Origin of the sequence: Rhodoferax sp. (assembly GCF_025354435.1) — a bacterium.
Classification (GTDB): domain Bacteria; phylum Pseudomonadota; class Gammaproteobacteria; order Burkholderiales; family Burkholderiaceae_C; genus Rhodoferax_B.
Genome location: NZ_JANXMU010000039.1, coordinates 1 through 54,259, shown reverse-complemented (window position 1 = coordinate 54,259; position 54,259 = coordinate 1). Strand labels below are relative to the sequence as shown.

Genomic DNA, 54,259 nt, shown 5'->3' with positions numbered 1-54,259 from the left:
CGAGCGCGGCACCTCGTCCAGCCCGGCGATCAGTCGGTTCAGGCCCGCCAGTTTGGGCGAGTCGGGGGCTTTTTGCTGTAGCTCCAGAATGGTCTCCACGCTGGGTGTCACCCGGTCCCCGCGGGCCTCGGCCAGCAGCGAGCCGTAATAGCCCATGCTGAGGTAGTCGTAGCTGCGGCACAGGTTGATCACCTTGCGCTGGCGGGTACGGGCCTCAGCCCGCTCGGACACATATTCCTCCGCCGTCATGACGCGGCCGCCGGGGTCGGGCCAGCGGAAGTCGGAACGTTTTTCAACCACGATCAGATGGGTAGAACTCACAAGGGGCCTTTGTTGGTAAGAATGACCGCCGCCGTTTGCTTGCGGCGGCCGTATCGCGTGATGCGCTGGAATTCGTCGATGCTGACGGCGACACCGGGGTCGCCATCCGGGGGTGGGGCGATGGGGTCGAGAATGCGGAACACCGCGCCATCAAAGCCGGTCACCACCACCCAGTGCGGGCCTTTTTCGCCGTGCAGCCGCCACAGGCTGATGAGCACAATGGGCACGCCACCGCGCTGCAGGTGGTCGGCAATGCGCTCGGGCGAGACGGGGGACTCGATGACATCGGCACCCGCCGCCACGATCTCGGCGCGAAAGTCCGACTCCACCAGCGCAATGACCTCCTTTTTGCGCGGGTCGCGCACGCTGTCGGTGAACAGCGTGGCCCCGGCGGGGGCGTACACCGTGGCCGCAAAGCCGCGCTGTACGGCGGCCAGCGCCAGCCCAAACGGGCCACAGCCGCCGTGGCCTGCGGCCATGAAGACGGTGGTGGCTTCGCGCCAGATGCGGATTTCGGCCGCGCGGTCCAGCTCGGTGCGTGGGTCCAGGGCGGCCATGGCCATCAGCAGGGCGCAGGGGCCGCAACTGAAGTCCAGCGTCTGGCCGTAATACGGTGCGCGCAGGGCCACCGCCACCGCCGCCTTGCCCAGGTTCCACAGCGATGCCTGGTAACGCAGCGCGTCCATGCCGTCGGCGTAGTAGCCGGGTTTGCGGTCTAGTGGAACGAAGCCGCAGCGGGTGAACAGGGCTTGGGCCGCAGTGTTGTCGACCCGGGTTTCCAGCCGCAGCACGGAGGCCCCGGTGGCCCGCGCCCGTTCCATCGCCGCCTCCAGCAGCTGCCGGGCCACGCCCTGGCCGCGCACCGCCGGGTCTACGGCGATGGAGTACAGGCGGGCCACCGAGCTGCAGGCGCTGTGCAGCAGCACGCTGGCCCCGGCCAGGCCGTGTGCGTTCTGGGCCAGGGTGACGGTGGCCGAGGGACTGGCCACCAGCCGCCGCCAACTGCGTGCGGAGATGCGGTCTGCGCTGAAGGTGCGCTGCTCCAGTTGGCCCAGGGCGGTGGTGTCCTGCAGGCGGGCCGTGCGGAGCCACACCCCGGTGGCGCGCATGTTCACCGTCGGCTCCGGGGTGGTTTGGCGCGGCTTTGCCAGGCCACGATGCCCCAGGCCAGCAGCAACGGCAGGCACAGGGCGGCCAGGGCGCACAGCAGCGCAGCAAATTCCGGTGGCATAGAGGGCTTGACGCGAAATTTAGTGCAGAGCTTCCAGCGCCAGGTTCAGCACCAGCACATTCACCCGTGCTTCACCCAGAAAGCCCGCCAGGGGGCGCTCGGTCTGCTGCTGCACCAAGGCCGCCACCTGGGCTTGTGGCAGGCCACGGGCTTTGGCCACGCGGCTGGTTTGGTACTGTGCGGCGGCCGGGCTGATGTGCGGGTCCAGCCCGCTGGCGGAGGCCGTCACCAGGTCCACCGGCACTGGCGCGGTATTGCCAGGATCGGCATCACGCAGGGCCTGGATGCGGCCCTTGACCGCCTCCACCAGCGCCGGGTTCAGCGGCCCCTGGTTGGAGCCGCTGGAGGCCGCACTGTTGTACGGCTGCGGGCCGGTGGCCGAGGGGCGACCCCAAAAATGCTTGGGGTCGCTGAAGTTCTGGCCGATCAGCTCGGAGCCCACGGGCTTGCCGTCGCGCAGGATCAGGCTGCCCGCGGCTTCTTTGGGAAAAGCCGCCTGGCCCACGCCGGTGACAACCAAGGGGTAGACCACGCCGGTGAGCAGCGTGAGCGCCGTGAATAAAACCAGGGTAGGACGAAGAATCGCGTTCATTTTGAATTCCTTAAACCATGTGTATGGCGACTAAAACCATGTCAATCGCCTTGATGCCGATGAAGGGCACCACCAAACCGCCCAGGCCGTAAATCAGCAGGTTGCGGCGCAGCAGCGCGGCGGCTCCCACCGGCCGGTAGCGCACGCCCTTCAGCGCCAGTGGCACCAGGAACATGATGATCAGCGCGTTGAAAATAACGGCCGACAAGATGGCCGAGGACGGGCTGCCCAGGTCCATCACGTTCAGCGCTTTCAGTTGCGGGTAGGTGCTGACGAAGATCGCCGGGATGATGGCGAAGTACTTGGCCACGTCGTTGGCAATCGAGAAGGTGGTCAGCGAGCCGCGCGTCATCAGCAGCGCCTTGCCGGTTTCCACAATCTCCAGCAGCTTGGTGGGGTTGGAGTCCAGATCCACCATGTTCCCGGCTTCCTTGGCGGCCTGGGTGCCGCTGTTCATGGCCACGGCCACGTCGGCCTGGGCCAGCGCGGGGGCATCGTTGGTGCCGTCGCCCGTCATGGCGACCAGGCGGCCTTCGCTTTGGTACTGGCGGATCAGGGCCAGCTTTTGCTCGGGCGTGGCCTCGGCCAGAAAGTCATCGACCCCGGCTTCGGCGGCGATGGCGGCAGCGGTGAGCTTGTTGTCGCCGGTGATCATCACCGTCTTGATGCCCATGCGGCGCAGCTCGCCAAAGCGCTCCTTGATACCGGCCTTGACGATGTCTTTCAGCTCGACCACGCCGAGTACCGTGCTGCCTTCCACCACCACCAGCGGCGTGCTGCCGCGGCGCGCCACGTCGTCGGCGTTCTTGCCGACTTCGGTGGGCATGCGGCCGTTTTGGCCCTGCACGTACTTGCGGATCGCGTCCACCGCGCCCTTGCGCAGCACGCGCAAATGGCCGTCGGCCATTTGCAGGTCGATACCGCTCATGCGGGTCTGCGCGGTAAAAGGCACTTCCGTGGTGGTGCCGACCAGCGGCTGCACCGCACCGAGGCGCTGGGCCAGGGCCACGATACTGCGGCCTTCGGGGGTTTCATCGGCCTGCGAGGCCTGTGCGGCGCAGGCCGCCAGCTGGGCTTCGCTCACGCCGGGCGCGGGGAAGAAGGCCGAGGCCTGGCGGTTACCGTGGGTGATGGTGCCGGTTTTGTCCAGCAGCAGCACGTCCACGTCGCCCGCGGCTTCTACCGCGCGGCCCGAGGTGGCGATCACGTTCGCCTGCATCATGCGGCTCATGCCGGCCACACCCACGGCGGACAGCAGGCCGCCGATGGTGGTGGGGATCAGGCAGACCAGCAGCGCGATCAGCGCCGTCATGCTCACCACGGTGCCCGCACCGGCGGCTTGCACGCTAAAGCTGGAGAACGGCAGCAGCGTCACGGTCACCACCAGAAACACGATGGTCAGCGCCACCAGCAGAATCGTCAGGGCGATCTCGTTCGGCGTCTTCTGGCGCTTGGCGCCTTCGACCATGCTGATCATGCGGTCCAGGAAGGACTCGCCGGGGTTCACGCCGATGCGCACCACCAGCCAGTCGGACAACACGCGGGTGCCGCCGGTAACGGAGGAAAAGTCGCCACCCGATTCGCGCACCACCGGTGCCGATTCGCCGGTGATGGCGCTCTCGTCCACCGAGGCCACGCCTTCGATGACTTCGCCGTCCAGCGGAATCAGGTCATGCGCCTCGACCAGCACCACGTCGCCCTTACGTAGGTTCTCGGCTTCTTCCGGCAACCAGCTAGAGCCGTGCACCGGCTTGGCCAGTTTCTTGGCCATGGTGCTTTTCTTCAGGCCGCGCAGCGAAGAAGCCTGCGCCTGGGCGCGCCCTTCGGCCAGGGCTTCGGCAAAGTTGGCGAACAGCACCGTGAACCACAGCCACACCGCCACCGACAGCACGAAGCTGGCCGAGCCGTCGCCGCTTTGCAGCGCCAGCACGCCAAACAGCGTGGTCAAGATGCTGCCGATGTAGACCACGAACATCACCGGGTTGTGCCATTGCACGCGGGGACTGAGCTTGGTGAAGGCCGCGGCCAGCGCGGGCTTGAGCAGGGCAGGGTGAAATAGTGAGGAGCCGGGCAACACCAAAGACTTTTGGGTGTTCATACGGGTATCTTTCGAAAATTTAAGAAAAACAGGGCTCTGGCGTAGGTGCTGCCTACGTTGCTAGCTATCAAAGTAGTAGCAATCATGGTTGTGCCCATAAAACCAGGTGTTCGACCATCGGGCCCAGGGCCAGCGCGGGCACGTAGTTCAGCAAGCCCACCAGCAGCACGGTGCCGATCAGCAGGGTGACAAACAGCGGGCCGTGTGTGGGCAGCGTGCCCGAGGTCACCGGCAGCCGCTGCTTGGCGGCCAGCGAACCGGCGATGGCCAACACCGGCACGATCATCCCGAAGCGCCCGATCCACATCACGATGCCCAGCAGGATGTTGTAGAACGGTGTGTTGGCCGACAGCCCCGCAAACGCGCTGCCGTTGTTGTTACCGGCCGAGGTCAGCGCATACAGAATCTCCGAGAAACCATGCGCGCCGGGGTTGGCAATACCCGCCAGCCCGCCGGTGGCCATCACCGCCACGGCGGTGCCCGCCAGCACCACGATGGGTGTCACCAGGATGGCGATGGAGGTCAGCTTCATCTCATGCACCTCGATCTTCTTGCCCAGGTACTCGGGGGTGCGGCCAATCATCAGCCCGGCGATGAACACCGCCAGGATGGCGAAGATCAGCATGCCGTACAGGCCCGAACCCACGCCGCCAAACACCACCTCGCCCAGCTGCATCATCACCAGCGGCACCATGCCACCCAGCGGGGTGAACGAGTCGTGCATGGCATTCACCGCGCCGCACGAAGCGGCCGTGGTGACCACCGCAAACAGGCTGCTGGCGGCGATGCCGTAGCGCAGCTCCTTGCCTTCCATATTGCCGCCCGACTGCAGGCTGCTAGCCATCTGGTCCACGCCCAGCGGTGGCAGCAGCGGGTTGCCGGCTTGCTCGGCGGGCATGATGGCGATGACCGCAATCACGAACAGGATGGTCATCGCCGACAGCACGGCCCAGCCCTGGCGCTTGTCACCCACCACGCTGCCAAAGGTGAAGCACAGCGCGGCGGGGATCAGGAAAATCGCCAGCATCTGCAGGAAGTTGGTCAGCGCCGAGGGGTTCTCGTACGGGTGGGCCGAGTTGGCGTTAAAGAAACCGCCACCGTTGGTGCCCAGCATCTTGATGGCCTCTTGCGACGCGACCGGGCCCATGGGCAGGGTTTGCGTTGGGGTCTTGGCATCTTCCAGCACCGGTTGGCCCTTGTCGTCCAGCACCGGCGCACCGGCTGCGTCCACTTTGGGCTGCTGGAAGGCCGTGACTTCGAGGGTGGTCACGTCCTTGTAGCCGTCAAAGTTCTGGATCACGCCCTGGCCGACCAACACCACCGCGAACACCAGCGACAGCGGCACCAGCACCCAGGCGGTCACCCGCACGATGTCGGCCCAGAAGTTGCCAATCACGGCGGTAGACCGCGCCGCAAAGCCGCGCATCAGCGCAAACACCACGGCCATGCCGGTGGCGGCAGAGAAGAAGTTCTGCACCGCCAGGCCCAGCATCTGCGTCAAGTAGCCCATGGTGGATTCGCCCGCATAGCCCTGCCAGTCGGTGTTGGCGACAAAACTCACCGCCGTGTTGAAAGACGAGTCGGCCGATACCGCCGCCATGCCCTGCGGGTTCAGCGGCAGCCATACCTGCAGGCGTTGCAGCGCGTACACCACCAGCGCGCCCAGCGTGTTGAAGGCCAGCAGCGCCAGCGCGTAGTGCGCCCAGTGCATGGATTTGTCGGGCGAGGTGCCCGCCAATTTGTACAAAGGCGCTTCGACCTTGTGCATCCAGCCCGGCACGTTGCCGTTGGCCAGCCGCGCCAGCCACAGGCCCAGCGGCCAGGCGGCCGCGAGCAGCACCACGAGAAAAAGGGCTAACAGGCCCCAGGCATTCGCGTTCATCAGAATTCCTCAGCGCAGACCAGCGCATACACCAAATACGCCAGCAACAGCACGGCGCACAAACCCCCCAGGCCATAGAGCATTTCGAGCGGAATCATGCGCGGCCTCCCTTGGGTTTTTCGAGCTTCTGGAAGCCCTTCACCATGAGTGCCATCACCCCCCACAGCAGGCCTAAACCTGCGATCCATAGAACATCCATACCATCCCGCTTTCTTGAGCAATTGATGGTTTGAGCTTAGGTAAGCGGGCGTAAAAACGGGATAGAGAGGTGGGGGTGGGGCGTATAGAAAGCGTAAAGACGGGTGGCGGCGCGGGGTGAGGTGCCGCTAGCGGTTGCAGATTTTGCTATTTAAAAAATAGCTACTTACGAATACAGATAGTGCGCTGGAGGCCTAAAAAGCTTGTAAGCCTTGGCAGGCAGACCATCTGGGGCACCCACCGCGCTCCGCCAGCCGAGGTGCAGGGGAACTAAAACGCCGGGCGCACCACCAACGCAGCCCTTTGGCACACACTCCATGCACCCTACAAACCCCACCGCCAGCCTGTTTTGCATGACCCGCTGGACCACCGCTTTGCTGGCGACCGTGCTGCTGGCCTGCATCGCGCTGGGGCATGAGGGGCGGCGCGTGGCGCAGTTGGCGCTTTTGGCGGTGCCCATGCTGGTCTGGCTGGTTTGGCCGGTACGCAGCGCGGGCGTGCACCACCTGCGCACGGCCATGGTTTGGCTGTGGGCGATGGCGTTTGTGCTGGACGGGGTGGTCCGGGCGTATCTGCTGCACACCTACCAGGCCGCCCCCGAAGGCGCGCTGGTGCTGGGGTCTGCCGCCAATACCAACCCAAGGGAAAGCGCTGAATACTTTGCTATGCAATGGCGCGAGATGGCGGTCTGGGCCGCGCTGGCGGTGGCTTGCGCGGTGTTGCTCGGCTGGTGCGCGCACCATGGCGCGCGTGCGGCGATGCTTCTGCCAGGCGCTCGCCGCGCGTATCCGCGCTGGGCGATGGCTTTGGCCTGCGTATTGCTGTTGGCTGCCACCTTGGCGTATGCCAGCAAACCCTGGCGGCGGCTGCATCCCTTGCTGTTCTGGCCGAACTGGGTGCAGTCCCTGCAGACCCTGCGCGGGCAATGGGGCGACCAGCAGCAAGCGCGTGACCGGGCGCTGCAGCGCGCCCAGGCCGCCACCCCCACGCTGACACAGGCGGGGCCCGCCATCGTGGTGCTGGTCATCACCGACAGCATCAACCGTGACAACCTGGCGCTGTACGGCTATGGCCGCCCCACCACACCGCGCCTCTTGGCGCAGCAGGCGCAGTTGGGCAGCCAGATGCAGGTGTTGCGCAATGCCTGGTCGGTCGATGCCAGCACCTTGCCCGCGATGCGCAGCATGCTCAACTTTGGCCAGCCCGAGAGTGAAGACCCGCTGCACCTGCTGGCCTTGGCCCGCGCGGCGGGCTACAAGGTCTGGTGGATCAGCAACCACGACGACATGGCGATCGAGCAAAAGCACGGACGGCTGGCCGACGTGGTCGACATGGTGAACCGCACGCCGGGCCGGGCCAGTGCCTCGCTCGACAGCGAACTGCTGGACTGCGTGCAAGAGGCCCTGAACGACCCGACCCCGCGCAAGCTGGTGGTGGTGCATCTGATGGGGGCCCATCCGCATTACCGTTTGCGCTTTCCCGAAGGTGCCAACCCGTTTGAGGACAGCACCGACGGCGTGGAGACCGGGCTGTTGCAGGCGGGCCGCAGCGCCTGGGTGCGCCAGTTCCGGCGCGAATACGATGCCGCCGTGCTCTACCACGACACGGTGGTGTCCGAGCTGCTGCAGATGGCGCGGGATACCGGCCCGCCGCAGACCTACCGGGCCTGGATGTACCTGTCTGACCACGGCCAGGAAGTCGGGCACGCCAGCGACCGCGCAGGCCACAGCCCGTCCACCCCCTCGGGCTACCGCATTCCCGCCGTCATCTGGCGCAACCAGCCCAGCGCGGATTTGGCGGCCCAACCGTTTCGCGCCGACTGGGCCGCCTGGACGGTGGCCGACCTGCTGAACATCCAGTGGGCGGGCAACCAGTCCCGCCGCAACGTGCTGCAACCGGGCTACCAATGGCAGGCCCCGGTGCTGCCGGTGCATATCCCCTCGTTCGCAGATTAGGGCAGCGCGGACCAGGTCCCTCGCGGTCTAGGCTCCCTCCCGCGCCTCCATCCACTGCAGCACCCCGTCCAGCGCCGGGCACAGCGCCTGGCCCCACTCGGTCATGCGGTAGTCCACGCGCGGGGGCAGCTCGAAGTGGTCGGTGCGCTCGACGATGCCGTCGGCCTCCAGTTGGCGCAGCTGCTGGGCCAGCATCTTTTGCGAGATGCCGTCGATGTGCTTTTCCAGCTCCGAAAAGCGCTGCACCTGGCCGCCGAACAAATGGAACAGGATCAGCAGCTTCCAGCGGCCTTCGAGCAGGCTGAACACGGCCTCCAGGTCGATGGCGGCGGCCAGAGGGGTGTAGGTTTTGCGTGCAGGCGGCAGGGTACTTACCTTGGGGTACGTTCTTGTCATGCCGGGATGGTGACCGCAACATCGCCGCATTGCAAACCCTCTTGAAAGTACCCCTGCCATGTTGACCCTGCCCACCGCCATCGCCCGTTACCTGGAAGCCGACCGCGCCCGCGACCCGGCGTTGCTGGCCCATTGTTTTACCGCTGATGCCGTGGTGCACGACGAAGGCCACGCCATCCAGGGTACCGCCGCCATCCAGGCCTGGAGCCAGGCGACCCAGGCTAAATACCAGTGCACCCTGGTGCCCCTGGGCGTGACGCAGGCGGGCGACAGCACCCGGCTGCTGGCGCGGGTCAGCGGCAATTTCCCCGGCAGCCCGGCCGATCTGCTGTTTGTGTTTGGTATCCGTGGCGACCAGATCACCGCGCTGGAGATCCGCAACCCCGTCGGGCTGGAAGGCCGCCGCGCGCTGGTCACCGGCGGCACCCAGGGCGTGGGCGCGGCCGTGGTGGCGCAGTTGACGCAGGCGGGCGCGACAGTGCTGACCACCGCGCGGCACCGCCCGGCCACCGAGTCCGGCGTGGCATTTGTGGAGGCCGATGTGTCCACGGCCAAGGGCTGCGCGTCGGTGGCGGCGGCGGTGCAGGCGCAACTGGGCGGTGTGGACATCCTGGTGCACGTGGTGGGCGGCTCGTCGGCCCCGGCGGGCGGCTTTGCCTTGCTGACGGACGGCGAATGGCACAAGGCGCTGGACCAGAACCTGCTGCCCGCCGTGCGGTTGGACCAGGCCTTGCTGCCGGGCATGCTGGCCCAAGGCGCGGGGGTGATCGTCCACATCATCTCCATCCAGAGCCAGTTGCCCCTGCCCGAGGCCACCACGGCCTACGCGGCGGCCAAGGCGGCGCTGTCCACCTACAGCAAGAGCCTGTCCAAGGAGGTCAGCCCGCAGGGCGTGCGCGTGGTGCGTGTGGCACCGGGCTGGGTTGAAACCGACGCATCGGTCCGGCTGGTGGAAGCCATCGCGCAGAAGAACGGCAGCAGCTACGAAGACGCACGCCAGGCGCTGATGGCCTCGCTGGGCGGCATTCCGCTGGGCCGCCCGTGCAAGCCCCGCGAGGTGGCCGATCTGGTGGGCTTTCTGGTGTCGTCGCGTGCGGCATCCATCACCGGCACCGAATATGTGATCGACGGCGGCACCGTGCCGACGGTGTGACGAAAATAGGAGCTTTTTAGGCCGCTAGCGCATGTAGTACCTATACCAGTAGCTACGCTTTACATAGCAATTGCATCGCGCTACAGTGGGGGACCAGGCAAGCCTGTTCCATGCGCATTGCCGTGGACCCCGTTGCATGACCGTGCGGGGTACGGAAATGATGGCAACCCCTAATTTTTAAAGGAAAACCATGGCGATCCAGGTTCAACGACCTACTGCCGCCTTCGTGGGCGCATCCTGGATCACGCTCCTGGTCGGGGCCTCCGACTACATGTATAGCCTGTCGAACGCCACCATGCAGCTCAACGAGAAGGGCTACTACCTGACGGTTCTGCTGTACGGCCTGTTTGCCGCCGTGTCGCTGCAAAAGTCGGTGCGCGACCGGCTTGAAGGCATCCCTGTCACCGGCATCTACTTTGGCCTGTGCTGGCTGTCGCTGGCCATCGTGGTGGTGCTGTTGTCGGTGGGACTCATCAATGCCACGCTCTCGCAAAGCGAAAAGGGCTTTTACGCCATGTCCTTTCTGCTCAGCCTGTTTGGCGCGGTCGCGGTGCAAAAGAACACCCGCGACATCGCGCTGTTCAAAAGCGATACGCCGCCACACGAGGCGGGCTAGAACGCTCTTTTCAGGCGGTGGCCGCTTCTTCCTGGGCCGCAAACTGGTTGGCAGGCACCTGCAGGCCCAGGGTGTCGCGCAAGGTGGTGCCGGGGTAGCCGGTACGGAACGCGCCACGCGCCTGCAACACCGGTACCACCTTCTCCAAAAAGTCATTCGCCCCCAGCGGCATGATGGCGGGTAGCACCACAAAGCCGTCACAGGCACGGGCTTCGTGCCAGGTGATGAGCTGGTCGGCCACCTCGTCGGCCGTGCCCAGCGGCGCAAAAAATGACAGGCTCTGGGCGTACCACACGCCCAGTTGGGCCAGGGTCAGCTTCTCGTCCAGGGCCTTTTGCAGCACTGCCTGAAAGCGCCCCTTGCTGCCGGTGATGCGAGCGGCAATATCGGGCACGGGGGCGTGCAAATCGTACTGGGCCAGGTCGTGGTTCATGCTGGCCGACATGAAGGTCAGCGCGGCCTGGGGCAGCACTTTCTCGTTCAGCTCGCGTTGCAGGTCCAGCGCGTCCTGCCGCGTCTGGCCGACGATGGGCACGATGCCGGGCAGCACCTTCAGGCTGTCAGGGTGGCGGCCCACGGTCTGCAGCTGCTGCTTGAAGCGGGCGTAGAAATCGCGGGCCTTCTCCCGCGTGGGCTGCACCGCAAAAACCACCTCGGCCTGCTCCAGCGCCGTGCGTTCGAAGTTGCTGGACACACCGGCCTGGATCTGCACCGGGTGGCCTTGCGGCGGGCGCGGCACATTCAGCGGGCCGCGCACCTTGAACCAGGCCCCGTCGTGGTCCACGCGGTGCACCTTGCGGGCATCGCCGTAGATGCCATTGGCCTGGTCGCGTACCAGCCAGCCGTCTTCCCAGCTGTCCCAGAGCTTTTTCACCAGGGCGACGAATTCCTGTGCCTTGTCGTAGCGCGGGCCGTGGCCCAGGTGCTGGGCCTGGCCGTAGTTGCGCGCCTCGCCGTCGCTGACCGAGGTCACCACATTCCAGCCCACGCGGCCACCGCTGAGGTGGTCGATGGTGGCCAGCATGCGGGCCGTTGTATAGGGCTGGCTGTAGGTGGCCGACACCGTGGCCGCCAGACCGATGTGCGAGGTGGCCCCTACCAGCGAGGCCATCACGCTCAGCGGCTCGGCATGCTGGGGCAGGGCGCGGGAGCGCACGGTGGCGGCAAAGTCCCCGCCGTACACGTCGTCCACCGACAGCTTGTCGGCCAGAAAAATCATGTCCAGGCAGGCTTTTTCGGCCTTCTGCGCCATGTCCTTGTAGAAGCGCCAGTCCAGCGGCGCGGTCGTGCCCGCCAGCGGATGCCGCCAGGCACCCAGCTGGCTGCCCACCTCGCTCAGGTACAGCGCAAGGTGCATCTGCCGGCCGTGTGTGGCCGCACTCATGGGTTGAACGCGGTGTCGAGCAGTTGCTGCGCGTCCAGGCGCTTGGGGATGAGGCCGGAGGCCACGTACAAATCTACCGTGGCCTGCTGCAGGCGCAGCGTACTGTCGTCGATCCTCAGCGGCGCATGGCCTTCGCGGCGCTGCTTGCCCAGGGCCACGTCTTCGGGGATGTTGACCAGCTTGGCGATCAGCTTGGAATAGGCTTCGGTATGCGACTGGCCCCAGCTGCGGGCTTTGGCGTTGCGAGCCACGAAGTCTTTCAACGCGTCTTTTTTGTCCTTGATGGCCTTGTTGGAGCCACGAAGTACGACACCGCCGGGTAGGCCTTGCCGTCCACCAGAATGCGCGCGCCGGACTTCAGCGTGGCAAACGACACATACGGCTCCCAGGTCACCACCGCGTCCACCGAGCCCTGCGTCAGCGCCAGCGTGGCCTCGGACGGGGCTAGGTAGGCCAGCGTCACTGCCTCCGGCGGCAGCCCGGCTTTGGCCAGTACTTGCAACAGCAGGTTGTGGCCCGACGAGCCGCGCACCACGGCAATGCGCTTGCCCTTGAGGTCGGCAATGCTTTTATACGGTGCGGCGTTGGCCACGATGATGGCGTTGCCCTCGTAGGCCGTGGCAAAAATAGCTTTGGCCTGCAGGCCCGCGGCGGCGGCAAAGGTCAGCGGCGCGTCACCCACTGAGCCAGCATCGATGGCCTCGGCACGTAGCGCCTCCAGCAGCGGTGCGGCGTTGGGGAACTCGCTCCATTCCACCGTGTAAGGCAGGTTGTTCAGCACGCCTGCGGCCTCCATCACCGCGCGGGCATTGCCGCGCTGGTCGCCCACGCGCAGGGTGACGGGTTGGGCCAGGGCGGCGGTGGCCGCGAAGGCCAGTAGGCCCAGGCCCAAGGCCCGGCTGGCGAAAGAGGGGAAACGCTTCATGGAGTGGCAGGCAGGTAGAAAAAACAGCCTGCATTCCAGCACCCCGGCCCGCCACCGGCAACGAATGCCTGCGGCTATCCATATGCGGTTTTTGGTTTTTCAGCCTTTTAGGCTGCTAGCGCTTATGGACAGTGAGTGGTGAACTAGCGCTCGGCCATCGCCAGCCGCGCGGCCATGCCCAAAAACACTGTACCCGCCATGCGGTTCAGCCACAACTGGGCCGATGGCGAGCTGCGTAGCCGGGTGCTGACGGTGGCGCTGAAGTAGGCGATGGCCCCAAAGGTGATCAGCGTGGAGCCGATGAAGATGGTGCCCAGCACGCAGAGCTGGATGGCAATCGAGCCGCGGTCGGCGTGCACAAACTGGGGCAACAGCGCCAGAAAGAAAAATACGATTTTCGGGTTGGTCAGGTTCATCACCCAGCCGCGCAAAAAGATGCGCCGCAGCTTGGGTTGCTGCTCCACCGGGCCCGCCAGCGTGCCCGCCGGGGCCCGGAACGCTTGCCAGGCCAGATAGGCCAGGTAGCCCGCGCCCACTACCTTCAGCACGGTAAATGCCGTGGCCGAGGCCGCAAAAATCGCTGCCAGGCCCAGTGCTACCGCCAGGGTGTGCACCGCCAGCCCCGCGCACATGCCCAGCATGGCCACCAACCCGGCTTTGCGGCCTTGGGTGACCGATTGCATCATCACAAAAATATTGTCCGGGCCGGGGGCAAAACCCAGCACAAAAACCAGGGCGAAGAAGGCGAGGCAGGTGTCGAGAGACGGCATAAAGAACCTTTGAGGAATGGCGTGCTGCTGTTACAGCGTGTCGGCGCGGGCAAATTATGCGCTGGGTGTGGCGGGGATAATTCCCGTATGCCCATCCCCCGCAAAACCCAGCTCGACCCCCTCGCCATTGCCCTGTTACTGGTCTGCTGCATGTTCTGGGGCTTCCAACAGACGCTGGTCAAGGCGACCATGGCCGAGGTGCCGCCGGTGTTCCAGGCCTGCGTGCGCTTTGCCGGGTCCACCGTGGCGGTGGCGCTGTGGTGCCGGTGGCGCGGCGTGCGGCTGGGCATGGCTACGGAACCCGTGGGCGCATGGCGCTTTGGGCTGCTGGCGGGGCTGCTGTTTGCATCGGAATTCGCCTGCATCCACGCCGGGCTGCAGTACATGCTGGCCTCGCGCTTGACGGTGTTTTTGTACAGCGCGCCGTTCTGGGTGGCGCTGCTGTTGCCGCGCTTTATTCCCGCTGAGCGGCTGCGCGGCGGGCAGTGGCTGGGCCTGGGCTGCGCGTTTGCGGGCTTGGCGCTGGCCATGGGCGAGGGTTTGTGGGGCCACCCGGCGGGCAGCGCCTATCCGCTGGGCTGGCTGGGCGATGCACTGGGCTTGCTGGCCGGGCTGATGTGGGGGCTGACCACGGTGGTGATCCGCACTACGCAGTTTGCCCGCGTGCAGCCCGAGAAGCAGCTGCTCTACCAGGTGGGCGTGAGTGCTGCGGTGCTACCGCTGGTGTCGTGGGCGCTGGGTGAGCCGTGGAGTTTTCATTTCAGCGCGTTTGCCACCGGTTCGTTGCTACTGCAGGCCCTGGTGGGCGGCTTTGTGAGCTACCTGGCCTGGATGTGGATGCTGGGCCGCTACCCGGCCACGCGGATGTCGGTGTTTGTGTTTTTGACCCCGGTGTTCGCCCTGCTGTTTGGCGCTTGGTGGCTGGGCGAGCCGCTGTCGGCGGGCCTGCTGGGGGCCATGGCGCTGGTGGGCGTGGGCATTGTGCTGGTGAACCGCCAGCCAGGTGCGCAGGCCCAGCCAGCAGTAATTTAATGGTCTTTTAGGCCGATAGCGTATATGCAGCCTACACTATTGGCTACAAATTAAATAGCAATATGGCGCAGATTAACCTTTTTTGCTGCCAAACGCCAGCAGCAAGCCACCGACCACAATTGCACCTACGCCGGCCCAGACGGGGACGTTCACGGTTTCTTTTTCTTTCACCGACAGCTCCAGCGGCCCTATTTTGACGGCGGTGGTGTCCTTGGTGTAACTGAAGCTGCCGTAGACCAGGGCGAGAACCCCCGCGGCGATGAGGATGACGGCGACAAGTTTGGTAGCGTTCATGGGCTGGGGGTTTCCTGGAGTTGCGCGCGGCGGGCTGCTGCGCTTTGGGGGATTTTGCGTTACGTGGAGGCATCAGCGCGCTCGGCCCAGCGTTCGCGCCAAGCCTTGAAGGCATCGACCGGCAGCGGTTTGCTCATGTAGTAGCCCTGGGCCTCGTCGCATTTTTGCTCGCGCAGCAGGTGCCAGATCTCGATGTTTTCCACGCCCTCGGCCACCACGCTCAGGCCCATGTTGTGGGCCAGGTCGATGGTGGAACGGACGATCTTGGCATCGTCCGGGTCGCGTTCCATGCCCATCACAAAGGATTTGTCGATTTTGAGTTCGTCCACCGGCAGGCGCTTGAGGTAGGCCAGGGACGAGTAGCCGGTGCCAAAGTCGTCAATGCTGAGCTTGAAGCCGCGTTCGGACAGGCGTGTGAGCGTGCCTTCGGCGCGCAGCGGGTCGTCCATGATGGCGCTCTCGGTGATCTCCAGGCAGAAGCCTTCGGGGGCCACCTGGTGCTTGGCCAGCAGCACGTCCAGCCGGGATGGAAAGTCCAGGTCCAGCAGATCGCGGGTGGACAGGTTGACGGAGATGCGCAGGGCTTGGTCGGGCAGTTGCAGCCCGGCCCACTGGCGCGCGGCCTCGTCGAACATCCACAGGGTGAGCTGGCGCACAAAGCCGGTTTGCTCGGCAAATGGAATGAAGGCATCGGGCGGCACCAAGCCGCGCACCGGGTGCTGCCAGCGCACCAGAGCCTCGGCGGCGATGACTTTGCCGCTGTCCAGGGCGATCTTGGGCTGCAGAAACAGCCGCAGTTCGTTGTGCTCTACCGCGTGGCGCAGCTCGGACAGCAGGGACAGGGTTTGCTTGCTGGACGAGTCGAGCGCCGGGTCGTAGAGCTGGAGCACGGTGGTTTTGCGCTTGGCCACGTACATGGCGACCTCGGCGCGGCCCAGCAGGGTGTCGGTATCCAACGCGTGCTGCGGCCAGCAGGCAATGCCCATGCTGGCGCTCAGGTCCACGGTCTGGTCGTCAAAGCTCAGCGGGGCCTCGAACGCGTGGGCGATGCGCGCGGCCATGGCCATGGCGGCATCGGCATCGGCGTGGGGCAGCAGGATCGAGAATTCGTCGCTACCCAGCCGGGCCACCAGCGCTCCGCCTTCCATGCGCGCATGCAGGCGCTCGGCCACGGCGATCAGCAGGCGGTCGCCCAGCGCGTAGCCGAGGATGTCGTTGACGTGTTTGAAGCGGTCCAGGTTGAGGGTGATGACGGCCAGCGGGCTTTGCAGCTTGTCGCCCTGGGCGTCGCGGTTGGCGATGGCATCTTTGACATCGTTGCGAAAGCCTACGCGGTTGCGCAGCCGGGTCAGCCGGTCCCAGTAGGCTTGCTTCTGGATTTCGTCTTGCTTCTGGGAAATGTTTTTGCGCATGCGGTCAAACGCATTGGCCAGGTCGCCGATCTCGTCGCGCCGTGCGGTGTGCTGGATGGGCTGGTCGTACTGGCCTTTGCCCAGGCGTTCGGCGTTCTGCACCAGCGAGCGCAGCGGGGTGGTCACGCGCAAGGCTGTCCAGGCGCTGCCCAGGCCAAACAGCAGCAGGCCCAGTACGGTGATGACCAGCAGCACCAGTTGTACCTGCTGAAAAGGGGCCAGCACTTCGCTGAGTGAGCGCAGCAGCACGGTCTGCACACTGCCCGCCACCGCATGCAGGTTGAGGGTGCGGGTGACCAGGGTGTCGCCATCGTCGTCTAGCTCGGCCACCATGCCCCCCGCCGTTTGCAGAGCCGCCAACGCCGCCTTGGGCAAGGTGGATAGGCTGATCTGTACCGGCTGGCCCGGGGCCTGGGTGACCAGGGCCACGTGCAGGCCGGACAGGGCCAGCATGTCGTCGGCCAGCTGCTGGTCGATGGGAAAGCCCATCAGCACCCAGCCGATGACCAGCGGCGCGCGCAGCGGCACCATCACAAACTGGTAGGGCGTGTGGCCTACCAGCGCCACCGTGCCACCGAGTTCGTTGCGCGACAGCGGGATGGCGATTTGCGGCAGCACCTCGGCCACCGCCTGGGCTTCGGGGGTGTCGTTGCTGGCGCGCAGCTGTAGCTGCGGGTCGAGCAGGGCGGTGACGGTGGCTCCGATGCGGTCGCCCTGGTTTTCCAGCGCCGAGCTGATGGTTTCGACATCGTCCGAGGTGACGGCGGCGCGAAAGCCGAAGTCGCCCGACAGCAGGGCCGTGCCCTGGCGGAGTTTTTCGGCGTTTTGGTCTAGCAGGCGGCGCCAGACGCGGTCGCCCAGGGCCAGTTCGGTGGCGATCTGGGTACGGGCGTTGCGTTCAATGCTGGCGCGCACCACCAGGAAACCGGCGGTTTGCACCAGCATCAGCAGCACCAGCGAGAGCACTACGATGCGGGTAGACAGCCGCCAGCCGCCCATGTCCAGGCGCTGGATCACCCGGGAAATCATGGAGCCAGTCCGGCCATCCGCACCGCCACCGTGGCTCCGGTGGCGGGCACGTTCAGCGCCTGGTCCAGCGCGAGCGTGCCCACGGGCAGGTGGGTGTGCCAGGTGCGCAGGCGGTAGTTGCCAGGGGGCAGGTTGTCCAGGCTGACTTTGCCGTCGGGGCCGCTGCGGCCAAAGTAGGGCGTGGGCACGACGATGATCCAGGCGACCATGTTGTCGTGGATGTTGCAGCCCAGTACAGCGATGCCGGGTTTGTCGAACACCACGGGGGCGGCGGTGGTACCGGCGTAGAGCTTGAGTTCGAACTTCTTGGTGTCCGAGAACGAATACACCTGGTGGCGCACCGTGTCGTGGTTGGGGAACTGCACTGCCGTGCCCACGGTGACCACGCGCACCTGCGGATCAAATTGTTTGTTGGCCTGGGCCACTTCAGCCCCGATCAGCGGTTTGACCGCTGCCTGCGCATCCTTCGACTCCAAATACACCACCGCATCGGGCAGGGCTTTGCCTGCGCCATCTTGCATCTGGACTTGCACCGTCGCCGCCAGCACAGGGGCTGCCGCAGCACAGAGTAGGGTGGTCAGGCAGAAGGAATGGCGCATGGGCGGGAGGGGCTAAACAGCCGAGTGTGGGCTGATATTAAACCGCGCCGTCTGCCGAACGGGCGGGTACGGGCTTTAAGGCGATCAAATATCCGCCTTCAGGTAGTGCGCACCTGCGATGGGGCTGTGGTAATAGGGCGGCACCTCGGCAAAGCCCAGGTCTTCGTAGAGCGCGCGGGCGGCCTCCATCTCGACCAGGGTGTCGAGCAGCACGCAGTCGTAGCCGCTGGCGCGGGCGGCATCCAGGGCGGCTTCGACCAGTTGGCGGCCCAGGCCAAAGCCGCGAAAGGCTTTGCGCACGTACAGGCGCTTCATTTCGCTGGCGTTGGCGTAGTCCACGTTGTCCAGCGGGCGCAGGGCGCAGCAACCGGCCAGCGCGCCGTCTACCAGTGCCAGCAGCAGCGTGCCGCGTGGGGCGGCGTAGTCGCCAGGCAGGGTGGCCAGCTCGGTGTCAAACGATTGGAAGCACAGGTCCACGTCCAACTGGTCGGCGTATTCCTGAAAAATGGCGCGGGTGGCATCGAGCTCTTCAGGCTGGGTGGGCGTAAGCAATACGACGGATGCGATCTCTGGGGTGTTCAAGGCGGTGCGGGGGCGGGCTGCGACGCAAACAGTTTAGGCCAGTCGCGTGCTGCCGGGGGCAGAATTTGGAGCTACTACAGTTTTAGTAGCTGCTAGCGTAGGTGGGGTATGCGTTAGCGGCCTATTTCTTATAAAAACAGGGTTAGGCTTCTTTGAGCAGCTTTTCGATCAGCTTGTGCAGTTCGGGAAAGTCGGGCTCGCCGACAAAGCGCTTGACGATCTCGCCACGCTTGTTGACCAGGAAGGTGGTGGGTGTCAGCTGCACCTGGCCCCAGGCGTTGGCGGCGGCACCTGTGTTGTCGATGGCCACGTCAAACGGCAGCTTGCGGGTTTCGGCGTAGTTGATGACGTAGCTGGGCGGGTCGTAAGACATGGCCACGGCCAGCGTGTCGAAGCCCTGGGCGTGGTACTTGTCGTAGGTGGCAATCACTTTTGGCATTTCGCCTACGCAGGTGACGCAGCTGGTGGCCCAGAAGTTGACCAGCGTGACCCGGCCTTTGAGGTCGGCGGTGGTTTTCTGGCTGCCATCCAGTAACACATACGTGGCCATGGGGGCCGCATTGCTGCTGCTGGCGGTCAGATAATAGGCCCCCGAGCCCAAGGCCAGCAGGGCTGCTACGCTGGCGGCTACCAATGTTTTTTTCATACCAAGGGGTTCCTATGCATCGTCGCCATTTTAATTCTGCCGGGCTGTCTGCGCTGGGCGTGTTGTTGATGTCCACCGCCGCCCAGGTCCACGCCCTGTCGCTGGCCGACTTGACCGACAAAGAAGCCAACCAGGGCCTGAAAGCCGCACTGGAAAAAGCCGCTGTGGCCGCCGTCGGCCTGTTGGGCCAGACAGATGGATTCCTGGGCAACGAAAAAGTTCGCATTCCTTTGCCCGGCTACCTGGATTCTGCGGCCAAGATGCTGAAAAACCTGGGCCAGGGCAAGCGCGTGGACGAGCTGGTCACCAGCATGAACCGCGCCGCCGAAGCCGCCGTGCCGCTGGCCAAAGACGCACTGGTGGGCGCCGTGAAGAGCATGAACTTCACCGATGCCAAAAACATCCTCAGCGGCGGCGACAACGCCATGACCACCTTTTTTGCCGACAAAACCCGGGAGCCGCTGTTCACCAAGTTCCTGCCCGTGGTCACCAAATCTACCGAAAAGGTGGGCGCTGCCGAAAAATACAACCAGTTCGCCAGCAAGGCCGCCAGCTTCGGGCTGGTGAAAAAAGAAGACGCGTCCATCCAGGATTACATCACCCGCAAAGCCCTGGACGGCCTGTACACCATGATCGGCGAGCAGGAAAAATCCATCCGCCAGGACCCGGTGGGCACCGGCAGCGCGGTGTTGAAGAAAGTGTTTGGCGCCACATTTTGAGCATGTGGCGACTGGCGTTACTGGCCTTGTTGGCGCTGGCTGCCTGCAGCCCGGCACTCAACTGGCGCAGCGTGCGTTCCGACGCGCATGCGCTGCAGATGCTGCTGCCCTGCAAGCCCGACCACGCCAGTCGCGATGTGCCCATGGCGGGCACCACCGTGGCGCTGGACATGCAGGGCTGCGATGCCGCCGGAGCCACCTTTGCCGTGTCCCATGTGCACCTGGCCGATGCCCGGCAAGCCAGCGCTGTGCTGGCGGGCTGGCAGGCGGCCACGCTGGCCAACCTGCACGCGGCCAGTCCGCAGCAGCAGCCCTTTGAGCTGCCTGGTGGCCAGTTTGGCCTGCGCTGGGCCGTGGCGGGCCAGCGTGGCGACGGCCATCCGGTCAGCGCCCAAGCCGTGTGGTTTGCCCGTATCCAAGCCGATGGCGTAGACCTGTTTAATGCCGTGGTGTACGCCGATAAAACCGATACCGCCGTGGCCGACACTTTCTTTACCGGTCTGAAATTCGAGTGAACGTCCCCTCGCCCATAATTGAGCCCGCATGAACAGCATCCTCATCATTGCCCACGCCCCGCTGGCCCACGCCCTGCGCGAATGCGCGCTGCACGTGTTTCCCGACTGCGCCAACGGCGTGGTGGCGCTGGATGTGCAACCCCATACACCGCCCGAAGAAACCTTTGCCATGGCCCGTATCGCCATGGACCAGCAGGGCTCCGGGCAATTTTTGGTGCTGAGCGATGTGTTCGGTGCCACGCCCTGCAATGTGGCGCAAAAGCTGGTCGATGGGGTCAAATCCAAGCTCATCACCGGTGTCAATTTGCCCATGCTGCTGCGCACTGTCAGCTACCGCCATGAATCGCTGGAGGCCCTGGTGGCCCGCGCGCTGATTGGCGGCACGCAGGGCATCATGCAAGTCGCCATCACCGCACCCCAGAACCAAGCCCGCAAGAAGCATGATCCAAATATCCACGACCATCAACAATAAATTGGGCCTGCACGCCCGCGCCTCCGCCAAGCTCACCAAGCTGGCGGGCAGCTACCCCTGCGAGGTCTGGATCGCCCGCGGCGAGCGCCGCGTCAACGCCAAAAGCATCATGGGCGTGATGATGTTGGCCGCCGGTATCGGCAGCACCGTGGTGCTCGACACCGATGGCCCCAAAGAGCAGGAAGCCATGGACGCACTGCTGGCATTGATAGCCGACAAGTTCGGCGAAGGCCAATAGATATGGCTCACCCCCAGGCTTGTTCGCTGCGCGTAACCGCCAACCCCCTTGCAGGGGGCAATGCTGGTCGCCCGGCAGAGCCGGTTCGACGGCATTCGCTTGTGAATACGGGAGCCGTGGTGCCATGACTTTCTCCATCCACGGGTTACCGGTCGCCCGCGGCATTGCCATCGGGCGTGCGGTGCTGGTCGGCTCCAGCCGTGTAGAGGTAGCGCATTACTTCATCAAGCCCGAGCAGATCCCGGCCGAGATCGACCGCGTGCGCGTGGGCCGCAACGCTGTGGTGGACGAGCTGCAGCGCCTGCAGCACGCCATGCCCAAGGACGCACCGCCCGAGCTGACGGCCCTGCTCGACGTGCACCTGATGCTGCTGGAAGACGAGACCTTGACCACCGGTGTCAAGCACTGGATCACCGACCGCCTGTACAACGCCGAATGGGCGCTGACCACCCAGCTGGAGATCATCGCCCGCCAGTTCGACGAGATGGAGGACGAGTACCTGCGCGAGCGCAAGGCCGACCTGGAGCAGGTGGTTGATCGCATCCTGCGCTACATGAAGGGCGTGGTCTCGCCCATCGCTTTGCCGCCACCGGTGCGGCGCAAGGGTGGTTCGCACCAGATGTCGCCCGATGAGAGCCTGACCGTGCCGTTGGTGCTGATTGCCCACGACCTGTCACCCGCCGACATGCTGCAGTTCAAGCAAAGCGTGTTCGCCGGGTTTGTGACCGACGTGGGCGGCAAAACCTCGCACACCGCCATCGTCGCCCGCAGCCTGGACATCCCCGCTGTGGTGGGGGCGCGCAGCGCCAGCCAACTGGTGCGGCAGGACGATTGGGTCATCATCGACGGCGATGCCGGGGTGGTGGTGGTCGATCCCTCACCCATCATCCTGGCCGAATACGGTTTCAAGCAGCGCCAGGGCGAGCTGGAGCGCGAGCGCCTGACCCGCCTGCGCCACACCCCGGCCATCACCCTGGACGGCCATAAGGTCGAGCTGCTGGCGAATATCGAAATGCCCGAAGACGCGGTGAGTGCAGTGACCGCCGGGGCGGTGGGCGTGGGCCTGTTCCGCAGCGAATTCCTGTTCATGGGCCGCAAAGGCAGCCTGCCGAACGAAGAAGAGCAGTACCAGGCCTACCGCAGCGCGGTCGAGGGCATGCAGGGTATGCCGGTGACCATCCGCACGGTAGATATCGGGGCCGATAAGCCGCTGGACAAGGGCCACAAGGAAGACACCCACCTCAACCCGGCGCTGGGCCTGCGCGCCATCCGCTGGAGCCTGGCCGACCCGGCCATGTTTTTGACCCAGTTGCGGGCTATTCTGCGGGCGGCGGTGCATGGCCAGGTGAATCTGCTGGTCCCCATGCTGGCCCACGGCAGCGAAATCCGCCAGACCCTGGCGTTGCTGGACTTTGCCCGCGCCGAGCTGGACAACCGCGGCGTGGTCTATGGCCCGCTCAAGCTGGGCGCGATGATCGAGATCCCGGCTGCCGCGTTGACGCTGCCGCTGTTCCTCAAATATTTTGACTTTTTGTCGGTCGGCACCAACGACCTGATCCAGTACACCCTGGCCATCGACCGCGCCGACGAATCGGTGGCCCACCTGTACGACCCGCTGCACCCCGCCGTGCTGCGCCTGTTGGCCGATACCATCCGCGCCTGCCAGGCCCAGGGCAAGGGCGTCAGCGTGTGCGGCGAAATGGCCGGGGATATCACCATGACCCGGCTACTGCTGGGTCTGGGGCTGCGCAGCTTCTCGATGCATCCAGCGCAGATTTTGGCCGTCAAACAAGAGGTGTTGCGTGCCGATACCGCCCGATTGGGCCCTTGGGCGCAGCGCGTGCTGGAGTCCGAAGACCCGGTCCAGGCCATGGCCGAGCCCCTTACCGCCCGCCCCGACGGCACACCCTGCCGGGTGGATTCCGGCCTGGGGCCCTTGTCTAAGTATTAAGGGCCTAATCGGCCTATGGCGTATATTTTGTATGCGTTAGTAGCTATTATTTTAATAGCTACTAACGCTGCCGTTTCACCGCATCTTGCGGCGTGTCTGGCGTGGTTCACACCTGTTTTTGCGCTTTGGATGCGGTCCGCAGCAGTGCGTAACTGCAGGCGGCGGCCAGCAGCACGCCGATGACCGGAACCTTGAAGCCGATACCGGCAATAGCCGCCAGCAGCAAGGCCATGCCCAGCCAGACATAGCGGCTGCGGTTTGATGCTGGCGGGGGCAGCGCTTGCGCGCGCAGGGCGAGTGCGGTGCCCGGACGGACCGGGCGGTGGGTTTGTTCCATTGTGTATTTCCTTAGATGTCTGCGGGGGTGGCCCGGACGCGGGGCCGAACCTGTGTGCGTTGGCGCTGTACCAGTTGGCGCAATATCCGTCCAGCCCTGCCCAGGGCCTGGTCGACCGCCAAACGCCAGTTGCGGGCGGTGGAGGTCACCACCACCGTGCCGGCCGTTTCGGTTTGTAGCGCCAGCTGGCAGCGTTTATCAACACCGCCGCGGGGGCCGTTGACATCTGACAGCTGTACCTTTACGCGTGGCACCAGGCCTTCCAGCCGCCGCGTTACAAAGCGCACCCGGCGCTCGACGCGTTCGCGGAATTCAGTGCCTTCGGGATCTCGGGATTGAAACAGTACTTGCATGCCATATCTCCTGGGGTTGCTAGAAGCCCAACGGTACGCTGCATAACACTTCTGAAAAAGCAGATATTTGCGAAGTATGGATTCGGATAAGCAAGCCACTTGACGGCGCTCGCTCTGGTGGAGCGCAATGGCTCGGCGCTCTATAAAAATAGGCGTAAAAAAAGCTGCTAGCGCTTACAGAATAAGCGGTAGCAGCTCTCTTTTATAGAGCGGTTTACGGGTATGCAACTCAGACTCGCGTCTGCCCATACGCCGCTTGCCCGGACAAGCCGGTTTCATCCACCGCATAAGCGCTGATCGCCACGGCAGATGCCAGTGCCAACAGGGCGGCGGCGGTAAATTTGAGGGTGTTCATGGTGTATCTCCGGTGGGCCAGAGCTACCAGGCAGTGGCCTTGTCGCTATGCGACCCGGGGGGGTTAAATCGCATCGCACTCAAGGCACTGTCTGGCGAGCCGCTGGCTCGAGGGGGCTTAGCCGTGTGTTTGCACAATTTGACCGGCCTTGCGGGCAGCCACGTATTCGGCCAGCACTTCGGCGCGGGTCTTGGTGCTGATGGACACAATCTTGGGGTACTGCGCGTCGTTGAGCAGGTTCAGGCTGCCGTTCTGGCGGGCCTGTACCAGTTCGGTTTTGACTTCGGCACGGGTTTTAGCGCTGGTCGTCACCAACTCGGGGTAGTTCTTGTTGGTTTCGGCAAAGGCGCTGGTGGCGGCTACAGAAGCCAAAGCGATCAAAGCGGTAGCGGCGAATTTAGATGCAGTCATGGTCATTTCTTTCAGGTGGTTGGTTCAAAGACGGCAGCCTTGTGGTCTGCAGCCATGGCCGACTTTTTGGAGCTCTTCGGTGAAGAGCTGGTTTGCCGGATCCATGGGTTGAACTTTAGGCCTGTTGACCCGGTATCAGGGTTAACCCGTTTGATGGCATCGTTCTATTAAATTCAACGATAGGCGATTGATCGCACTAAAAATGTGGGAATTTTGGGCTGAAAATGCATGTTTCTCAGAATTGGCGCTAGACCGACCAGTCGGTTTTACGGTTTGGGAATGCGGATGCGGCTGATCATCAGCGAGCCCGACAGCGCAAACAGCAGCACCAGCGGATGCAGCGTGAAGCCGCCCAGCACCATGGAGCCGCCCCACAGTTCGTGCCGTACATTGCCGGTCCAGGCGGCCATGCCCAGCATGAACACCAGCACGATGGAGGTAGGGATCGGCGTGCCCTCAAAGTATTTCACCTTGTCGGAGCCCTGCGACAGCGTTTCGGCCGTCACGTTGTAGCGCGCCAGCCGCGACACCCCGCAGGCCACAAAAAACGCCAGCACGATGCGGTCATACAGCCCCTGCATGCCGCAGCCGTAGGCCATGATGGCCGGGGCCACGCCGAACGAGATCACATCCGCTAGCGAATCCAGCTCGCGCCCCAGGATCGAGGTCTTTTGCCGCCAGCGGGCAATCTTGCCGTCGAACACATCGAACACAAAGGCCGCTAGCACCAGCCAGCAGGCAAAGTAGATGTGCCGCACATCGCCCACTTCCAGAAAGGTCATGGTTGAAAACAGCGCCCCCACACCGCACACCGCGTTGGCCAGTGTGAACCAGTCGGCCAGGTGGAACTCGCGGATCATGGAGAAGGGTTTTTGGGGGCTATGGGGGGGCATGGGTGCAATTCCTCTGCGTCAGTGGATCAACGGGACAAGGATAGCGGCTGCGACGGCGGTCTCGCGGGCATCCGGTCAGAATTTATGAAAAAAGTGCCTCTAGCGTAGATGCTGTCTATGCAGGCAGCTACTATTTTGATAGTGGTTTGAGTAGTTCCTGCAAATCCGTTTCCGAGAACAGCGGCTCCGAGCGTCCTTGCGCACCGCTGTACATGCTCTCGGCCAGCGCGGCCTTGCGCTCTTGCAGGGCCAGGATGCGCTCTTCGATGGTGCCCTGCGCCACCAGCTTCACTACCCACACGCTTTGCGTCTGGCCGATGCGGTGGGCGCGGTCGGTGGCCTGGGTTTCGACCGCCGGGTTCCACCACGGGTCGTAATGGATGACGGTGTCGGCCTGCGGCAGGTTCAGACCCACGCCACCGGCCTTCAGGCTGATCAGGAACAAGGGCACGGCACCGCTAGTGAACTGGTCGATGAGCTGGTCGCGCTTTTGCGACTGGCCGGTGAGTTTGACCCAGGGGATACCGCGGGCTTTCAGCTCCACCTCGATGCGCGCCAGCATGCTGGTGAACTGCGAAAACAGCAGCACCTTGCGGCCCTCGGCCAGCATCTCGGGCAGGATCTCCATCAGCTGGTCGAGCTTGGCCGAGCGGGTGACCTTTTTGGCCGACTCCAGCTTTAGCAGACCCGGATCGCAGCAGACCTGGCGCAGCTTGAGCAGCGCGTCCAGGATGGTGATGTGCGACTTGGCCAGGCCCTTGCTGTCCAGCGCCTCGCGTACGGCTTTTTCGGTGGTCAGGCGGATGGCCTCGTACAGGTCGGCCTGCGGGCCTTCCAGCTCGACACGCATCACGGTTTCTACCTTGGGCGGCAGCTCGTGCGCCACCAGGGCCTTGGTACGGCGCAGCATGAAGGGCGTGATGCGGCTGCGCAACTGGGCTAGACGCTCGATGTCGCCGCGCTTCTCGATGGGGGTGCGGAACAGGCTGCCAAACTTGGCCTGGCTGCCCAGAAAGCCGGGCATCAAAAAGTGGAACAGGCTCCAGATCTCGCCCAGGTGGTTTTCCATCGGCGTGCCGCTCAGGGCCAGGCGGTGCTGGGTTTGCAGCTCGGCCACCACCTGCGCGGCCTGGGTGCTGGCGTTCTTGATGTTTTGCGCCTCGTCCAGCACCACGATGTGCCAGGGCGCTTGCAGCCAGCCTTCGCGGTCCCGCTGCAGCAGGGAATACGGGGCGATGACCACGTCGTGTTCGTGTGTGGTGTCGGCCACTTCGTGGCGGTCCTGGCCGTGCAGTACCAGGGTCCGCAGGCCGGGGCAGAAGCGCTGGGCCTCGCGCTGCCAGTTGCCCATCAGGCTGACCGGCGCAATGATGAGCGCCGGGTTGGTCAGGCGGCCTGCGTCTTTTTCTACCTGAATATGAGCCAGGGTCTGCAGGGTTTTGCCCAGGCCCATGTCGTCGGCCAGGATGCCGTTCAGGCCCGCGCGGCGCAGGAACTGCAGCCAGTTCAGGCCTTGCTGCTGGTAGGGGCGCAGGCTGGCGTGCACGCCCTCGGGCAGCGGCACCTCGGGCAGAGCGCTGCGGCCCGCGAGTTGGGTCACCAGTTCTTGCAGGGCGCTGGCCCCGGTCCATACCGCGCCTTCGCCCAGGGCGGCCCCGGCGCGCAGGGCTTCCATGCGGCTCAGGCGCAGGCTGTCGCCCTCCAGGTCGTGCTGGCGGTCGCCCACCAGCTCCAGCAGCGCGGCCAGCCAGGGGCGCAGCGGCTCGGTGGGCACGCGGATGAAGCTGTCGTCGGGCTTGCGCATGTAGACAAACGGCGGCAGCACGCGTTCGCCGGTGGCCTCGTCTGCCGGGGTGCTGGCCAACTGGTTCAGCAGGCTGGGCAGCCAGGGCAGGATATTGTGGCGCTCGCCGTTGATTTCCATGCCCAGGGACAGGTCGAACCAGGGCGATGCGTCCGGGTCGTTGGCGTTCTGCGCCTGCATCTGCACGTCGAGTGCATCGGCGCGCTGCAGCCAGTCAGTCAGTGCGTCGTCGCGGGTGACGGTAAAGCCGTCGGCGCGGAAGGCGGCAAAGTCGGTATCGGCCCAATCTAGCCAGGTCTGCTGGCTTTGCGGGCCGGGCAGGACGTAACCCGTCTGGGGTGTGCCTTGCAGGCCGTGGGCCAGCAGCTGGGTATCCATGGCTTTTTCGGCCTCGGGGTCGCGGATCAGCAGGGTGCGGGTGCTGCCCTGCTGGACGATCACGCTGGGCTCCACCGGGTCCCAGCTGCCGCGCAGCCCGGCGTAGTCGAACACCAGTTGTGCGCGCAGCAGGCCGACCTCCGCCTCGTCCTTTTTGGCCACTGGCACCAGGTGCAGGTGGCCGGTGGGCACCACGCCTTGCACGGTGGGCAGGGGCTTGAGGGTGGGCGGCATGGCCACAGCGGCCAGGCGGCGGGTCAGCGGCAATTGCAGCGGCTCGATGGCCGATTGCGGCATGGGTGGCGCGTTCAGCAGCAGCGGCAGTTGCTCGGGCGCGATGCCCTGGGTTTGGGCCAGGCCGCACAGGCCCTGGGCGGTGTCCAGGTACAGGGGCGGGTGGTTGGCATAGACCTGGGCGTTCTCGGAGCTGTGGGCCAGGCGGGATTCCAGCGTCCACACAGGTTCGCTGGCCAACGGCTGGGCGGCTTGATGCCAGCTCCAGCCCAGTTCCCGGGGGGCGGCCCAGCGCAGCGGCGCGCCCAAAAAGCCGCCGTCGGCCACGGTGAACAGTCGCCCGGTGTCGGAGGCCATTTGCAGCGCCAGCAGCCCGGCAGCGCCTTCCACCACGGCGCAGTGGGTGAGGGCGTAGGCGTAGTGGTTGGAACCATTGGCCATGCCTTTGAGCATGCGCAGCAGCTCCTGCTCGGCGGGGCTGGCGGCATCGAACAGCGGGTGGCCCGGGTAGGGCGGGGTGAGGATGTTCTTGGGCTTGGCCCACTCGCCGTTTTTCTTCAGGTAGGTTTTTTGCAACTGCAGTTGCAGCAGCTGGGTTTTTTGCTGCGTGGTGCCCGGGCACAGGGTGTAGACGAAGCTCTCGGTCTGGGCGCTGTCGGGTCGGGGGCTGCTGCGCCGGTCCAGCGCGTCAAACTGCGCCAGCCATTGGCGCACCTTGAGGGCGGCGGCATCGCGGGTGCGCTGCTCGGCCAGCAGGCGGGCGGCGGCCAGTTCGGCATCGGTGGGGGGCTTGGGCGGCGTGGCGTTGGCCGTGGCCTGGGTGCGGTAGGCGGCCTTGAGCGACAGGGCCACGGCGTGCTTGCAGTCCACGCCCACCGGGCAGGTGCAGTCAGCATCCCAGTGCGTCAGCATGCCGTGCACGTTGATGTGCAGGCGGATGCTTTGCTTATAAGGCGTGCGTTCGCTGCCCTGCACGCTGCCGGTGAGCTGCCAGCGGCCGTTGTCGATGGCCCGGACTTCGATGTCCAGCACCTTCTGGCCCCGGTACAGGGTCAAGCCCCGTTCCAGGACGGTATCCGAAACGTAGTTGCCGAGATTGCGGGGGTTGAACCAGAGGCCGCCGACCGTCGCCATTTACAGGGTGGGTGCGGCGTTGGCCATCGCGTGTTCGGCCTGCTGGTCGGCGTGGTAGCTGCTGCGCACCATGGCACCCACGGCGGCGTGGCTGAAGCCCATTTCGTAGGCCTTGGTTTCGAACATCTTGAAGGTGTCGGGGTGCACGTAGCGCTTCACCGGCAGGTGGCTGTTGCTGGGCGAAAGGTACTGGCCGATGGTCAGCATATCGATGTTGTGGTCGCGCATGTCCTGCATGATCTGCAGGATTTCTTCGTCCGTCTCGCCCAGGCCGACCATGATGCCGCTCTTGGTGGGCACGTTGGGGTGCAGGGCCTTGAACTTCTTCAGCAGGTTCAGGCTGAACAGGTAATCCGAGCCGGGGCGGGCTTCCTTGTACAGGCGCGGCGCGGTTTCCAGGTTGTGGTTCATCACGTCGGGCGGGACCAGCTTCAAAATTTCCAAAGCGCGGTCATCGCGGCCGCGGAAATCGGGCACCAGCACCTCGATCTGGGTTTGGGGCGAGAGTTCGCGGATATTTTTGATGCATTCCACAAAATGCCCGGCACCGCCGTCGCGCAGGTCGTCGCGGTCCACGCTGGTGATCACCACGTATTTGAGCTTCAGCTTGGCGATGGTTTTGGCCAGGTTCAGCGGCTCGTCTGCGTCCAGCGGGTCGGGGCGGCCATGGCCCACGTCGCAGAACGGGCAGCGGCGGGTGCACTTGTCGCCCATGATCATGAAGGTGGCCGTACCCTTGCCAAAGCATTCGCCGATGTTGGGGCAACTGGCTTCCTCGCATACGGTGTGCAGGTTGTTTTCGCGCAGGATTTGCTTGATTTCGTTAAAGCGGGTGCTGGGCGAACCGGCCTTGACGCGGATCCACTCGGGCTTTTTCAGCATTTCGCCCTGGACCACCTTGACGGGGATGCGCGACAGCTTGGCACCGGCCTTTTGCTTGGCAAGTGGGTTGTACGACTCTACAGATTGCGCGTCGCGGACGACTTCGGTGGTGCTCATGGGCGGTTTCTTTGTCAGGATGGCCGGAGCCTGGATTATCGCCGCAGCCCACCAACGGGCCGCGTGGTCATTACTTACCCCTGCGCCCATAGCCAGAACCCAGCCTTAGGTGTGTGCGCCGTTCAGCGCGCGATTAGAGCTTCCTGTCTTGGAAATGTCGCAGAGTGGGCGTTATAGTTCAGTCCATGTTGCAGTGCAACATAAAACCCTGTACTGATCCTTCACCTTTTTTTATATTGGAAACACCATGCTGAACTTTGAACAAATCACCGCCAACCAAAAATCCGCTGTGGCCAGCCTGTTCGCCATGTCCAACTCCCTGTTCGACAGCGCGCAAGCCCTGGTCAAGCTGAACCTGCAAGCCGCCAAGACCACGCTGCAAGAAACCGAAGAAGCCGTTTTGACCGCTGCTTCGATCAAAGACCCCAAGGAACTGGTTGAGCTGGCCACCAAGGTGGCCAAGGCCACTCCTGAAAAGGCAGCTTCCTACCTGCGCCACGTGCAAGCCATTGCCACCGCCAGCAGCACCGAAGTGCGCACCTATGTGGAAACCGCTACCTCCGGCGCTAAGGCCGAACTGGCTACCTTGGTGGATGCCGCTGTGAAGAACGCACCTGCCGGCAGCGAAAACGCTGTGGCCCTGGTGAAGTCGGCTGTGGCCGCTGCCACCACCGCGTTTGAAACCGCCCAAGCTTCCGCCAAGGAAGCCACCGACAAGGCTGTGGAAGCCGTAGTCGCTCAAATGGAAGCCAAGGCTTAAGCCTGCTTTCTGTGTGCGGCCCTTAAAGGGGTTGCACATCGCGGACAATATCGCCTTACGGCCTGGTTAATCACCGGGCCGTTTGTCTTTGTGGAGAACCAATATGAACAACGCCCCCTCATTTTTCGCCCGTCTGTCGCTCGCTTTTGCAGTTTTGGGCGACAGCACGCTGGCCGCCAAGGTGCAGGATGTACGCAATGGTGTCGAGCCCGCCGCTCCGCCTGCGCCTCCCGCGCCCCCGCCACCCCCCGTCCTGAAAGTCGCGACCCCCGATGCCGCCCTGCAGTTGCTGGGCCTGCTGCAGCGCGAGGCCCGGTTTGTGGACTTCATCCAGGAAGACGTGGCCGCGTACTCGGATGCCGACATCGGCGGTGCTGCCCGCCTGGTGCACACCGGCTGCCGCAAAGTGTTGCAGGAGCACTTCACCCTGGCCCCGGCGCGGCCCGAGGTCGAGGGCAGCCGCATCGTGCTCGAAGCCGGGTTTGATGCTGGCACCGTGCGCTTGACCGGCAACGTGGTCGGCAACGCCCCGTTCCGCGGCACGCTGCGCCACCCCGGCTGGAAGGCCACCGACGTGCGCCTGCCCCGCACCACCGAAGGCCACGACCCGCGCGTCATCGCCGCTGCCGAGGTGGAACTGTGAGCGATATGCCTACCCCCCGTTTTGCCATCGGCATCGACCTGGGCACCACGCACTGCGCGCTGTCGTGGGTCGATCTGGCCAATCCCGAAGCCCCCCCGCAAATCCTGCCCATCGCCCAGCAAAGCGCCCCCGGCGCGGTGCAGGACTACGCGCTGCTGCCATCCTTCATCTACCTACCGCACGCCAGCGAATTTGCCGACGGCGACCTGGCCCTGCCCTGGCACAGCGAAACGCATGCCGTAGTGGGTGAATGGGCCCGCAGCCACGGCGCGCAAACCCCCATCCGCCTGGTCTCCAGCGCCAAAAGCTGGCTCTGCCACGCCGGAGTAGACCGCCGCGCCGCCATCCTGCCGAACGACGCGCCCGAGGAAGTCGCCCGCATCTCCCCGCTGGAGGCCAGCACCCGCTACCTGGCCCACCTGCGCGATGCCTGGAACCACACGCATCCCGACGCGCCGTTTGGTGCGCAGGCGCTGACGGTCACCATCCCCGCGTCCTTCGACCCCGCTGCGCGCGAGCTGACCGCCGAAGCCGCCCAAGCCGCGGGTTACACCGGCGTGACCCTGCTGGAAGAACCCCAGGCCGCCTTGTACAGCTGGATCGCCCAGAGCGGCGGCGGTTGGCGCAAGCAGGTCAAGGTGGGTGACGTGATTTTGGTGGTGGACGTGGGTGGCGGCACCAGCGACTTCTCGCTGATCGCCGTGGTCGAGCAAGACGGCAACCTGCAACTGCACCGCGTGGCCGTGGGTGAGCACATCCTGCTCGGCGGCGACAACATGGATCTGGCCCTGGCCCATGGTGTGGCCCGCCAGTTGGCGGCAGAAGGCAAGGCACTCGACCCATGGCAGATGCGGGCGCTCATCTACGCCTGCCGCCTGGCCAAAGAAAAACTGCTCAGCGATGCAGACGTGCACACCGTGCCGCTGCTCATCCCCAGCCGGGGCGCGCGCCTGATTGGCGGCTCGATCAATGCCGAGCTGAGCCGTGACGCGCTCACCGCCACCATCCTGGAAGGTTTCTTCCCCCAGGTGGAGAGCCACGCCCGCCCCGTCAGCCGCGCCCGCGCGGGTTTGACGCAGCTGGGCCTGCCCTACGCGCAGGACGCCGCCGTCACCCGATACCTGGCCGCCCTCCTGGGCCGCCAGGTCGGTGCCACCGCCGCACTGGAAGGCTTTGCGGCGCAGCAGGACGCGAGCTTCCTGCACCCCACCGCCGTGCTGTTCAACGGCGGCGTGTTCAAGTCCGACCTGCTGGTGCAGCGCACCCTGGCCACGCTCAACGGCTGGCTGCAGGCCGAGGGCGCACCGGAGGCCCGCCTGCTCGACGGCGCGGACCTGGACTTCGCCGTGGCCCGGGGTGCCGCCTACTACGGCACCGTGCGCGGCGGCCAGGGCATCCGCATCCGTGGCGGCACGGCCATGGCCTACTACGTGGGCGTGGAATCCGCCATGCCCGCCGTGCCGGGGCTGGAGCCGCCGGTGCATGCCCTGTGCGTGGCCCCGTTCGGCATGGAAGAGGGCACCGAAGCCGCTCTGCCACCCCAAGAGTTCGGTTTGGTCGTAGGCGAAGCCGTGCGCTTTCGCTTCTTTGGCTCCAGCGTGCGCCGCGACGACACGGTGGGCCAGATGCTGGACTTCTGGACCCCCGACGAGCTGCAAGAGCTGGCCGAGATCGAAGCCACCTTGCCCGCCGAGGGCCGCGCCGTGGGCGAGGTCGTGCCGGTGAAGTTGCATGCCCGGGTGTCGGAAATCGGCACACTGGAGCTGCTGGCCGTGCCCCGCAGCGGCGGCGAAGGCTGGAAGGTGGAATTCGAGGTGCGTTCGGATTCCGAGCTGGCGTGAACGCTCCTCGTCTGGCGGTAGGGCTTGTTTTATATATAAAAACAGCCTCTACCGTATATTCCACCTTCATGAGTAGCTATGGTTAAAGTAGCAAAGGCATTCGCGCCGTTCAGCGTCGGTATCGACCTTGGCACCACCCATACCGTAGTGGCCTATGCCGCGCGCGGGGCAGCCAAGATCCAGATCTTCGCCATTCCCCAGCTCGTGGCGGCGGGCGAGGTGGCCGCGCTGCCTTTGCTGCCCTCGGTGCGCTTCCACCCCGCGCCCGGTACGCTGCTGGCGGCCGATGTGCAATTGCCGTGGCCATCCGCAGAATCTGCCGTGCTGGGCCGTTTCGCTCTGGAGCTGGGCGCGCAAGTGCCGGGCCGCCTGGTGGCCAGCGCCAAAAGCTGGTTGTCGCACACGGCGGTGGACCGCACCGCGCCCATCCTGCCTTGGGGCGCACCCGACGAGATACCCAAAGTCTCGCCCCTGGCCGCCAGCGCCAGCACCCTGGCCCACGTGCGCGCCGCCTGGAACGCCCAGCACCCGCAAGCCCCGCTGGAACAGCAGGACATCGTGCTCACTGTGCCCGCGTCCTTCGACGAAGGCGCGCGCGCTCTCACGCTGCAAGCCGCCCAACTGGCGGGTTTGCCCAAGGTGCGCTTGATCGAGGAACCCCAGGCCGCGTTTTACGACTGGGTCTACAGCCACCGCAGCACCCTGACCGACGATCTGCACGCCACCCGCCGTGTGCTGGTGGTGGACGTGGGCGGTGGTACCACCGACCTGACGCTGATCGACGTGAATGTGGTGGACGGCGAACCCAAGCTGACCCGCACCGGCGTGGGCGACCACCTAGTGCTGGGTGGCGACAACATGGACCTGGCGCTGGCCCACCTGGTCGAATCCCGCCTGGGCGGCACCGAGCGCCTGTCTGCCGCGCAACTGGCCCAGCTCACCCAGCGTTGCCGCACCGCCAAAGAACTGCTGTGGAGCCCCGGCGCGCCGGAATCCACCACCGTCACCCTGCTGGTTAGCGGAAGAAAATTGGTCGGTAGCGCCCGTTCCGCAAGCTTATCGTGCTCTGATTTAGATAGCATTCTGGTTGAAGGCTTCTTCCCTTCTGTTGCCGCCGATGCCCAGCCCCAGCGTGCCCGCAGCGGCCTGGTGGCTTTTGGCCTGCCCTACGCCAGCGATGCCGCCATTACCCGCCACGTCGCCGCCTTTTTGCAGCGCCACCCTGGCGCGCTGCCGGATGCATTGCTGCTCAACGGCGGGGTGTTCCATGCTGAATCTCTGGTTCAGCGCCTGCACCACACCCTCAACAGCTGGGCGACCACGCCGCTGCAACTACTGCATAACCCGCACCTGGATGCCGCCGTGGCGCGCGGTGCCGTGGCCTACGCGCTGGCCCGGGCGGGCAAGGCCCCGCGCATCGGCGGTGGCTCGGCGCGCAGCTATTTCCTCGTGCTGGACGACGGCATCACCAGCCAGCGCGGTATCTGTGTGCTGCCCTTTGGGTCGGAAGAGGGGAAAGCCTGCACCCTGGCCGACCGCACCTTCGCCCTGCGCTTGGCCCGCCCGGTGCGCTTCTACCTGGCCAGCAGCGTCACCGACACCCGCTCCCAGCCGGGCGCGCTGGTCGATCTGTCCACCGGTGGCTTCGTGCGCCTGCCGCCCATCGCCACGGTGGTGCGGAGCGACAGTAGCGCCCGCGAAGTCTTGGTGCAGCTCAGTACCGCGCTCACCGAGGTCGGCACGCTGGAGATGCATTGCATCGCCGTGGACGACCCCGCGCAGCGCTGGCAACTCGAATTCCAGTTGCGTGGGGATGCCCCTGTGGTGCTGGAGGCCGCGCCGCACCCGCGTCTGGCCGATGCCAGCAGTTCAATAGCCCGCGTCTTCGGCGATCGCAGCCAGGGCGTGGAGGCCAAGGAAGTCAAACAGCTCCGCACCACCCTGGAGCGCCTGCTGGGTAGCCGCGAGGGCTGGGACACGCCGCTCTTGCGCACCCTGTTCGCCCAATTGCTCGATAGCGCCAAACGCCGCCGCCGCACCGTCCAGCACGAGCGCCAATGGTTCAACCTGACCGGCTACGCCCTGCGCCCCGGCTTCGGCCACCCGCTGGACGACTGGCGGGTGCAGCAGATGTGGGAGCTGTTCGCGCCCGGCATCGCCCACAGCCATGAGCCGCAGCAGTGGTCCGAATGGTGGACGCTGTGGCGGCGCATCGCCGGGGGGCTGACGGCCGAGCAGCAAGACATGGTGTTTGAGGCCATCGCTTTTTACCTGCAACCCGTGGGCGGGCCGGACGTGCCCGCACCCGACGGCCCCCGCATGCAGGGCCTGGACGACATGCTGCGCATGGCCGCGTCGTTCGAGCGCCTGTCGGTCGCCAACAAGGTGCAGCTTGGCACCTGGCTGCTACAGCGCCTGCAAAACCCCGGCGAGAACCCGCAAACCTGGTGGGCTCTGGGCCGCATCGGTGCCCGCCAGCCGCTGTACGCCAGCCTGCACCACGTGGTGCCGCCCGAAGTGGCCGCCGTTTGGCTCAAGGCCCTGCTGGCCGCCGACTGGTCCCAGGCCGAACCGGCAGCATTCGCTGCCACCCAGATCGCCCGCGCCACCGGCGACCGCGCCCGCGACATCCCCGAGGCCCTGCGCCAGCAGGTGCTGGAGCGCCTCACCGCCGCCCGCGCGGCCCCTGGCTGGATCGCGATGGTGCGCGAGGTGACCGCGCTGGACGCGGCGGACACCAAGCGAGTGTTTGGCGAGTCGCTGCCGGTGGGTTTGAAGTTGGTGGATTGAGGGTGCTATTATTTAAATAGCTGCTGATGCAGGTGAGGTATGCGCTAGGAGTCTCAATGGCTTCAGCCCCTAGCGAAACTGCTCCGCCTTGTAAAACCCGCTGTCCACCAGCGTGGCGCGCCAGTTCTTCACATCCACCAGCACCGGTTTCAGCAGAAACGCGGGCACCACTTTTTCGCCGTTGTTGTAGGTCTTTTCGTCGTTGGTGGTGGGTTTTTTGCCGTTCAGCAGGGCATCGACCATGGTGGCGGTAACCTGGGCTAGGTCGCGGTTGTCTTTGAACACGGTGGAGGTTTGCTCGCCGCGGACGATGGAGCGCACCGAGGGCAGTTCTGCATCTTGCCCGGTGACGATGGGCAAAGGCTGGCCGCCCTGGCCACTCTGGCTATATCCGGCTTTCTTCAGTGCCTCGATCAGGTCCATGCTGATGCCGTCGTAGGGCGACAGCACGGCATCCAGGTGCTGTTTGGCGTAGTACTTGTCCAGGATGCCCGCCAGCCGCGCGCGGGCAACCGAGCCGCTCCAGCGCAGGGTGGAGACCTTGTCCATGCCGATCTGGCCCGAGCCGACCACCAACTGGCCTTTGTCGAGGTAGGGCTTGAGGACAGACATGGCACCGTTGTAGAAGAAGTGCGCGTTGTTGTCGTCGGGCGAGCCCGCAAACAGCTCTATGCGCAACGGCCCTTTGCCCGCCGCCAGGCCGAGGCGGTTGGCGATGTCGCTGCCCTGCAGCACGCCGACCTGGAAGTTGTCGAAAGTGGTGTAGTAGTCCACGTGGGGGCTGCCGCGGATCAGCCGGTCGTAGGCGATGACCTTGACGCCCTTGTCGGCGGCGGCTTTGAGCACCGGGGCCAGCTGGGTGCCGTCGATCGCGCTGATGACCAGCACGGTGGCACCCTGGGCCAGCATGGCTTCGATCTGCGTGGTCTGGGTGGGGATGTCGTCGTTGGCGTACTGCAAAATGGCGCGGTAGCCCAGTTTGTCCAGCGACCGGGTCATGGCCAGGCCTTCGATCACCCAGCGCAGCGAGGTGATGGTGGGCAGGGAGATGCCGATCACCCCTTTTTCGTTTTTGTTGCCTGCCTGGGACCAGGCTGTCAGCGCAAATAGGCTGCCGACCAAGCCACCCACTAGCCGTCTGCGGTCGGATTGCATGTTGTTGTCCCCAATTGTGTTTTTTTGTTACGGCATCGTAGCAGACCGATTCCCTTGCCCTTCACCCGTATTGCGCCCTCCAAAAAATGAAAAACACCGCCCCCACCAAAGCCCAAACTGCCCTGCTGCCGCCCATGCAGGGCCTGGCGCTGGACCGCATCTTTGTACCCGCCACGTCGGCCGAATTTGCGGCCGCTACGGCCGAGATACTGGCGGCGGGGGCGGTGGGTTTTGATACCGAGGCCAAGCCTACGTTTGCGCCCGGCGAGGTCAGTGACGGGCCGCACGTGGTGCAATTCGCGCTGCCCAACAAGGCCTATTTGTTCCAGATGCACCGGCCCGATTGCCGCCCCTGCCTGCTGGAGATTTTGCAGTCCGACGCGGTGCGCAAGGTGGGCTTTGGGCTGGAGCAGGACCGGGGGCAGATCCACGCCAAGTTCGGGGTCACGATGCGGGCCGTGCTGGACCTGAATGCTATTTTCCGCGAGGACGGCTATGGCACCTCGATGGGCGTGCGTGCCGCCGTGGGCGTGGTGCTGCGCCAGCGCTTCCACAAATCCAAAAAAACCACCACCTCCAACTGGGCCGTGGCCCAACTCACGCCCACGCAGATGCTCTACGCCGCCAACGACGCTTATGCGGCGCTGAAGGTGTTCCAGGCGCTGTAGCCATATGGCGCGACCTTTTCACCAGAGATACCACGGAACCGGCTTTGCCGGGCCGTAGGTATCGCCCTCTGCAGGGGGTTGGCGAAAGACGCGTAGCGCTGAAGCCTGGGGGGAGCCCTTTACACTCCGGCCATGAAACTGAAAATGGCCAAAAACTCTCTTTTTGCAGTGCTGCTGCGTTCTCCGTGGTGGGTCAGCATGCTGCTGGTGCTGGTTTTTGGGCTGCTGTCGTTTGCGCTGCTGCCCAAAGCCTACATCCCGTTTGGCCTGCTGGGAACGATGCCGTTTTTGGTGATCGGGGTTATCGCCGCCTCCCGCCAGTGGGACCTGCCCAGCACGGCGAAGGTGAACGACATGCTGGCCCAGGCCACGGCCATGCCTTGGCGCGAGTTTGCCGATGCGCTGGACGCGGCCTACCGCGCCAAGGGCTACACGGTGGCGCGTTTGAACGGCAAGGCGGCGGATTTGCTGCTATCGAAAGACGGCCAGACCACCCTGGTGGCGGCCAAGCGCTGGAAAGCGGCCAACCACGGGGTTGAAGCCTTGCGCGAGCTGGCGGCTGCCAAAGAGGCCCAGAGCGCGGCTGCCTGCGTCTACATCAGCATCGGCGGCGTGACCGACACGGCATTGCAGTTCGCCAAAGAACGCGGCATCACCCTGGTGGCCGATGTGGCACTGGCCCAGTTGCTGCTTCAGGCCGCCAAATAACGTTCCAGCTTCTGGGCAAACACCTGTGCCGCCTTGGCCCAGGCCACCACCACGCCCAGGCTGGCCATGTCCACCGTCTTTAAACCGGCGTAGCCGCAGGGGTTGATGCGGCTGTACGGCTCCAGATCCATGGCCACGTTCAGTGCCACGCCGTGGTAGGTGCAATGGCGGCTGACCTTGATGCCTAAAGCGGCGATCTTGCCCAGATAAGTGGGGTCAGACTCCAATTGTTGGGACGTGAACCCCGCCTCCAGCCGGGCGTGTCCAAACGGGTCTTGCAGGCGCACGTAGATGCCTGGCGCACCTGGCACACGCAGGCCAGTGATGTCGAAATGGGCCAGGGTTTGCACCACGGCTTCTTCCAGCCGGAACACGTATTCCTTGACGAAATAACCCGCACGCTTCAAATCCAGCAGCGGATACGCTACCACCTGGCCTGGCCCGTGGTAGGTCACCTGGCCACCCCGGTTGCTCTGTACCACCGGGATGTCGCCTGGTAGCAGCAGGTGCTCGGCCTTGCCCGCCAGCCCCTGGGTGAATACTGGCGGATGCTCACAAATCCATAGCTGGTCGTGTATATCCTCTGTGCGCTGGAGGGTGAATCCCTGCATTTTTTCCACCGTGGGCAGGTAGTCCACACGGCCGAGGATGCGGATGTCGATCATGCCGCAACCATTGCGGTGAACAGCGCAGAACCGGCTTTGCCGGGCTGCTGCTGTTGCCCCCTGCAAGGGGGGTGGCGAAAGATGCGCAGCACTGTAGCCTGGGGGTGAGTCAAAACCTACAGCGCCATCTTCACCATCGGATGGGTACTCAGGGTGCGGTACAGCTCGTCCAGCTGCTCTCGGCTGGTGGCGGTGATGGGGAGGGTGATGCCTAGGTATTTGCCGCCCTTGCTTTCGCGCAGCTCGACAGTGCTGGCATCGAAGCTGGGGTCGAACTGGGCGGCGATGGCGGTCATGGCGTGCACGAAGCCGTCGACCTTTTCGCCCATGACCTTGATGGGGAAGAGCGAGGGGTACTCGATCAGTGATTCTTTGCCGGGATCGGTGGGTTCGGTGGTGGGTGTGGTCATGGTGTGGAGCTGGGGTTTAGGCGGCTTGGGTAGCGGCGGTGTAGCCTGCGTAGAGCTGGGTGTAGACGGGGCCAGGCAGGCCGTTGCCTACCGGCTGGCCGTCTAGCGTGGTGATGGCCAGTACTTCTTTGGTGGCGCTGGATAGCAGTAGTTCGTCGGCGTTAAGCACTTCTTCACGTGTGATGCGGCGCAGTTCAAACGGGATGCCCTGGGCGCGGCAGAGTTCTTCCATCAGTCCGAAGCGGATGCCTTCCAACACGAGGTTGTCTTTGGGTGGGCCGATGAGAGTGCCGTTTTTGACCAGCCACACGTTGCTGCTGGCGGCTTCGCTCAGGTAGCCGTTGCGGAACATCACGGTCTCCACCGCGCCTGCATCCACGCCGATCTGCCGGGCAAACACCGCGCCCAGCAGGCTGGTGCTTTTGATGTGGGCTTTTTCCCAGCGGAAGTCGTCGGCGGTGACGCAGGCCACGCCCTGGCTGCGCTGGGCGGCAGAGGGCAGGTTCATCCGGGTGGCCATGGCAAACACGGTGGGCGTAATGTCTTGCGGCATGGCATGGTCGCGCAGGGCCACGCCACGGGTGATCTGGAGGTAGACCAGATGGTTGAGATTTATAGAATTTAGGCCCCTAGCGCTGGAGTGCTCTGCATGACCAGCTACCAATGTTGTAGCAATGTCGCGCCACTGTGCCTGCGTGAGCGGGTTGGCGATGCGCAGCTCGGCCAGGCTGCGGTCGAGCCGGGCCATGTGCTGCGCGAAGCGGAACAGGCGGCCCGCGTATACCGGCACTACTTCGTAGACACCGTCGCCAAAGATGAAGCCCCGGTCCATGACGCTGATTTTTGCGTCGCACAGGGGGGTGTAGGCACCGTTGAGGTAGCAGGGGGTGGATGGTAATGAGGGCAAGGCTTGCATGGCGCTATTTTGGACTGCGGGCGGGCAGGGCGCGGGTTTCGCCAATTTTCAGCAAGAAGAACGCTTCCTCGGACACGCCCTGGGCGATGCGGGCGGCGGCCAGATCTACCGGGGGCTGGTCCAGCGGTTCATCGGTCAGGTTGAAGGTACCCCAGTGCACGCCCACGCTGCGTTTGGCGTGCAGATCGCGGTGGATCTGCACGGCCTCGGCCGGGTTGATGTGCTGGTTTTGCATGAACCAGCGGGGCTCGTAGGCACCGACAGCGATCAGGGCGATGTCGAAGCCGTCGGGGCTGCGGTCCTGAAAATACGCGCGGGTGTCTTTGAAGTCCTGGCTGTAGCCTGTATCGCCACTGAAGTACCAGTGGAAATCGGCCCCGAACACAGACCAACCACCCCACAGCGTCTGAAAGCGGTCGCCCAGGGCGCGGGCCGTCCAGTGTTGCACGGGTGTGAGGTGAAACTCCACGCCGCGCACGGTGTGCTGCTGCCACCAGTCCAGCTCCACCACGTTGTGGATGCCCTGCCGGGTGGACCAGGCCTTGAGGCGCAGCGGGACTATAAAAACCGTAGCACCTTGTGCACGTCTATCCAGCGCCAGCACCGCATTGGTATCCAAATGGTCATAGTGGTTGTGCGAGATGACCACCACGTCGATGGGCGGTAGATCAGCCAGAGCCACACCCGGCGGCTGGGCGCGTTGCGGCCCCATGAACTGCACCGGCGAGGCGCGTTCGCTGAACACCGGGTCGGTCAGTACATTCAGCCCACTGGCCTGCACCAACATGGTGGCATGGCCGACCCAGGTGATGGCGGGCTGTATGGCGGCGCCGGTGTTGGCGTGGATGGCGGCCAGGTTGGGCGCGACTACGGGGGGGGGTTGTGGCGGTGGTGGCAGGTTCTTGCGCCGGGCATTCCATTGCCAGCGCAACACGTCGCGGGTCGAGCCGGGGACGGCATCGGTATAGTTATTTTTGAAGCCGGTGGCGGTATGGTGCTGCATGGCAAAAAAAGACGGTCAAGGAAGAAATGCCACAATGCAACGCCCTTGGGAAACTCCCCAGCTTTGCATTGCGTCGCAGACGAACACGCTCTGTAAAGCGTTACAGTTGTATGCACGCCAATGCTCTTGCGGGTGTCAAGGGAATATTCGTATAATAGTGGGCTTTACTAAACTTTTCAGCGCGTAAATTCATGTGAGCAGATGTCAGTGGGATGTCGTATAGCAGGTTAACAATGCCCCCAAGAATGCTTACAGAACTGGAAGATGAGGTAGTCGAGGATGATTTCAAGCCCTTGACGGCTGCGCAATCGCAAACCTGGCGTCAGCAGACTCCCATGATGTCCATTTGGGCGATTGTGTGGGGCCAGTTGGCGGCGGGGTGTCTGGTGGCCTTGGCCGCATGGCTGGTGACCGGCAAGCCCGCGATGGGCTGGTCGGCGGGGTATGGAGCCATTGCGGTAGTGGTGCCTGCAGCGTTGTTTGCGCGCGGTGTCACTGGCAAGCTGGCCCGGACCATTCCTGGCGCGGCCATGGCAGGATTTTTTGTGTGGGAACTGGTCAAGATTGTCGCCACGGTAGCCATACTGTTTGCGGCACCCCGGCTGGTTCCAGAGTTAAATTGGCTGGCCTTGTTGGTCGGCTTTGTAGTGACCATGAAGGTGGTTTGGATTGCGCTGATGTTTCGCACCAAACGCCAACGTACGGCTTAACAGGATTGATGGACTTCACATATGTCGACTGAAAACGCTGCTGAACACGCTGCTACGGAAGGCCCCAAGGCGGGCGAATACATCGTTCACCATTTGCAGCATCTGCAAAAGAACTTCTCGTTCGAGAGCGTCAAGCAAACCCACATCGTGGATTTCAGCCTGTTCAACTTGGACTCGGTGCTGTACTCGGTGATCCTGGGTATCGTGGGTTGCTTCTTTCTGTGGCGTGCCTCGCGCAAGGCGACTTCGGGCGTGCCCGGTCGCTTCCAGGCGGCGGTTGAAATCTTGTCCGAAATGGTCGACACCCAGGCCAAGGGCGTGATCCACAATGCCAAGAGTCGCAAGCTGGTGGCTCCATTGGCTTTGACCGTGTTTGTCTGGATTTTCCTGATGAACGGCATGGACATGCTGCCGGTCGATATCTTGCCCAAGATCTGGGAACACGCCTTTGTGGCCAATGGCGGTGATGCCAACCACGCTTTCATGCGTGTCGTGCCCACTGCCGATCTGTCCACCACGCTGGGCCTGTCGGTCAGTGTCTTGTTTGTCTGCCTGGTCTACAACATCAAGATCAAGGGCCTGGGCGGCTGGGCGCATGAGCTGGTGGCTGCACCGTTTGGTGACCATTGGTTTCTGTACCCCATCAACTTCCTGATGCAACTGATCGAGTACCTGGCCAAGACGGTCTCGCACGGCATGCGGTTGTTTGGCAATATGTTTGCTGGTGAATTGGTTTTCATGTTGATCGCCCTGATGGGCGGCACGTGGGCCTGGCAGTTCAACCCCTTGGCGGGTATGTTCTGGCTAGGTGTTGGGCATGTGATTGCCGGTACGGCGTGGAGCATCTTCCACATTCTGGTGATCACCTTGCAAGCCTTCATCTTCATGATGTTGACGCTGATTTATGTGGGCCAGTCTCACGAGTCGCATTAACTCCGCCGTTAAGTTTATTTAACGCGGGCGTTAAGGTTAGTTTTCGCTTTTCTCTTTCTTTTACCTGTACTTTTTAGGATTAATCATGGAAAACATTCTCGGTCTCGTCGCTCTGGCTTGTGGTTTGATCGTTGGCTTGGGCGCTATGGGTGCCTCCATCGGTATCGCTTTGATGGGCGGCAAGTTCCTCGAATCGTCGGCACGCCAGCCTGAACTGATGAACGAACTGCAAACCAAGATGTTCATCTTGGCCGGTCTGATCGATGCGGCTTTCCTGATCGGCGTGGCTATTGCCCTGCTGTTCGCTTTCGCCAAGCCTTTCGCAATTTAATTTTTGGCCGACCTTTCACGACCGAAAGGAATTAAGCCGTGAACATTAATTCAACCCTGTTTCTGCAGGCCATCGTCTTTGCGATTTTGGTGTGGTTCACGATGAAATTCGTGTGGCCTCCAATCACCAAGGCATTGGACGAGCGGGTGCAGAAAATCTCTGACGGCCTTGCTGCCGCCGACAAAGCCAAGTCCGAACTGACCAACGCCAACCAGCGTGTGGAAGCCGAACTGGCCAAGTCGCGCACCGAGACCGCGTCGCGTTTGGCTGATGCCGATCGCCGTGCCCAAGTGATCGTGGAAGAGGCCAAGGCCCGTGCCACGGAAGAGGGTAACAAGATCGTCGCCGCAGCCCGTGCCGAAGCCGAGCAGCAAACCGTCAAAGCCCGTGAGGTCCTGCGTGAGCAAGTGGCTGCATTGGCTGTGAAGGGTGCCGAGCAGATTCTCCGCAAGGAAGTCAATGCTGGTGTCCACGCGGACTTGCTGAACCGTCTCCAAACCGAACTCTGAGCGGCGAACGACCATGGCTGAAATAGCAACCATTGCCCGTCCTTACGCCGAAGCGCTGTTCAAGGCCACTGCGTCTGACCTGGACGGCACCGCCGGATGGGTCGATGAATTGGCCGCGATTGCAGCCAACCCCCAGTTGCTCCAGTTCGCCGACAACCCCCGGGTTGAGGTGGACCAGGTGTTTGAGGTGGTAGCCGGTGTGGCCAAATCGGCCCTGCCAGATGCTGCAAAAAACTTTTTGCGCATGGTCATCGAGAACGGGCGCCTGGCCGCTCTTCCCGAGATTGCTACCCAGTTCCGTGCATTGAAAAATGCCCGGAGCGGCTCCTCTGACGCGACCGTGTTCAGTGCTTTTGCGATCGACGCAGATGCCTTGGCCAACGTCTCGTCGGCGCTGGAAAAGCGTTTTGGACGCAAGCTCAATCTCACAGTGGCTTTGCAGCCGGAGTTGATTGGCGGAATTCGCGTCGTGGTGGGTGACGAGGTGTTAGACACCTCGATCAAAGCCCGCCTGGAACATATGAAATTGGCCCTGACCGCTTAACCATCGCGTTAAGGTCTGTGCCAGCGTTTTCGGCCAGAGCCCATGGCTCCGGTTGTTTGCTAACTAAAGAAAGAGAAGGAAAGAGTCATGCAACTCAATCCCGCAGAAATTTCTGAGCTGATCAAGAGCCGCATCGAAGGCCTGACGGCCCAAACCGATATCCGCAACCAAGGCACCGTGGTGTCCGTGACCGACGGTATCTGCCGTTTGCACGGCCTGTCCGACGTGATGCAGGGCGAAATGTTGGAGTTCCCCGCCGGTAGCGATGGCCAGCCCACCTACGGCCTGGCACTGAATCTGGAGCGTGACTCGGTCGGCTCCGTGATTTTGGGCGAGTACGAACACATCTCCGAAGGCGACATCGTGAAGTGCACGGGCCGCATTCTGGAAGTGCCGGTCGGTCCCGAGCTGCTCGGTCGCGTGGTGAACGCACTGGGCCAGCCGATCGACGGCAAGGGCCCGATCAACGCCAAGATGACCGACGTGATCGAAAAGGTCGCGCCCGGCGTGATCGCCCGTAAATCGGTCGACCAGCCTATGCAAACCGGTATCAAGTCGATCGATGCCATGGTGCCAATCGGCCGTGGCCAGCGTGAACTGATCATTGGTGACCGCCAGACCGGCAAGACGGCTGTGGCCATCGATGCCATCATCGCCCAAAAGGGCCAGGGCGTGAGCTGCGTGTATGTCGCGATTGGTCAAAAGGCCTCGTCGATCAAAAACGTGGTGCGTGCCCTGGAGCAGGCGGGCGCGATGGAATACACCATCGTAGTGGCGGCTTCGGCGTCTGAATCGGCTGCCATGCAGTACGTTTCGGCTTACTCCGGCTGCACCATGGGTGAATACTTCCGCGACCGTGGCCAAGACGCCCTGATCGTGTACGACGATTTGTCCAAGCAAGCTGTGGCTTACCGCCAGGTTTCCCTGCTGTTGCGCCGCCCACCAGGCCGCGAAGCCTACCCTGGCGACGTTTTCTATCTGCACAGCCGCCTGTTGGAACGCGCCGCTCGCGTGAATGTCGACTATGTCGAAGCTTTCACCAAGGGTGAAGTCAAGGGCAAGACCGGTTCCCTGACAGCTCTGCCCATCATTGAAACGCAGGCCGGTGACGTGTCTGCCTTCGTGCCGACCAACGTGATCTCGATCACCGACGGCCAGATCTTCCTGGAAACCTCGCTGTTTAACGCCGGCATCCGCCCTGCGATCAACGCCGGCATCTCGGTGTCCCGCGTTGGTAGCGCCGCCCAGACCAAGATCATCAAGAGCCAGTCTGGCGGTATCCGTACCGACTTGGCGCAGTACCGTGAATTGGCGGCTTTCGCCCAGTTTGCCTCGGACCTGGATGAATCCACCCGCAAGCAGCTGGACCGCGGTGCCCGCGTGACCGAACTGCTCAAGCAAGCCCAGTACAGCCCCTTGTCCGTGTCGTTGATGGGTGCCACTTTGTTCGCAGTGAACAAGGGCTTCATGGACGATATCGAAGTCAAGAAGATTCTGGCTTTTGAGCATGGCCTGCACGGCTACCTCAAGGACAAGAGTGCGGCTTTGTTGGCCAAGATTGAAGCCTCGAAAGCACTGGACAAGGAAGCGGAAGCTGAGTTGCACGCTGCCGTGACGGCGTTCAAGAAGACCTTCGCTTAACTAGGAGCCAGTCATGGCATCAGGCAAGGAACTACGCACCAAGATCAAATCGGTGGAAAACACCAAGAAGATCACCAAGGCGATGGAAATGATTTCCGTCTCCAAGATGCGTAAAGCACAGGAGCGGATGAAGGCAGCCCGCCCGTACAGCGACAAGATTCGCGACATCGCGGCCAATCTGGGCCAGGCGAATCCCGAGTACGTGCACAACTTCATGAAACCCAACGGCGCCAAGGCCGAGGGTTTTGTGGTGGTGACCACCGACAAGGGTTTGTGTGGCGGTTTGAACACCAACCTGTTCCGTGCGTTGACCCTGAAACTGCGCGCTGCGCAGGCTGCAGGCTTGACCGCAAAAACAGTGGCTGTGGGCGGCAAAGGTCTCGGGTTTTTGAACCGTACCGGTGCCCAGGTAGTAGCGCATGTGACCCATCTGGGTGACAAGCCGCACCTGGACAAGCTGATCGGCCCGCTCAAGGTGCTGCTGGATGCCTATGAAAAGGGTGAAATCAGCGCTGTCTACCTGGTGTACAACAAGTTTGTCAGCACCATGAAGCAAGAGGCCGTGGTGGAGCAGTTGTTGCCCTTGTCGTCCGACAAGATGCAGGCGGAAACCAAGGCCAACGGCACACAGTACACCTGGGACTACATCTACGAGCCCGATGCGCAGTCGGTGATCGACAATTTGTTGATCCGCTACGTGGAGGCGCTGGCCTACCAAGCGGTCGCGGAAAACATGGCATCCGAACATGCTGCGCGCATGGTTGCCATGAAGGCTGCTACCGACAATGCGGGTAGCGTGATTGCCGAGCTCAAGCTGATCTATAACAAGACCCGTCAGGCAGCGATCACCAAAGAATTGTCGGAAATTGTGGCAGGTGCGGCGGCTGTTTAAGCTGCGCCACTGTCCCAGTCCGTCACCGATTTCAAGATTCAATTTATTGGAGCAAAAATGGCTCAAGAAAACGCAGAAGTGAACGCCCGCGTTCAGGGAAAAATTGTCCAGTGTATTGGTGCCGTGGTGGACGTTGAGTTCCCCCGCAGCAGCATGCCCCGCATTTACGATGCGCTGAAAATGGAAGGCTCCGCGCTGACCCTGGAAGTGCAGCAGCAACTGGGCGACGGCATTGTCCGCACCATTGCGCTGGGCTCTTCCGACGGCCTGCGCCGCGGCTTGATGGTCTACAACACCGGCGCGGGCATCACCGTTCCTGTGGGCAAGGCCACCCTGGGCCGCATCATGGACGTGCTGGGTGCGCCCATCGACGAACGTGGTCCTGTCAGCCAGGATCTGACCGCTACCATCCACCGCAAAGCCCCTGCGTACGACGAACTCAGCCCTTCGCAAGAACTGCTGGAAACCGGCATCAAGGTGATTGACTTGATCTGCCCGTTCGCCAAGGGCGGCAAGGTCGGCTTATTCGGTGGTGCCGGTGTGGGCAAGACCGTGAACATGATGGAGCTGATCAACAACATCGCCAAGGCACACAGCGGCTTGTCCGTGTTTGCCGGTGTGGGTGAGCGTACCCGTGAAGGGAACGACTTTTACCACGAGATGGCCGATTCCGGCGTGGTGAACCTCGAGAACCTCGAAGAGTCCAAAGTGGCCATGGTTTACGGCCAGATGAACGAGCCTCCAGGCAACCGTCTGCGCGTGGCCCTGACCGGTCTGACCATTGCGGAATCTTTCCGTGACGAAGGACGTGACGTGCTGTTCTTCGTGGACAACATCTACCGCTACACCCTGGCCGGTACCGAAGTGTCCGCACTGCTGGGCCGTATGCCTTCCGCCGTGGGCTACCAGCCAACGCTAGCCGAAGAAATGGGCCGCCTGCAAGAGCGTATTACCTCGACCAAGGTCGGCTCGATCACCTCCATCCAGGCCGTTTACGTGCCAGCGGATGACTTGACCGACCCATCGCCTGCCACCACTTTCGCCCACTTGGACTCCACTGTGGTGTTGAGCCGTGACATCGCTTCGCTGGGTATCTACCCTGCGGTCGATCCACTCGACTCGACCAGCCGCCAGCTGGACCCGCTGGTCGTCGGTGAAGACCACTACAACACGGCCCGCGCAGTGCAGGGCACCCTGCAGCGCTACCGCGAACTGCGCGACATCATTGCGATCATGGGCATGGACGACTTGGCGCCTGACGACAAGCTGGCCGTGGCCCGTGCCCGCAAGATCCAGCGTTTCCTGAGCCAGCCGTTCCACGTGGCCGAAGTGTTTACCGGTTCGCCCGGCAAATACGTGCCCCTGTCGGAAACCATCCGTGGTTTCAAGATGATCGTCAGCGGCGAATGCGACCACATGCCAGAACAAGCGTTCTACATGGTCGGCTCCATCGACGAAGCCATCGAGAAGGCCAAGAAGGTCTAATTCCCTTCTAGGGCGCAGCTCTGGCTGCGCTCTGCACTTCACCACGCTGGACCCAAAGGAAACCTATGACCACCATTCTCGTGAATGTTGTCAGTGCCGAAGAATCCATCTTCTCGGGCGAAGCCAAGTTTGTGGCTTTGCCGGGCGAAGCGGGCGAGCTGGGCATTTATCCGCGCCACACCCCCTTGATCACCCGTATCAAGCCAGGTTCGGTGCGTATCGAAAAGGCCGATGGCACCGAAGAGTTCATCTTCGTGGCCGGTGGCATTCTGGAAGTCCAACCTAACTGCGTCACCGTGTTGTCTGACACGGCCATCCGCGGCAAGGACCTGGACGAAGAAAAAGCCAATGCCGCCAAGGCCCGCGCCGAAGAAGCTCTGCGCAACGCCAAAGGCCAGTTGGACATAGCAAAAGCCCAATCCGAGCTGGCCATCATGGCCGCCCAGATCTCGGCGCTGCGCAAGTTCCGCCAGAACCGCTAGTCTTCGCTGACCCCATCTAAAAAGCCGCTCTTGAGCGGCTTTTTAGTGGGCGGAGTGCGTGGATGTGTGGGGTGGTTTGCTCCTATTTTTAATATCAAAAATAGGAGCTGTTTATGCAGACTACCCCTGCGTTAGAGGCCGTTTAGGGTATTAAAAAGCCCTGAATATCTTATAAAAATTCAATCCACCAGCACAGGCGCGTTCGGCAGTTCATTGCCCCGTACGTCGCCCGGCAGCAGCGGGAAATGCTGCGCCAGCACCGCTGACACCTCTTCCAGCGCGGTCGTCAAACCTTCTTCCACCTGGCCTGCCTGCAAGGCCGTGCCCAGGTGTGCCACCATCGCCTGCCATTCCAGGGGGGATACGCGGGCGTTCACGCCCCGGTCGGCCACCAGCTCGATGGCGTGGTCGGCCAGCAGCAGGTAAATCAACACGCCGTTGTTGTGTTCGGTATCCCAGACGCGCAGCTTGCCAAACAGCATCACCGCCCGCTCCCGCGCGGAGGCGTTGCGCCACAGGTAGCTGAGCGGCAAACCGGCTTCGACGCAGATGCGGATCTCGCCGGTGTGCCGCTGTTCGCTGGCGCTGACCCGCAGGGAGAGCCGCTCCAGCAAGGCCGATGGCACGGTGCGGCGGACATCGCGCACATCCCAGCAGCAGTGTCCCAGGATTCGGAGGAGGTGCTTCCACATGTTGCTACCACCCACCGGAGGCACCGCCGCCGCCAAAATTGCCGCCACCGCCCGAGCTAAAGCCGCCGCCACTGCTGCTACGCCCACCAGAGCTGAAACCACCACCGCCAAAGCCTCCCATTCCGCCTAGGCTTCGGTTCAAGTCCGAGTTGCCAAAGCGCGCCAGCAGCGTGAACAGCAATGCCACCACCCCGGCCACGCCCGCAACCAGCAGACTGGCCGACAGCACCCAGGCCAGCGCACCCACAGCCCCGCCCGTCACCAAGGAGCCCAGCTTGGCCCCGAAGATGCTGCGGGCGATGGAGCCCGCAATCGGTACGGCAAATACGGCGAGGATCAGCATCTGCTGCCAGTCAAACCCGTCGTTCTGCTGTGCGGCTCTGGCTTGGGGCGCGGGCAGGGCCTCGCCCTTCACCATGGCCATGATCTGGTCCACCCCGGCATCCACGCCCCTGGCGAAGTCGCCCTGCTTGAAGCGCGGCGTGATCGCGTCCTGGATGATGTTGCTGGCTGCCAGGTCGGGAATCGCGCCTTCTAGCGTCTTGGCTACCTCGATGCGCAGTGTGCGGTCGTTCTTGGCCACCAGCAGAATCAGCCCGTCGCCCACCTCTTTGCGGCCAATCTTCCAGGCGTTGCCCACGCGGTTGGCGTAGCTGGCAATGTCTTCGGGCTGGGTGGTCGGCACCATCAGCACCACCACCTGTGCGCCGCTGCTGGCTTCGAACGCGGTCAGCTTGGCCTCCAGCGCTCGCTGCTGGCTGGCGCTGAGGGTGGCCGTGGTGTCGATCACGTGGCCGGTCAGCGCAGGCACCGGCAGCACGCTCTGGGCGTGGCCACCCAGGGCCAGCAGGGCTAGCCAGCACGCAATACACAGGCGCAGCAGCATGGGCATTTACTTCTTGAAGTCCACCACCGGCGGGGTCGAGATCGCGGCCTCGTTTTGCACCGTAAAGCTGGGCTTGGCCTGGTAGCCCATCACCTTGGCCGTCAGGTTGCTGGGGAAGCTGCGGGCCAGCATGTTGTACTCTTGCACCGTGCCGATGAAGCGGTTGCGCGCCACGGTGATGCGGTTTTCGGTGCCTTCCAGCTGTACCCGCAGGTCGCTGAAGCCCTTGTTGGCCTTCAGGTCGGGGTATTTTTCTACCGTCACCATCAGGCGGCTCAGGGCGCTGCCGAGCTCGCCCTGGGCGGCCTGGAACTTGGCAAAGGCTTCGGGGTTGTTCAACGTCTCGGGCGTGACCTGCATGGAGGTGGCCTTGGCGCGGGCTTCCACCACCTTGGTCAGCGTGTCTTGCTCAAAGGCAGCTTCGCCCTTGACGGTGGCCACGATGTTGGGTACTAGGTCGGCGCGCCGCTGGTATTGGTTCAGCACCTCGCTCCAGGCGGCTTTGCTTTGCTCGTCTAGGCGTTGGAAATCGTTGTAGCCGCAGCCGGTCAGGGCGGATGCGAGCAGTAGGGCGGGTAACCAGCGTTTCATGAAAATTCCTCCAGTGGCGGGCCGCGTGCGGGCCTCTATAGCGTTTGACCTTAGCACAGACACTCCAGGCGCTGGCCCAAAGCAAGGCAAAATCAACGCTTCTCCAATCCCGCCCAACCCCCGCGTAAGCCATGCCCAAAGCCAAACTCCAGGCTGCCACCGTGGGTGGAACTGCCGATGACACCGAAGCCGCCTTTTACGATGCCTTACAAAATGGCGACATCGATAAGCTCATGGCCTGCTGGGCCGACGAGGACGATATCGTTTGCGTACACCCTGGCGGGCCGCGTGTGGTGGGCGTGGCGGCCATTCGCAGCGCGTTCGATGCGATGTTTGGCCAGGGCCGCATCCGGGCCTGGCCCGAGCATGTGCGCCGGGTCGATGCGCTGGCCAGCGCCGTGCACAACCTGGTGGAGCGCATCGAGGTGATGACCCCTGACGGCCCGCGCGAGGCCTTTGCCATCGCCACCAACGTGTACCACAAGACCGCCCAAGGCTGGCGCATGGTGGCCCACCACGCCAGCCCCGGCACTGGCCGCGATATGCAGGAGTCGGGCAGCGTGCCCGCTCTGCTGCATTAAATAAATTTAAGAAAAACTGGCCTCTAGCGCCCATTCCATAAGCGTAATCAGCTATGAACTATGTAGCGCCTTGGTGGTTGCCCGGTGGCAATGCACAAACCATTTGGCCCGCCCTGTACTCGCGCCGCGTGTTCGGGCCCCGGCCCCAGTTTCGGCGCGAGCGCTGGATCACACCGGATCTGGACTTCATCGACGTGGACTTCTGCGATGCCGCTGCCCACATCGCCGACCCGGCAGCCAGCGAGGCCGGGCGGCCCCTGCTGGTGCTGTTCCACGGGCTGGAGGGCTCGTCGGGCAGCCACTACGCCGAGGCCTTTGCCGATTACGCGCGGGCCCACGGCATGGGATTTGTGGTGCCGCACTTTCGCGGCTGTAGCGGCGACCTCAACCTGGGGCCGCGCGCCTACCACTCGGGTGATTTTGAAGAGGTGGGTTGGGTTCTCAAGCGCCTCAAGACTTGGCACCGGGGCAAGGTGATCGCCGTAGGTATTTCCCTGGGCGGCAACGCCTTGCTGCGCTGGGCCGAGGAAATGGGCGACCAGGCCCGCCAGGTGGTGCGTGCCGTGGCGGCCGTGTGCGCGCCCACCGACCTGGCGGCAAGTGGCTGGGCCATTGGACGTGGCCTGAACCGGCAAATCTACACCCGCATGTTCCTGCGCAGCATGAAGCCCAAGGCCTTGCGCAAGCTCGACCAGCACCCCGGCCTGTTCGACCGCGAGGCGCTGATGGCCGCGCGCGACCTGTACGAGTTCGACAACATCTTCACCGCCCCGCTGCACGGCTACAACAGCACCGAAGACTACTGGGCCCGCGCCTCGGCCAAGCCGCACCTGGCGCAGATCCGCATCCCGGCGCTGGTGGTGAATGCCCGCAACGACCCCTTCGTGCCCGCCTGGAGCCTGCCGCACCAGGACGAGGTGGGCGCGCACGTCACCCTGTGGCAGCCCAGCCATGGCGGGCATGTCGGATTTCCCCACGGCCCCATCCCCGGCCACGTACGCAGCATGCCCGATGCCGTGGGCGGATGGCTGCTGCAAGCTATTAAATAAGAACCTATGGACGACATCGTCAAACAAGCCATCGCCAAATGGCCTAACGTGCCCGACTGCTACGGCTGGCTGGGCTTGGATGCGCGCGGCAACTGGTACATGCGCGACGACCCGGCGCAGGCGGCGGGGCCATTTGCGGGCACCGGGGCGACGCCGCAGAGCAAGGGCTCGCGGTTGCTGCACGAGAAGCTGATCGACTTCATCCAGCGCAACTATGAGAGTGACCGCCAAGGCCGCTGGTTCTTCCAGAACGGCCCGCAGCGGGTGTATGTGGAATTGGAAATAACGCCCTATGTGTGGCGAGTGCAGCCCGATTTTTCGGTGCTGGCCCATACCGGCCAGGCCGCGCGGGTGCAGCGTTGTGTGCTGGATGAACGGGGCCATTTGTACCTGGACACCGACCTGGGCTTTGGCCTGGTGCACACCCTGGATATGGGCTATGCCGCCGATGCGGTAGAGCAGGGCCTGTGGGTGCCACAGCCTGCCGATGCTGCGCGATTGCCCACCCAGTTCGGCTACGTGCTCAGTCCCAAGTTGCTGCCAAAATAGTAGCTACTCACGCAGGTTATATATGCGCTAGAGGCCGATTTCACTATTAAAAAAGGCCGGGTGAACCGGCCTTGCTTTGGGAGTCGTTATGCGCTTACTTGGCAGCAGACGCTGCATCTTCGGGTGCCGATGCCGCCGCCGCGGGCTTCTGCGGCACGGGGAAGCTGGCACCCCCGGCATTGGCCATGTAGACCACGGCGCGGGCGATTTCGGTGTCGTCAAAGTCGCCACCGCTTTGCGCGCCCATGGCACCCTTGCCCATCATGGCCGAGTGCAGCAGCGACTCATAGCCGGTTTTGATACGCGGGCCCCAGGCACCGGCATCGCCAAACTTGGGCGCGCCCACCAAGCCGGCGGTGTGGCAGTTGGTGCACTGGGCCTTGAAGACTTCTTCGCCGGATTTGAGCTCGCGGTTGGCATCGCGGATTTCGACGGCGCCAATCTTCTGGATGCGGGCCGCTAGAGCTTGGCTTTGCGACTGCTCCGTCATGCCGCCCAGGGTCATGGAATCGGTCGTGTTGGTACCCGCCGGTTTGGCGGCTGACACCACAAAGTACACCAAGCCAATGATGGCAAAAATCGGAATCACGAATGAGAAAAACACCGCCAGCAGCAGTTGCTTGGGATTTTTGATGGGACCGGTGTGGTCTTCTTCTGCTGCGTGGTCATGGGGGTTGGCGCTCATGGTGTCCTCAAAACATCGGGTACAAATCGGGGGCTCTATCCGGGGGCTCTATCCGGGGGCTCTAATCAACCCGCGAGTATAACCGTCGCCCTTTTACAGGCCCCGGTAATCGCTGGTTTTTGGCCGCTACGACCAGCGGCTACAATCGCTCACGTTGCGGCTGTAGCTCAGTGGATAGAGTATTGGCCTCCGAAGCCAAGGGTCGTGGGTTCGATCCCCGCCAGCCGCACCA

General features: G+C 63.7%; 59 protein-coding genes, 1 tRNA gene and 1 pseudogene (1 of these 61 cut by a window edge). 29 read left to right on the top strand and 32 right to left on the bottom strand.

The features are described 5' to 3' along the window. The 6 genes from Q0T48_RS10495 to Q0T48_RS10470 all read right to left on the bottom strand — a co-directional run. Positions 1–321, bottom strand: partial view of a RimK family protein gene (locus Q0T48_RS10495; protein ID WP_295956009.1) — the 5' portion only. Its footprint begins 1,161 nt before the window's first position; only the first 321 of its 1,482 coding nucleotides appear in the window; its start codon is at positions 319–321; its stop codon lies beyond the left edge, outside the window. Next, a complete protein-coding gene (locus Q0T48_RS10490; RefSeq protein WP_295956040.1) occupies positions 318–1,430 on the bottom strand; it encodes a GNAT family N-acetyltransferase/peptidase C39 family protein in 1,113 nt (370 codons plus the stop codon). Before Q0T48_RS10490 ends, Q0T48_RS10495 begins: the two co-directional genes overlap by 4 nt. A 141-nt stretch (positions 1,431–1,571) precedes the next feature. Beyond that, positions 1,572–2,144: a potassium-transporting ATPase subunit KdpC gene (gene kdpC / locus Q0T48_RS10485; protein WP_295956008.1), complete on the bottom strand. Its 573-nt coding sequence runs from the start codon at positions 2,142–2,144 to the stop codon at positions 1,572–1,574. Positions 2,145–2,154: 10 nt separating this feature from the next. Next, the gene (gene kdpB, locus Q0T48_RS10480) at positions 2,155–4,242 is read right to left on the bottom strand and encodes a potassium-transporting ATPase subunit KdpB (protein WP_295956006.1); all 2,088 of its coding nucleotides are present in this window, start codon (positions 4,240–4,242) and stop codon (positions 2,155–2,157) included. A gap of 82 nt (positions 4,243–4,324) precedes the next feature. Next, the gene (kdpA, locus tag Q0T48_RS10475; protein WP_295956004.1) at positions 4,325–6,124 is read right to left on the bottom strand and encodes a potassium-transporting ATPase subunit KdpA; all 1,800 of its coding nucleotides are present in this window, start codon (positions 6,122–6,124) and stop codon (positions 4,325–4,327) included. Further along, positions 6,124–6,222: a potassium-transporting ATPase subunit F gene (locus Q0T48_RS10470; RefSeq protein ID WP_295956002.1), complete on the bottom strand. Its 99-nt coding sequence runs from the start codon at positions 6,220–6,222 to the stop codon at positions 6,124–6,126. Before Q0T48_RS10470 ends, kdpA begins: the two co-directional genes overlap by 1 nt. A gap of 417 nt (positions 6,223–6,639) precedes the next feature. Between Q0T48_RS10470 and Q0T48_RS10465 the strand changes: the two genes are divergently transcribed. Next, positions 6,640–8,277 carry a phosphoethanolamine transferase gene (locus tag Q0T48_RS10465; protein WP_366887950.1) on the top strand — a complete coding sequence of 546 codons (1,638 nt, stop codon included), beginning with the start codon at positions 6,640–6,642 and terminating at the stop codon, positions 8,275–8,277. 27 nt (positions 8,278–8,304) lie between these two features. On the opposite strand, the gene Q0T48_RS10460 is transcribed toward Q0T48_RS10465, so the two are convergent. Further along, positions 8,305–8,673, bottom strand: a complete 369-nt coding sequence (locus Q0T48_RS10460) for a helix-turn-helix domain-containing protein (RefSeq protein ID WP_295956000.1) — start codon at positions 8,671–8,673, stop codon at positions 8,305–8,307. A 58-nt stretch (positions 8,674–8,731) separates the two neighbouring features. On the opposite strand from Q0T48_RS10460, the pseudogene Q0T48_RS10455 reads away from it, so the two are divergent. From Q0T48_RS10455 to yiaA, 3 genes and pseudogenes are all read left to right on the top strand, one after another. Beyond that, positions 8,732–9,025, top strand: a pseudogene (locus tag Q0T48_RS10455) (nuclear transport factor 2 family protein); the annotation flags it as partial. A 21-nt stretch (positions 9,026–9,046) separates the two neighbouring features. Next, complete coding sequence (locus Q0T48_RS10450) at positions 9,047–9,826, top strand: SDR family oxidoreductase (RefSeq protein WP_295956036.1); 780 nt, start codon at positions 9,047–9,049, stop codon at positions 9,824–9,826. A gap of 190 nt (positions 9,827–10,016) precedes the next feature. Next, complete coding sequence (gene yiaA, locus Q0T48_RS10445) at positions 10,017–10,442, top strand: inner membrane protein YiaA (RefSeq protein ID WP_295955998.1); 426 nt, start codon at positions 10,017–10,019, stop codon at positions 10,440–10,442. Positions 10,443–10,452: 10 nt separating this feature from the next. Here yiaA and Q0T48_RS10440 read toward each other — a convergent pair whose 3' ends face one another. The 4 genes from Q0T48_RS10440 to Q0T48_RS10425 form a co-directional block, all read right to left on the bottom strand. Further along, positions 10,453–11,826: an LLM class flavin-dependent oxidoreductase gene (locus Q0T48_RS10440; RefSeq protein WP_295955996.1), complete on the bottom strand. Its 1,374-nt coding sequence runs from the start codon at positions 11,824–11,826 to the stop codon at positions 10,453–10,455. Beyond that, a complete protein-coding gene (locus Q0T48_RS10435) occupies positions 11,823–12,089 on the bottom strand; it encodes a hypothetical protein (RefSeq protein WP_295955995.1) in 267 nt (88 codons plus the stop codon). Before Q0T48_RS10435 ends, Q0T48_RS10440 begins: the two co-directional genes overlap by 4 nt. Further along, complete coding sequence (locus Q0T48_RS10430) at positions 12,086–12,751, bottom strand: ABC transporter substrate-binding protein (RefSeq protein ID WP_295955993.1); 666 nt, start codon at positions 12,749–12,751, stop codon at positions 12,086–12,088. The genes Q0T48_RS10435 and Q0T48_RS10430 overlap by 4 nt, the downstream gene beginning before the upstream one ends. Before the next feature lie 143 nt (positions 12,752–12,894). After that, the gene (locus Q0T48_RS10425) at positions 12,895–13,521 is read right to left on the bottom strand and encodes a LysE family translocator (RefSeq protein WP_295955990.1); all 627 of its coding nucleotides are present in this window, start codon (positions 13,519–13,521) and stop codon (positions 12,895–12,897) included. Positions 13,522–13,608: 87 nt separating this feature from the next. Between Q0T48_RS10425 and Q0T48_RS10420 the strand changes: the two genes are divergently transcribed. After that, positions 13,609–14,553 (top strand): DMT family transporter, encoded by a 945-nt coding sequence (locus tag Q0T48_RS10420; protein WP_295955988.1) that lies wholly within the window; start codon positions 13,609–13,611, stop codon positions 14,551–14,553. A gap of 72 nt (positions 14,554–14,625) precedes the next feature. Here Q0T48_RS10420 and Q0T48_RS10415 read toward each other — a convergent pair whose 3' ends face one another. The 5 genes from Q0T48_RS10415 to Q0T48_RS10395 form a co-directional block, all read right to left on the bottom strand. Beyond that, positions 14,626–14,847 (bottom strand): hypothetical protein, encoded by a 222-nt coding sequence (locus tag Q0T48_RS10415; RefSeq protein ID WP_295955986.1) that lies wholly within the window; start codon positions 14,845–14,847, stop codon positions 14,626–14,628. Between the two features lie 59 nt (positions 14,848–14,906). Then, on the bottom strand, positions 14,907–17,288 hold the full coding sequence (locus Q0T48_RS10410) for an EAL domain-containing protein (protein WP_295955985.1): 2,382 nt from the start codon (positions 17,286–17,288) through the stop codon (positions 14,907–14,909). After that, positions 17,285–17,887, bottom strand: a complete 603-nt coding sequence (locus Q0T48_RS10405) for a methylamine utilization protein (protein WP_295955983.1) — start codon at positions 17,885–17,887, stop codon at positions 17,285–17,287. Before Q0T48_RS10405 ends, Q0T48_RS10410 begins: the two co-directional genes overlap by 4 nt. Positions 17,888–17,971: 84 nt before the next feature. Then, positions 17,972–18,469, bottom strand: coding sequence for a GNAT family N-acetyltransferase (locus Q0T48_RS10400; protein WP_295955981.1), 498 nt, complete (start codon positions 18,467–18,469; stop codon positions 17,972–17,974). Positions 18,470–18,611: 142 nt separating this feature from the next. After that, positions 18,612–19,115, bottom strand: coding sequence for a TlpA disulfide reductase family protein (locus Q0T48_RS10395; protein ID WP_295955979.1), 504 nt, complete (start codon positions 19,113–19,115; stop codon positions 18,612–18,614). 14 nt (positions 19,116–19,129) lie between these two features. Between Q0T48_RS10395 and Q0T48_RS10390 the strand changes: the two genes are divergently transcribed. The 5 genes from Q0T48_RS10390 to ptsP all read left to right on the top strand — a co-directional run bounded on the left by Q0T48_RS10390 (position 19,130) and on the right by ptsP (position 23,010). Then, on the top strand, positions 19,130–19,834 hold the full coding sequence (locus Q0T48_RS10390; protein WP_295955977.1) for a DUF4197 domain-containing protein: 705 nt from the start codon (positions 19,130–19,132) through the stop codon (positions 19,832–19,834). Positions 19,835–19,836: 2 nt separating this feature from the next. Then, complete coding sequence (locus tag Q0T48_RS10385) at positions 19,837–20,349, top strand: hypothetical protein (protein WP_295956034.1); 513 nt, start codon at positions 19,837–19,839, stop codon at positions 20,347–20,349. A 28-nt stretch (positions 20,350–20,377) separates the two neighbouring features. Next, entirely contained in the window at positions 20,378–20,821 is a 444-nt protein-coding gene (locus Q0T48_RS10380; protein ID WP_295955975.1) for a PTS fructose transporter subunit IIA, read from the top strand. After that, positions 20,790–21,059: an HPr family phosphocarrier protein gene (locus tag Q0T48_RS10375; RefSeq protein WP_295955973.1), complete on the top strand. Its 270-nt coding sequence runs from the start codon at positions 20,790–20,792 to the stop codon at positions 21,057–21,059. Before Q0T48_RS10380 ends, Q0T48_RS10375 begins: the two co-directional genes overlap by 32 nt. Before the next feature lie 124 nt (positions 21,060–21,183). After that, positions 21,184–23,010, top strand: coding sequence for a phosphoenolpyruvate--protein phosphotransferase (gene ptsP, locus Q0T48_RS10370; protein WP_295955971.1), 1,827 nt, complete (start codon positions 21,184–21,186; stop codon positions 23,008–23,010). A gap of 106 nt (positions 23,011–23,116) precedes the next feature. Here the strand turns inward: ptsP and Q0T48_RS10365 are convergent, their stop codons facing one another. The 7 genes from Q0T48_RS10365 to lipA all read right to left on the bottom strand — a co-directional run bounded on the left by Q0T48_RS10365 (position 23,117) and on the right by lipA (position 29,908). Further along, on the bottom strand, positions 23,117–23,347 hold the full coding sequence (locus tag Q0T48_RS10365; RefSeq protein WP_295955969.1) for a hypothetical protein: 231 nt from the start codon (positions 23,345–23,347) through the stop codon (positions 23,117–23,119). Between the two features lie 11 nt (positions 23,348–23,358). Continuing rightward, the gene (locus Q0T48_RS10360; RefSeq protein ID WP_295955967.1) at positions 23,359–23,700 is read right to left on the bottom strand and encodes an HPF/RaiA family ribosome-associated protein; all 342 of its coding nucleotides are present in this window, start codon (positions 23,698–23,700) and stop codon (positions 23,359–23,361) included. Between the two features lie 229 nt (positions 23,701–23,929). Continuing rightward, on the bottom strand, positions 23,930–24,055 hold the full coding sequence (locus tag Q0T48_RS10355; RefSeq protein WP_295955965.1) for a hypothetical protein: 126 nt from the start codon (positions 24,053–24,055) through the stop codon (positions 23,930–23,932). Positions 24,056–24,172: 117 nt separating this feature from the next. Next, positions 24,173–24,466 (bottom strand): DUF4148 domain-containing protein, encoded by a 294-nt coding sequence (locus tag Q0T48_RS10350; RefSeq protein WP_295955963.1) that lies wholly within the window; start codon positions 24,464–24,466, stop codon positions 24,173–24,175. A 266-nt stretch (positions 24,467–24,732) separates the two neighbouring features. Beyond that, complete coding sequence (locus Q0T48_RS10345) at positions 24,733–25,359, bottom strand: CDP-alcohol phosphatidyltransferase family protein (RefSeq protein WP_295955962.1); 627 nt, start codon at positions 25,357–25,359, stop codon at positions 24,733–24,735. Between the two features lie 130 nt (positions 25,360–25,489). Then, positions 25,490–28,909: a DEAD/DEAH box helicase gene (locus Q0T48_RS10340; RefSeq protein ID WP_295955959.1), complete on the bottom strand. Its 3,420-nt coding sequence runs from the start codon at positions 28,907–28,909 to the stop codon at positions 25,490–25,492. Then, positions 28,910–29,908 (bottom strand): lipoyl synthase, encoded by a 999-nt coding sequence (gene lipA / locus Q0T48_RS10335; RefSeq protein ID WP_295955958.1) that lies wholly within the window; start codon positions 29,906–29,908, stop codon positions 28,910–28,912. It abuts the gene before it with no gap. A 247-nt stretch (positions 29,909–30,155) separates the two neighbouring features. Here lipA and phaP point away from each other — a divergent pair, with 247 nt between their 5' ends. The 4 genes from phaP (at position 30,156) to Q0T48_RS10315 (ending at position 35,942) form a co-directional block, all read left to right on the top strand. Beyond that, a complete protein-coding gene (gene phaP / locus Q0T48_RS10330) occupies positions 30,156–30,668 on the top strand; it encodes a TIGR01841 family phasin (protein WP_295955956.1) in 513 nt (170 codons plus the stop codon). Between the two features lie 103 nt (positions 30,669–30,771). Then, positions 30,772–31,311, top strand: coding sequence for a DUF2760 domain-containing protein (locus tag Q0T48_RS10325; protein ID WP_295955954.1), 540 nt, complete (start codon positions 30,772–30,774; stop codon positions 31,309–31,311). A 5-nt stretch (positions 31,312–31,316) separates the two neighbouring features. Then, the gene (locus Q0T48_RS10320; RefSeq protein WP_295955950.1) at positions 31,317–33,152 is read left to right on the top strand and encodes an Hsp70 family protein; all 1,836 of its coding nucleotides are present in this window, start codon (positions 31,317–31,319) and stop codon (positions 33,150–33,152) included. 78 nt (positions 33,153–33,230) lie between these two features. Further along, positions 33,231–35,942, top strand: coding sequence for an Hsp70 family protein (locus Q0T48_RS10315; RefSeq protein WP_295955949.1), 2,712 nt, complete (start codon positions 33,231–33,233; stop codon positions 35,940–35,942). A gap of 69 nt (positions 35,943–36,011) precedes the next feature. Here Q0T48_RS10315 and chvE read toward each other — a convergent pair whose 3' ends face one another. Next, positions 36,012–37,097 carry a multiple monosaccharide ABC transporter substrate-binding protein gene (gene chvE / locus Q0T48_RS10310; RefSeq protein ID WP_295955947.1) on the bottom strand — a complete coding sequence of 362 codons (1,086 nt, stop codon included), beginning with the start codon at positions 37,095–37,097 and terminating at the stop codon, positions 36,012–36,014. An 86-nt stretch (positions 37,098–37,183) separates the two neighbouring features. On the opposite strand from chvE, the gene Q0T48_RS10305 reads away from it, so the two are divergent. Together Q0T48_RS10305 and Q0T48_RS10300 are read left to right on the top strand one after the other, a co-directional pair. Next, positions 37,184–37,765 carry a 3'-5' exonuclease gene (locus Q0T48_RS10305; protein WP_295955944.1) on the top strand — a complete coding sequence of 194 codons (582 nt, stop codon included), beginning with the start codon at positions 37,184–37,186 and terminating at the stop codon, positions 37,763–37,765. A 132-nt stretch (positions 37,766–37,897) separates the two neighbouring features. Beyond that, positions 37,898–38,473 carry a restriction endonuclease gene (locus tag Q0T48_RS10300; protein ID WP_295955943.1) on the top strand — a complete coding sequence of 192 codons (576 nt, stop codon included), beginning with the start codon at positions 37,898–37,900 and terminating at the stop codon, positions 38,471–38,473. Here the strand turns inward: Q0T48_RS10300 and lipB are convergent. From lipB to Q0T48_RS10280, 4 genes are all read right to left on the bottom strand, one after another. Then, entirely contained in the window at positions 38,458–39,138 is a 681-nt protein-coding gene (gene lipB / locus Q0T48_RS10295; protein ID WP_295955941.1) for a lipoyl(octanoyl) transferase LipB, read from the bottom strand. The genes Q0T48_RS10300 and lipB overlap by 16 nt on opposite strands. Positions 39,139–39,254: 116 nt before the next feature. Then, positions 39,255–39,548, bottom strand: coding sequence for a DUF493 domain-containing protein (locus tag Q0T48_RS10290; RefSeq protein ID WP_295955921.1), 294 nt, complete (start codon positions 39,546–39,548; stop codon positions 39,255–39,257). Positions 39,549–39,564: 16 nt separating this feature from the next. Continuing rightward, positions 39,565–40,464: a D-amino acid aminotransferase gene (locus tag Q0T48_RS10285; protein ID WP_295955919.1), complete on the bottom strand. Its 900-nt coding sequence runs from the start codon at positions 40,462–40,464 to the stop codon at positions 39,565–39,567. Positions 40,465–40,468: 4 nt separating this feature from the next. After that, positions 40,469–41,467: an MBL fold metallo-hydrolase gene (locus Q0T48_RS10280; protein ID WP_295955917.1), complete on the bottom strand. Its 999-nt coding sequence runs from the start codon at positions 41,465–41,467 to the stop codon at positions 40,469–40,471. 335 nt (positions 41,468–41,802) lie between these two features. On the opposite strand from Q0T48_RS10280, the gene Q0T48_RS10275 reads away from it, so the two are divergent. The 9 genes from Q0T48_RS10275 (at position 41,803) to Q0T48_RS10235 (ending at position 48,994) form a co-directional block, all read left to right on the top strand. Continuing rightward, positions 41,803–42,177, top strand: coding sequence for an ATP synthase subunit I (locus Q0T48_RS10275; protein WP_366887949.1), 375 nt, complete (start codon positions 41,803–41,805; stop codon positions 42,175–42,177). Positions 42,178–42,198: 21 nt separating this feature from the next. Further along, on the top strand, positions 42,199–43,110 hold the full coding sequence (atpB, locus tag Q0T48_RS10270; RefSeq protein ID WP_295955910.1) for a F0F1 ATP synthase subunit A: 912 nt from the start codon (positions 42,199–42,201) through the stop codon (positions 43,108–43,110). Between the two features lie 85 nt (positions 43,111–43,195). Further along, entirely contained in the window at positions 43,196–43,441 is a 246-nt protein-coding gene (atpE, locus tag Q0T48_RS10265; protein WP_076196444.1) for a F0F1 ATP synthase subunit C, read from the top strand. A 38-nt stretch (positions 43,442–43,479) separates the two neighbouring features. Beyond that, positions 43,480–43,950, top strand: a complete 471-nt coding sequence (locus tag Q0T48_RS10260; RefSeq protein WP_295955906.1) for a F0F1 ATP synthase subunit B — start codon at positions 43,480–43,482, stop codon at positions 43,948–43,950. A 13-nt stretch (positions 43,951–43,963) separates the two neighbouring features. Beyond that, positions 43,964–44,494, top strand: coding sequence for a F0F1 ATP synthase subunit delta (locus Q0T48_RS10255; protein WP_295955904.1), 531 nt, complete (start codon positions 43,964–43,966; stop codon positions 44,492–44,494). An 87-nt stretch (positions 44,495–44,581) separates the two neighbouring features. Next, complete coding sequence (gene atpA / locus Q0T48_RS10250; protein WP_295955902.1) at positions 44,582–46,135, top strand: F0F1 ATP synthase subunit alpha; 1,554 nt, start codon at positions 44,582–44,584, stop codon at positions 46,133–46,135. A gap of 13 nt (positions 46,136–46,148) precedes the next feature. Continuing rightward, on the top strand, positions 46,149–47,027 hold the full coding sequence (gene atpG, locus Q0T48_RS10245) for a F0F1 ATP synthase subunit gamma (protein WP_295955901.1): 879 nt from the start codon (positions 46,149–46,151) through the stop codon (positions 47,025–47,027). A 57-nt stretch (positions 47,028–47,084) separates the two neighbouring features. Then, positions 47,085–48,512 (top strand): F0F1 ATP synthase subunit beta, encoded by a 1,428-nt coding sequence (atpD, locus tag Q0T48_RS10240; RefSeq protein WP_295955899.1) that lies wholly within the window; start codon positions 47,085–47,087, stop codon positions 48,510–48,512. A 65-nt stretch (positions 48,513–48,577) separates the two neighbouring features. Then, positions 48,578–48,994, top strand: coding sequence for a F0F1 ATP synthase subunit epsilon (locus Q0T48_RS10235; protein WP_295955897.1), 417 nt, complete (start codon positions 48,578–48,580; stop codon positions 48,992–48,994). Positions 48,995–49,173: 179 nt separating this feature from the next. Here the strand turns inward: Q0T48_RS10235 and Q0T48_RS10230 are convergent, their stop codons facing one another. Genes Q0T48_RS10230 through Q0T48_RS10220 form a run of 3 tightly spaced genes read right to left on the bottom strand, consistent with a single transcriptional unit; the run spans position 49,174 to position 51,163 of the window. Continuing rightward, positions 49,174–49,686, bottom strand: a complete 513-nt coding sequence (locus Q0T48_RS10230; RefSeq protein WP_295955895.1) for a TPM domain-containing protein — start codon at positions 49,684–49,686, stop codon at positions 49,174–49,176. Between the two features lie 4 nt (positions 49,687–49,690). Then, on the bottom strand, positions 49,691–50,578 hold the full coding sequence (locus Q0T48_RS10225) for a TPM domain-containing protein (RefSeq protein ID WP_366887948.1): 888 nt from the start codon (positions 50,576–50,578) through the stop codon (positions 49,691–49,693). Beyond that, the gene (locus tag Q0T48_RS10220) at positions 50,579–51,163 is read right to left on the bottom strand and encodes a LemA family protein (protein ID WP_295955893.1); all 585 of its coding nucleotides are present in this window, start codon (positions 51,161–51,163) and stop codon (positions 50,579–50,581) included. Between the two features lie 131 nt (positions 51,164–51,294). On the opposite strand from Q0T48_RS10220, the gene Q0T48_RS10215 reads away from it, so the two are divergent. The 3 genes from Q0T48_RS10215 to Q0T48_RS10205 are packed head-to-tail and all read left to right on the top strand — an operon-like array spanning position 51,295 to position 53,342. Next, complete coding sequence (locus Q0T48_RS10215) at positions 51,295–51,744, top strand: nuclear transport factor 2 family protein (protein ID WP_295955891.1); 450 nt, start codon at positions 51,295–51,297, stop codon at positions 51,742–51,744. Positions 51,745–51,797: 53 nt separating this feature from the next. Then, entirely contained in the window at positions 51,798–52,793 is a 996-nt protein-coding gene (locus Q0T48_RS10210) for an alpha/beta fold hydrolase (protein ID WP_295955888.1), read from the top strand. A 6-nt stretch (positions 52,794–52,799) separates the two neighbouring features. Then, positions 52,800–53,342, top strand: a complete 543-nt coding sequence (locus Q0T48_RS10205; RefSeq protein WP_295955887.1) for a DUF2946 family protein — start codon at positions 52,800–52,802, stop codon at positions 53,340–53,342. Between the two features lie 94 nt (positions 53,343–53,436). On the opposite strand, the gene Q0T48_RS10200 is transcribed toward Q0T48_RS10205, so the two are convergent. Further along, positions 53,437–54,027 carry a c-type cytochrome gene (locus Q0T48_RS10200; RefSeq protein ID WP_295955885.1) on the bottom strand — a complete coding sequence of 197 codons (591 nt, stop codon included), beginning with the start codon at positions 54,025–54,027 and terminating at the stop codon, positions 53,437–53,439. Between the two features lie 156 nt (positions 54,028–54,183). Between Q0T48_RS10200 and Q0T48_RS10195 the strand changes: the two genes are divergently transcribed. Next, positions 54,184–54,259: transfer RNA gene (locus tag Q0T48_RS10195), tRNA-Arg, on the top strand.

Bases quoted from the DNA above. Each gene is read 5' to 3' on its own strand.
- Q0T48_RS10490 (WP_295956040.1), bottom strand. From the start codon at position 1,430: ATGCGCGCCACCGGGGTGTGGCTCCGCACGGCCCGCCTGCAGGACACC.
- kdpC (WP_295956008.1), bottom strand. From the start codon at position 2,144: ATGAACGCGATTCTTCGTCCTACCCTGGTTTTATTCACGGCGCTCACG.
- kdpB (WP_295956006.1), bottom strand. From the start codon at position 4,242: ATGAACACCCAAAAGTCTTTGGTGTTGCCCGGCTCCTCACTATTTCAC.
- kdpA (WP_295956004.1), bottom strand. From the start codon at position 6,124: ATGAACGCGAATGCCTGGGGCCTGTTAGCCCTTTTTCTCGTGGTGCTG.
- Q0T48_RS10470 (WP_295956002.1), bottom strand. From the start codon at position 6,222: ATGATTCCGCTCGAAATGCTCTATGGCCTGGGGGGTTTGTGCGCCGTG.
- Q0T48_RS10465 (WP_366887950.1), top strand. From the start codon at position 6,640: ATGCACCCTACAAACCCCACCGCCAGCCTGTTTTGCATGACCCGCTGG.
- Q0T48_RS10460 (WP_295956000.1), bottom strand. From the start codon at position 8,673: ATGACAAGAACGTACCCCAAGGTAAGTACCCTGCCGCCTGCACGCAAA.
- yiaA (WP_295955998.1), top strand. From the start codon at position 10,017: ATGGCGATCCAGGTTCAACGACCTACTGCCGCCTTCGTGGGCGCATCC.
- Q0T48_RS10440 (WP_295955996.1), bottom strand. From the start codon at position 11,826: ATGAGTGCGGCCACACACGGCCGGCAGATGCACCTTGCGCTGTACCTG.
- Q0T48_RS10430 (WP_295955993.1), bottom strand. From the start codon at position 12,751: ATGAAGCGTTTCCCCTCTTTCGCCAGCCGGGCCTTGGGCCTGGGCCTA.
- Q0T48_RS10425 (WP_295955990.1), bottom strand. From the start codon at position 13,521: ATGCCGTCTCTCGACACCTGCCTCGCCTTCTTCGCCCTGGTTTTTGTG.
- Q0T48_RS10420 (WP_295955988.1), top strand. From the start codon at position 13,609: ATGCCCATCCCCCGCAAAACCCAGCTCGACCCCCTCGCCATTGCCCTG.
- Q0T48_RS10415 (WP_295955986.1), bottom strand. From the start codon at position 14,847: ATGAACGCTACCAAACTTGTCGCCGTCATCCTCATCGCCGCGGGGGTT.
- Q0T48_RS10410 (WP_295955985.1), bottom strand. From the start codon at position 17,288: ATGATTTCCCGGGTGATCCAGCGCCTGGACATGGGCGGCTGGCGGCTG.
- Q0T48_RS10405 (WP_295955983.1), bottom strand. From the start codon at position 17,887: ATGCGCCATTCCTTCTGCCTGACCACCCTACTCTGTGCTGCGGCAGCC.
- Q0T48_RS10395 (WP_295955979.1), bottom strand. From the start codon at position 19,115: ATGAAAAAAACATTGGTAGCCGCCAGCGTAGCAGCCCTGCTGGCCTTG.
- Q0T48_RS10390 (WP_295955977.1), top strand. From the start codon at position 19,130: ATGCATCGTCGCCATTTTAATTCTGCCGGGCTGTCTGCGCTGGGCGTG.
- Q0T48_RS10385 (WP_295956034.1), top strand. From the start codon at position 19,837: ATGTGGCGACTGGCGTTACTGGCCTTGTTGGCGCTGGCTGCCTGCAGC.
- Q0T48_RS10380 (WP_295955975.1), top strand. From the start codon at position 20,378: ATGAACAGCATCCTCATCATTGCCCACGCCCCGCTGGCCCACGCCCTG.
- Q0T48_RS10375 (WP_295955973.1), top strand. From the start codon at position 20,790: ATGATCCAAATATCCACGACCATCAACAATAAATTGGGCCTGCACGCC.
- ptsP (WP_295955971.1), top strand. From the start codon at position 21,184: ATGACTTTCTCCATCCACGGGTTACCGGTCGCCCGCGGCATTGCCATC.
- Q0T48_RS10365 (WP_295955969.1), bottom strand. From the start codon at position 23,347: ATGGAACAAACCCACCGCCCGGTCCGTCCGGGCACCGCACTCGCCCTG.
- Q0T48_RS10360 (WP_295955967.1), bottom strand. From the start codon at position 23,700: ATGCAAGTACTGTTTCAATCCCGAGATCCCGAAGGCACTGAATTCCGC.
- Q0T48_RS10355 (WP_295955965.1), bottom strand. From the start codon at position 24,055: ATGAACACCCTCAAATTTACCGCCGCCGCCCTGTTGGCACTGGCATCT.
- Q0T48_RS10350 (WP_295955963.1), bottom strand. From the start codon at position 24,466: ATGACTGCATCTAAATTCGCCGCTACCGCTTTGATCGCTTTGGCTTCT.
- Q0T48_RS10345 (WP_295955962.1), bottom strand. From the start codon at position 25,359: ATGCCCCCCCATAGCCCCCAAAAACCCTTCTCCATGATCCGCGAGTTC.
- Q0T48_RS10340 (WP_295955959.1), bottom strand. From the start codon at position 28,909: ATGGCGACGGTCGGCGGCCTCTGGTTCAACCCCCGCAATCTCGGCAAC.
- lipA (WP_295955958.1), bottom strand. From the start codon at position 29,908: ATGAGCACCACCGAAGTCGTCCGCGACGCGCAATCTGTAGAGTCGTAC.
- phaP (WP_295955956.1), top strand. From the start codon at position 30,156: ATGCTGAACTTTGAACAAATCACCGCCAACCAAAAATCCGCTGTGGCC.
- Q0T48_RS10325 (WP_295955954.1), top strand. From the start codon at position 30,772: ATGAACAACGCCCCCTCATTTTTCGCCCGTCTGTCGCTCGCTTTTGCA.
- Q0T48_RS10320 (WP_295955950.1), top strand. From the start codon at position 31,317: ATGCCTACCCCCCGTTTTGCCATCGGCATCGACCTGGGCACCACGCAC.
- Q0T48_RS10315 (WP_295955949.1), top strand. From the start codon at position 33,231: ATGGTTAAAGTAGCAAAGGCATTCGCGCCGTTCAGCGTCGGTATCGAC.
- chvE (WP_295955947.1), bottom strand. From the start codon at position 37,097: ATGCAATCCGACCGCAGACGGCTAGTGGGTGGCTTGGTCGGCAGCCTA.
- Q0T48_RS10305 (WP_295955944.1), top strand. From the start codon at position 37,184: ATGAAAAACACCGCCCCCACCAAAGCCCAAACTGCCCTGCTGCCGCCC.
- Q0T48_RS10300 (WP_295955943.1), top strand. From the start codon at position 37,898: ATGAAACTGAAAATGGCCAAAAACTCTCTTTTTGCAGTGCTGCTGCGT.
- lipB (WP_295955941.1), bottom strand. From the start codon at position 39,138: ATGATCGACATCCGCATCCTCGGCCGTGTGGACTACCTGCCCACGGTG.
- Q0T48_RS10290 (WP_295955921.1), bottom strand. From the start codon at position 39,548: ATGACCACACCCACCACCGAACCCACCGATCCCGGCAAAGAATCACTG.
- Q0T48_RS10285 (WP_295955919.1), bottom strand. From the start codon at position 40,464: ATGCAAGCCTTGCCCTCATTACCATCCACCCCCTGCTACCTCAACGGT.
- Q0T48_RS10280 (WP_295955917.1), bottom strand. From the start codon at position 41,467: ATGCAGCACCATACCGCCACCGGCTTCAAAAATAACTATACCGATGCC.
- Q0T48_RS10275 (WP_366887949.1), top strand. From the start codon at position 41,803: ATGATGTCCATTTGGGCGATTGTGTGGGGCCAGTTGGCGGCGGGGTGT.
- atpB (WP_295955910.1), top strand. From the start codon at position 42,199: ATGTCGACTGAAAACGCTGCTGAACACGCTGCTACGGAAGGCCCCAAG.
- atpE (WP_076196444.1), top strand. From the start codon at position 43,196: ATGGAAAACATTCTCGGTCTCGTCGCTCTGGCTTGTGGTTTGATCGTT.
- Q0T48_RS10255 (WP_295955904.1), top strand. From the start codon at position 43,964: ATGGCTGAAATAGCAACCATTGCCCGTCCTTACGCCGAAGCGCTGTTC.
- atpA (WP_295955902.1), top strand. From the start codon at position 44,582: ATGCAACTCAATCCCGCAGAAATTTCTGAGCTGATCAAGAGCCGCATC.
- atpG (WP_295955901.1), top strand. From the start codon at position 46,149: ATGGCATCAGGCAAGGAACTACGCACCAAGATCAAATCGGTGGAAAAC.
- atpD (WP_295955899.1), top strand. From the start codon at position 47,085: ATGGCTCAAGAAAACGCAGAAGTGAACGCCCGCGTTCAGGGAAAAATT.
- Q0T48_RS10235 (WP_295955897.1), top strand. From the start codon at position 48,578: ATGACCACCATTCTCGTGAATGTTGTCAGTGCCGAAGAATCCATCTTC.
- Q0T48_RS10230 (WP_295955895.1), bottom strand. From the start codon at position 49,686: ATGTGGAAGCACCTCCTCCGAATCCTGGGACACTGCTGCTGGGATGTG.
- Q0T48_RS10225 (WP_366887948.1), bottom strand. From the start codon at position 50,578: ATGCCCATGCTGCTGCGCCTGTGTATTGCGTGCTGGCTAGCCCTGCTG.
- Q0T48_RS10220 (WP_295955893.1), bottom strand. From the start codon at position 51,163: ATGAAACGCTGGTTACCCGCCCTACTGCTCGCATCCGCCCTGACCGGC.
- Q0T48_RS10215 (WP_295955891.1), top strand. From the start codon at position 51,295: ATGCCCAAAGCCAAACTCCAGGCTGCCACCGTGGGTGGAACTGCCGAT.
- Q0T48_RS10210 (WP_295955888.1), top strand. From the start codon at position 51,798: ATGAACTATGTAGCGCCTTGGTGGTTGCCCGGTGGCAATGCACAAACC.
- Q0T48_RS10205 (WP_295955887.1), top strand. From the start codon at position 52,800: ATGGACGACATCGTCAAACAAGCCATCGCCAAATGGCCTAACGTGCCC.
- Q0T48_RS10200 (WP_295955885.1), bottom strand. From the start codon at position 54,027: ATGAGCGCCAACCCCCATGACCACGCAGCAGAAGAAGACCACACCGGT.